Consider the following 56911-nt stretch of genomic DNA (forward strand, 5'->3'; position numbering starts at 1 on the left):
GATCATGCTGATCCTGATCGGCGCCGCCCCCACGGCCTACGCGCTCAACCGCACCATGCCGGATTCGAGCACACAAGCCTTCGTGCAGGGCTCGGAGAGCGCGAGCCGGGTGTTTCGCGACCATGCCGGCGGGGCCCCGATCCCGGACGCGGCGCGGGCCCGGGCCCAGGTCGGCGAGGCCTTGAAGGCGGAATCACCGGCCAAGGCGCTCGCCGCGCCGGACGCCTTCGCGGCGCTCGCCGGCCTCGCGGACGACATCGCCGGGCAAGTGAAGAATTACGGCGCCATCCGCCACGTGCCGGCGGAGGCGACGCCGAACCTGCGCGCCGACATGTATCTCGCGAGCGACGCGGTGCGGCTCCTCACCGGCGAGCACTCGCCGCTCCGTGACACCGAGAAGGCGACCCTGACGGCCTATCGGCACACCCTCGACGACGGCACCCGGTACATCCCGACCTGGGTCAAGGTCGTGGTCGCCCTGGCGCTCGGCCTCGGCACGATGGTGGGCTGGAAGCGGATCGTCGTCACGGTCGGCGAGCGCATCGGCAAGCAGCATCTGACCTACGCGCAGGGCGCCTCGGCCGAGGCGGTCGCCGCCGGCACGATCGGGCTCGCCGAAGCCTACGGCCTGCCGGTCTCGACCACCCACATCCTGTCGAGCGGCGTCGCCGGCACGATGTGGGCCAACGGCACCGGCCTGCAGATGACGACGGTGCGCAACCTGGCGCTCGCCTGGATCCTGACCCTGCCGGCGGCGATCACCCTGGCGGGTGGCTTGTATTGGGGACTGCGGCAGGTGTTCTGACGCAGGACAAGCATTCCGGGACAGGTGACGGCATCGGCATTCCCACCCGCGACCTCATCCTGAGGTGTCAGTCGATCTTCGATCGACTGACACCTCAGGATGAGGCTGGGGAATGGGATTGTCCGTCGTGTTTATTTTACGTCGTGCAATATTTTTGCTGAAGCAAGCATTCAATCCGCAACCGCCGACTTCCGATAAATCTCGACCAGCGAGCGGCCCGCATGCTCGACATGGATCCGCAGCAGGTTCGCCGCCGCGACGATCTCCCCCGCCTCGCACAGGTCGAGGATCGTGGTGTGCTCCATGTCGGCGCGGGCGACGTCGCCGGTGACGGAGAGTTGCAGGCGGGTCGGGCGGTCGCAATCCTGGAGCAGGCCGGCGACGATCGAGAGCGAGCGCGGCCGGCCGGCATGGCGCAGGAGGCCGAGATGGAAGCGCCGGTTCAGCTCGCCCCAATGCGCGACCTCACCGGCCGCAAGCGCCGCGCTGTACTCGTCGCGCAAGGCGCGCAGCTCCAAAAAATCCTCCTGGGTCAGATGACGGGCCGAGAGGATCAGCAATTGCGGCTCCAGGGAGACGCGGAGCTGAAACACGTCCTCGATCTCCTCGACCGAGAGCCCCGAGACCACCGCGCCGCGATGCGGCACGATCTTGACGAGGCCGCCGGCTTCGAGTTGCAGCAGCGCCTCGCGGATCGGGATCCGGCTGATGCCGAACTCCTCCGCCAGGGCGTCCTGGCGCAGCTGGAAGCCCGGCGCCAGGGTGCCCGAGAGGATGCGCTGGCGCAGGGCCTCGGCCACCGCCGCCGAGACGGTGCGGTGCCGCAGGCCCTCGGGGGAGGACAGGCCGGTCGTCCGGCGCGCCGTCACGGCCATGCTCGCATCCTCGCTGGTTCAGTCGAACGTATATTGTATACGATCCGGGATTTTCAAGCCGGTCAGAAGGTCGGCGGCGTGCAGGCGCTCACCACCTCGCAGGGATTCGGGCCGATGCAGCGGAAGCGGTGCGGCCGGCGGCTGGAGAAGTAATAGGCATCGCCCGGCCCGAGCACCCGGCGCTCGTCGTCCACCGTCACCTCCAGCCGCCCCGAGAGCACGATGCCGCCCTCCTCGCCGTCATGGACCAGCGGCACGCGGCCGGTATCCGCGCCGGGCTCGTAGCGCTCCTTGAGAAGTTGCAGGGCGCGGCCGAACAGGGTGTCGCCGACCTGGCGGTAGGAGATCCGCCCCTTGCCGATCTCGACCAGCTCCTCGCTGGCATAGAACGCCTTCTCGGTCCGCTCCGGCGTCAGGGAGAAGAACTCGGCGAGCCCGATCGGCACCGCGTCGAGGATGCGCTTGAGGGCGCCGACCGACGGGTTGGTCTGGCCCGATTCGATCAGCGAGATCGTCGAGTTCACCACCCCGGCGCGCTTCGCCAGCGCCCGCTGCGACAGGCCGTGCAGGAGGCGCACATGGCGCAGGCGCGCGCCCACCTCGTCGTTGGTCACCCCGGCTCCCCTGTTGAGGCTGTTGCGGATCGGGCAACACCTTAACCACGCAGCATGGTCCGTCAAAGGGTTGCGCCGACCCAGAAAAGGACTTGTTGCCCGTGCCGGAACGGTCTTGTCTGGGGGCGAAACCGCCCCAGACGACCCCGCCGGAGCCCCCCGCCATGAACGCCCATCCGCCGCGCCTCAACCGCCCGAGCCTCGACGCCTACTGGATGCCGTTCACGGCCAACCGCCAGTTCAAGGCGGCGCCGCGCCTGCTCGTGGCGGCCGAGGGCATGCACTACACGGCGGATGACGGGCGCACCGTCCTCGACGGCACCGCCGGCCTGTGGTGCGTCAATGCCGGGCACGGCCGCCGGCGCATCGCCGAGGCCGTCGAGCGCCAGCTCTCGACCCTCGACTACGCGCCCTCGTTCCAGATGGGCCACCCGATCGCCTTCGAGTTCGCCGAGCGTCTCGCCGCCATCGCGCCGGCCGGCACGCTCGACCGGGTGTTCTTCACCGGCTCGGGCTCGGAATCGGTCGATACCGCGCTCAAGATCGCGCTCGCCTACCAGCGCGCCATCGGCCAGGGCACGCGGACCCGGGTGATCGGGCGCGAGCGCGGCTATCACGGCGTCGGCTTCGGCGGCATCTCGGTCGGGGGGCTGGTCAACAACCGCCGGATGTTCCCGCTCCTGCCGGGCGTCGACCACCTGCGCCACACCCACGACCTGTCGCGCAACGCCTTCGTGCAGGGCCAGCCCGAGCACGGCGCCGATCTCGCCGACGACCTCGAGCGGCTGGTGGCGCTCCACGGCGCCGAGACCATCGCGGCGGTGATCGTCGAGCCGGTGGCGGGCTCCACCGGCGTGCTGGTGCCGCCGAAGGGCTACCTGGAGCGCCTGCGCGAGATCGCGACGAAGCACGGCATCCTGCTGATCTTCGACGAGGTCATCACCGGATTCGGCCGCCTCGGCGCGCCCTTCGCCACCGATTATTTCGGGGTCACCCCGGACCTCGTCACCACCGCCAAGGGGCTGACCAACGGCACGATCCCGATGGGCGCGGTCTTCGCCACCCGGGCCGTCCACGACGCGCTGATGCACGGGCCGGAGGGCGCGATCGAGCTCTTCCACGGCTACACCTATTCGGGCCATCCGGTCGCCTGCGCGGCCGGCCTCGCCACCCTGGAGATCTACGAGGAGGAAGGCCTCCTCACCCGCACGAAGCAGGTCCAGGCGCAGTGGCACGCGGCCATGCACGCGCTTCGCGACTGCCCGAACGTGATCGACATCCGCACCATCGGCCTCATCGCCGGCATCGAGCTGAAGTCCCGGGACGGGGCGCCGGGGGCCCGGGCCTACGACGTCTTCACCGATTGCTTCGAGAAGGGCCTGCTCATTCGCGTCACCGGCGACATCATCGCCCTGTCGCCGCCGCTGATCGCGGAAGCCGAGCACATCGACACCATGGCGTCGATGCTGGGCGACGCGCTGCGGCGGGCGGTGTGAGCGGCGGCTTTCCGCCCTATCCGCAGGGCAGTTCGGGAAAGAAAATGGCGCGGGATTCCGCCTCTCCCCGCGGGCGGGGAGAGGGCTGTGTCTCCGTTCAGGAGACGCAGCAAGCGGAGGCGAAGCCGGAGCGAGGGTGAGGGGGTGTTTCCGGAGGAGCCAAATCCGGCGCCTCCCCCTCACCCTCGCGGCGAACCTGCGGTTCGCTGCTCCCTGAGCCCCTTCGGAGCTCAGGCCTCTCCCCGCCCGCGGGGAGAGGGGAAACCAGCGCCTCGCCTTTTATCGTTCATGGCGCGCTGGATGACTGTGCCACTGCGCTCTACCCCCTCACCCCTCCCGCCGCATGAAGTCGAAGTCGCAGCCTTCATCGGCCTGGGTGACGGTGTCGTGGAACAGGCGGGCATAGCCCCGCGCCGCCCAGTCGGGCCGCGTCGGCGCGTCGAGGGCGGCGGCCCGGGCCGCGAGTTTGGCCTCGTCCACCAGGAGGTCGATGCGCCGTCCCTCGACGTCGAGCCGGATGCGGTCGCCGGTGCGCACCAAGGCGAGGGGCCCGCCCACCGCCGATTCGGGCGTGACGTGCAGCACGATGGTGCCGAACGCCGTGCCGCTCATCCGGGCATCCGAGATCCGCACCATGTCCTTGACGCCGGCCCGCGCCAGCTTCTTCGGAATCGGCAGGTAGCCCGCCTCCGGCATGCCCGGCGCGCCCTTCGGCCCGGCATTGCGCAGGACCAGCACGTCGTCGGCCGACACGTCGAGATCGGGATCGTCGATCCGCGCCGCCATGTCGGGAATCGACTCGAACACCACGGCCCGCCCCTCGTGCTGGAGCAGGCGCGGCGTCGCCGCCGAATGCTTGATCAGCGCGCCGCGCGGGGCGAGGTTGCCGGTGAGCACCGCCATCGCGCCGACCGGCTTGATCGGCTGCTGAGGCGAGCGGATCACGGTCTGGCCCGGCACCTCCTCGGCCGCCGCCACCACGTCGCGCAAGGTGGCGCCGGTGATGGTCGGGGCGTCGAGGTCGATCAGGTCGCCGAGTTCGCGCAAGAGCTTCGGCACGCCGCCGGCATGGTGGAAATGCTCCATGTAATGGTCGCCGGACGGCTTGAGGTCGACCAGCACCGGCACCTCGCGGCCGATCGCGTCGAGGCTCGCGAGGTCGAGGTCGATGCCGGCGCGGTTCGCCATGGCGGTGAGGTGGATCACCCCGTTGGTCGAGCCGCCGATCGCCTGCATGACCACCTGCGCGTTGCGGATCGCGGCCCTGGTCATGATCTGGCTCGGGCGCGGGCCGCCGGTCTTCGCCATCGCGGCGGCGACGGCCCCACTCGCCTCGGCGAGGCGGATCCGCTCGGCGTGAGGGGCCGGAATCGTGCCTGACATCGGGAGCGCCAGCCCCATCGCCTCGATCATGCAGGCCATGGTCGAGGCGGTGCCCATCACCATGCAGGTGCCGACCGACGGCGCGAGGCGCCCGTTGACGATCTCGATCTCCGGCTCGTCGATCTCGCCGGCCCGGTGCGCGCCCCAGAGGCGGCGGCAATCGGTGCAGGCGCCCAGAACCTCGCCGCGGTGATGGCCGACCACCATCGGGCCGACCGGAATCACCACGGTCGGCAGGTCGACGGAGGCCGCCGCCATCACCTGCGCCGGCAGGGTCTTGTCGCAGCCGCCGATGACGATCACCGCATCCATCGGCTGGGCCCGGATCATCTCCTCGGTGTCCATCGCCATCAGGTTGCGCAGGTACATCGAGGTCGGGTGGGCGAAGCTCTCGTGGATCGAGATCGTCGGGAACACCATCGGCATCGCGCCGGCCAGCATCACCCCGCGCTTGGCCGCCTCAATCAGCTGCGCGGCGTTGCCGTGGCAGGGATTGTAGTCGGAGGCGGTGTTGGTGATGCCGACGATCGGCCGGTCGAGGGCGTCGTCGGAATAGCCCGCCGCCTTGATGAAGGCCTTGCGCAGGAACAGCGAGAAGCCCGCATCCCCGTAGCTGGTCAGTCCCTTGCGCAGCCCCTTGGCCATAGTGGTCGTCCTCCCGGTTTGGTCGTTGCGGTCGGTTCTACGGCCGGGGGGAGGCGTGTCAACGAAGCCTCCGCGACGGCAGGCGGCGGATCTTTCGAGAGGTGTCGATCCGGAATCGCGGCGCTCAACGCCCGCGCCGCGACCAGCTCTCCGCGTTCACGGCGCCCCGCGGCACCTCGCCGGCCAGGATGGCCCGGACCTGCGCCACCGTGTCGAAGGCCTGCGCCTCGATCGCCGGCGGCGTGAGCCCGCCGATATGCGGGGTGGCGACGACGTTCGGCAGCCGGGCGAGGTCGGGCGAGGGCATCTGGTCGGGCGCGCGCCCGACATCCATCGCCGCGCCGGCGATCCGGCCCTCGGTGAGCGCCACGGCGAGCGCCGCCTCGTCGACGAGATTGCCGCGGGACAGGTTGATGAACACCGCGTCCCGGCGCATCCGCCCGAGAGCCGCCGCATCGATCAGGTTCTCGGTCTCCGCATTGGCGACCGCCAGGCATACGACGAAATCCGCATCGGCCATCAGCGTCTCGAACCCGACCTGCCGGACCCGCGGATCGCCGACCGTGACGTGGGGATCGCAGACCAGCACCTCCATGCCGAGCGGGACGGCCAGAGCCGCGAGGTTCCGGCCGATCGCCCCGTAGCCGACGATGCCCAGCCGGCTGCCCGCGAGCTGGCGCCCCATCCGCACCTCCGGCATCCGTCCGGCCCGGTAATCCAGCACCGCCCGCGAGATGCCGCGCGACAGGTCGACCATGAAGCCGAGCGCCAGTTCGGTGACCGCCGCGACGAAGCCCGGGGCGGCATGGGTCACCAGCACGCCGGCCCGGCTCGCCGCCGCCACGTCGATGGTGCGGATGTCGACCGCGCAGCGCAGGAACGCCCGGAGCTGCGGCAAGTCGGAAAAAATCCCGGCCGGGCCGGCGGTGGCCCGGTCGGCGATGACGAGATCGACGCCGTGCGCGGCCGCCACGAGGGCGGCGGCGTCGAGCGGGTCGTCGCCCTCGTACAGGACGACCTCGGCGAGGCCGTCGAGGGCGGCGAGCGCCCGCGGGCCGTAATAGTGCTCGCGGCTGTGCGGCGTATGCGTCAGGAGCACTTTCATCGTCGGTCCCCTTCGTCCCAAGATCGTGGTGCCAAGATCGTGGTGCCAAGATCGCTCACCCGGGATCGCGGTTCCACGATCGCCGACGATCGCGGTATCGGCCCGAGCCACCCAGGAGTTCATCCGCATGACAACGCCGTTCGATCCGGCCGCTTCGGGCTGGGAGGTCGTCGCGATGTCCGAGTTCATCGACCTGATCGGCCCGGTCTGGCAGCGGGAGAGCGAGGCCGGTCCGCTCTACGGGCTGCTGATCGCGGAGAAGCACCGCAACCGCAACGGCGTGGTCCATGGCGGCGTGATGGCGACGCTCCTCGACATGGCGCTGGGCCGCGTCGCGGCCGACGCGCAGGGCGGGCGCCGACAGGCGACGATCAACCTCGACCTGCAATTCCTCGAACCCGTCCAGGTCGGCGAGTTCCTGGTCGCCGAGTGCCGGGTGGTGCGGGCCACCCGCTCGATCCTGTTCATGCAGGGGCACCTGCGGGTCGGGGACCGGGTCTGCGCCGCGGCGCAAGGGGTCTGGAAGATCCTCGGGGCGTGACGCCCCCCGCCAGAGCATTTTCCGACGAAGGGGATACCGGTTCGTCGCAGAAAATGCGGCACGATCAAAAACCAGAAGCACCATCCGATCGCAACGCGATCGGATGGTGCTTCTGGTGGGCCTTGCGCGCGTCTCGCGTCATCGGCTCCTTGACGAACCTCCTGCCCGTCGGAGCGGCCGCCACGATGTCTGAAGCGAGTCCTCGTCCCCTCTCCCTTGCCGATCGCCTGGAGGCCAACGCGATCCTCGACCGGCTGGTGGCCGAGGAACCGACCTTCCCGGACGAGGATGCGCGCCGCCTGATCGCCCTCGTTCCCGTGCGCAAAGCCCGCCGCCTCACCCTGAATCTCGGCCTGCAGCGTCCCGGCACGAAATCCCGCGGCCACGCCGCCGGGCATGGCGACGTGGAACTGGAGGAGCCCGGCGAGACCACGACCTGGTCGAGCGATTCCCGGCCCGTCCTCCGGATCGGCGGCTACGAGGTCACCCACGTCCCCGGCACGATCGAGATCGCCCTGCTATGGTCGGAGACCCGGCTCGACCGGTCCGGCCAATCCTGCACCCTGAGCTACGACATCGTCACGGGCACGCCCCGGGAGATGCGGATCGCCCGCCAGGCGACGATCGGGTTCTTCGGGCTCCACGTCGCGACCGTCCGATACGTGCCGTGGAAGACCCCGCGGGCGGGTGGCTGAGGGGCGAGCGCGCCGCGGGCAGGGAAGTCGAGTGCGAAAGCCGACACTCGTCCGCTGCCGTCTTTCGAGGCGGCTTGCGCTGTGCGGCACAGCAAAACCGACACGACGGTGCAAATCAGGAAAAAAACGTCGCTTTTTTGCAATTACAGCGTCCCATCCGAATCAAGATGCGAACGGTTTTCCGGGTACGGAATTGAAAGATCAATCGATCCTTTTTCGATTGTCTCCGGCGGTTACTCACCCACCTTACTCATGCAGGGTCCGCCGATCCCTACCGGGAGGGGTCACCGTCCGGTTCGGCTTCCGGACCACGCACCGATGCGGGTAAGCACCGCCCGGAAGGCCGTTCGCCGGCAGGCCGGGCTTTTGCCCGTCACATTCCTCCCACCGGCCGGGCCGCCCGCATCCCGCGAGAAAGCATCCCATGGATCAGGCAAAGCCCACGGACATGACCAGGACCCGCGCGAGGATCGCCCGGTCGGGGGCGGGGCGGGCCGGTTTCGTCACGGTGCGGGGCGCGCGGGAGCACAACCTGCGCGACGTGGACGTGGAGATGCCCCGCGACGCCCTCGTGGTGTTCACCGGCGTCTCCGGCTCCGGCAAGTCGTCGCTCGCCTTCGGCACCCTCTACGCGGAGGCGCAGCGCCGCTACTTCGAATCGGTCGCGCCCTATGCCCGCCGGATGATCGACCAGGTCGGCGTGCCGGACGTCGATGCCATCGAGGGGCTGCCCCCGGCGGTCGCCCTCCAGCAGCAGCGCGGAAGCCCAAGCGCGCGCTCCTCGGTCGGCAGCGTCACCACCCTGTCGAGCCTGGTGCGGATGATGTATTCGCGCGCCGGCACCTACCCGCCGGGCCAGCCGATGCTGTTCGCGGAGGATTTTTCCCCCAACACGCCGCAGGGCGCCTGCCCGTCCTGCGGCGGCCTCGGCCGGGTCTACGGCGCCACCGAGGCCTCGATGGTGCCCGACCCGTCGCTGACGATCCGCGAGCGCGCCGTCGCGGCCTGGCCGCAGGCCTGGGGCGGGCAGAACCTGCGCGACATCCTGGTGAGCCGCGGCGTCGACGTCGATACGCCGTGGCGGGACCTGCCGCGGGCGCTCCGGGACTGGATCCTGTTCACCGACGAGCAACCGCAGGAGCCGGTCTATGCCGGGCTGACGCCGGAGCAGACGCGCCTTGCCCGCAAGCGCGGCCTGGAGCCGAGCTACACGGGTACCTTCACCAGCGCCCGCCGCCACGTGATGCACGCCTTCACCAATTCACAGAGCGCGCTGATGCGCCGGCGTGCCGCGAGCTACCTCGTGAGCGAGGATTGCCCAGCCTGCCACGGCAAGCGGCTCAAACCCGAAGCGCTCTCCGTCACCTTCGTAGGCCTCGATATCGGCGACCTCTCGCGGATGCCGCTCTGCGACCTCGCCGAGGCTCTTCGGCCGGCCGCCGAGGACAGTCTTCCCGAGGACGGCACGGATTCGGACGTTCTCGACCGCGAGGCGGGCCGGCGGGACCGGGCCGCGCGCCTCGCTGCCGGCGGATCGGCCCATGCGGCCGCGCCCGATACGCGGGCGACGCCGAATCTCTCGATCGAGAAGCGCCTCGCCGCCCAGCGCCTGGCCGCCGACCTCGTCGACCGGATCGGGACGCTCAGGAATCTCGGCCTCGGCTATCTCTCCCTCGACCGCGTCACCACGACCCTGTCCTCGGGCGAGCTGCAGCGCCTGCGGCTGGCCACCCAGCTGCGCTCGCAGCTCTTCGGCGTGGTCTACGTGCTCGACGAGCCGACCGCGGGCCTCCATCCCGCCGACGGCGACGCCATGCACGAGGCCCTGGCCGGGCTTCTCGAATCGGGCAACTCGCTCTTCGTCGTCGAGCACGACATCGGCACGATGCGCCGGGCCGACTGGCTCGTCGATGTTGGTCCTGCCGCTGGCGAGCATGGCGGCACGATTCTCTACAGCGGGCCGCCCGAGGGTCTGCGGGAGGTCGAGGACTCGCGCACGCGCCTGCACCTGTTCGGCCTCGCCGAACCGCCCGCCCGGCCCCGGCGGGAACCGACGGGGTGGCTGCGCCTGGAGGGCGTCACGCGCAACACCCTGCGCGGGGTCTCCGCCGCCTTCCCGCTCGGCTGCCTTACCGCCGTGACCGGCATCTCGGGCTCCGGCAAGTCGAGCCTCGTCAGCCAGGCGCTGCTCGATCTCGTCGGCGACCATCTCGGCCGCCCGGTCGAATCCGACGTCGAGCCCGAGGACCCGCTCGACGATGCCCCGGCGCCGACGCAAGGGCGCATCGCCGCCGGGATGGAGGCGATCCGGCGCCTGGTGAAGGTCGACCAGAAGCCGATCGGGCGCACGCCGCGCTCGAACCTCGCGACCTATACCGGCCTGTTCGACGCCGTCCGCAAGCTGTTCGCCGCCACCCCGGAGGCGCGGCGGCGCCGCTACGATGCCGGCCGCTTCTCCTTCAACGTCGCCAAGGGCCGCTGCCCGGTCTGCGAGGGCGAGGGCTTCGTCAGCGTCGAATTGCTGTTCATGCCGAGCGTCTACGCCCCCTGCCCGACCTGCCACGGCGCCCGCTACGCGCCGGAGACGCTGGAGGTGACCTGGAACGGCATGAGCATCGCCGACGTGCTCGGGCTCACGGTCGAGCGCGCCTGCGCGGCCTTCGCCGAGGAGCCCACGGTCCTGCGGCCGCTTGTGCTCCTGCGCGACCTCGGCCTCGGCTACCTGCGCCTGGGCCAGCCCGCCACCGAACTCTCCGGCGGCGAGGCCCAGCGGATCAAGCTCGCCACGGAATTGCAGCGCGGCCAGCGCGGCGGCACGCTCTACGTCCTCGACGAGCCGACGACGGGCCTGCACCCGACCGACGTGGACCGCCTGCTCGTCCAGCTCGCCGGCCTGGTCGATGCGGGCAACACCGTCGTCATGGTCGAGCACGACATGCGGGTGGTGGCCGCCGCGGACCACGTCATCGACATGGGCCCCGGCGCCGGCACGCTGGGCGGCCTGGTCGTGGCCGCCGGCCGACCGGAGGCGGTCGCCGCGACGCCGGAGAGCCGCACCGCGCCTTACTTGCGCGAGGAACTGGCGCTCGATGGCGGCCAGCAACGGAGCCCGGGTTGATATCAAAGGTCCAAGATGCTGATGCATCGTTTCGATCCCAGGCACGTCCGAGATCGACGGTGCCATCGATCCAAATCCTCAATCCCACCCACGACCTCATCCTGAGGTATTAGTCGATCGTAAATCGATCGACCTCGAAGGAGGGTTCCAGAAGTCTCTGCGCTCGCTGGAACCCTCCTTTGAGGCTCGCTTCGCTCACACCTCAGGATGAGGTCGCGAATGGGATGGAGACATTCGCTGACGATGCTGTCCTCACAGATCGAATGGGTTCTGCCTGTCCGGCACAGGTTTTCCCATCCCGGACCCCGAACGATGATGGATTCGGCATGACTGCCGCTCATCCGCACGAGGGTGTCGGGCACGGCACCGATCGTCACGTCATCCGCCGCCGGCGCATGGCGAGAAGCTCGGTCCCGAGCTGGTAGCGCCCCTCCCCGGCCAGACGCACGAGGCGCCGGAAATAGCCGCCCGGATTGCGAATCCGGTTCCGGCCCGACCCGACATCGTCGTCGTGCAGCTGTGCCACGACCAGCACCAGGATCGCCGCCTCGTACGGGCCCACGGCAGCGCAGGCCTCGGCCCAGGCGCTCGCATGCGCCCCGATCGTCGCCCTCAGCACCCGGCCGGCATCGAGGATCTCGTGTTCCTCGCGGAGATCGTCGCCCACCAGGTCGCGGACCACCGGGCAGGCCTCGACCACCAGCGCCGGCGACAGACCCGCCACCGGCCGCTCGACCGGGCGAGGCGCATCCGCCTTCCCCGACGAGTCCTTGCTCCAAGCCTCGGTAGGAGATCCTTTCTCTGTTTCTACGTGAGGGCACGTGTTGCCGTCACAGCCGGCTGCGTAGAAGCGATCCTCGACCATCCGGCGCAGTTCTCCCCAGGCCTCCAGAACCAGTTCCGGATCGCCCGCGCCGCGCCGGTCGGGCGTGGTCGCGTCGAGGCTCCCTTGCGCCTCGGCGAGGTCGGCGATCGTGGCGTCGGGATAGCGGGTCGCGAAGGCCTGCAGGGCTTCCGCCACGGCGCGCCGGTGCATCGTCACGAGATCGAAGGCCCGGCGGCGGCGCTCCCGCGCCTCGGCCCGCGCCTGGATCGCCAGCGCCCAGTCGCCCCGGCGCGCATGGAGCGGCGTCAGGTCGAAGCCGAAGGCGTCGAGGATCGTCCCGTCGCGGGACCGGATCGCGTAGCGCTTGCCGTTGGCGGAATCCTTCGGCGCGATGATCTCCAGGCCGACGAGGTCGCGGAGCGCATAGCGCACCGCACGCTCCGACAGCCCGGTGCGCGACACCAGGTACTCGTTCGACGGCCATACGATCAGGCGCGACCATTCCTGCTCGCCCCAGGTGGCGACGAGCTCGGACAGGACCAGCCGCAGCGACGGACGAAGGCCGAGCGCCTTCGCCGCCTCGCGGGCGGACGCCGACAGTTCCTTGCGCGTGACCGTACGCCCGTCCTCGAGGGCGCGTCTCTTCCCTGCGAGGGCGGCGCGCGTCAGCGGCCGGCCCCCGGTCTGAACCATCTCCACTCCACACCTCCTTGGACGGAGGCAAAGCGGGACCGTTCGCCCGAGAGGGCGTCATTGACGAGAAGGTCGGGAACCGCTAGAAGGAGGATGCCAATCCGGTCTTCAAGCGGCGGCTTCCCCAGCCCCCGTTATGAGATCCCAAAAAGCGCCGAGGTCCCCACCTCGGCGCTTTTTTGCTTTGCTGCGTCTACATCTGTTGTCCCACGAAAACCTGCTCGAGCGCGTGGATGATCGCGAGGCGCCGGTTCGGGAACTTGCCCTCACGCACCGCCGCGTCGATCGCCTGCTGCACCTGCGCCGGCACCCAGACGTTCGTCTCCGTCTCCCCGGAGGCCTTGCGGGCTTCGCGGAGCTTCTTGACGCGCTGAGACGGGGTATCGGCCATCGCTCTCGGCTCCACGACTCGTAACGTTACGAGTCGTGTCACGAGTCGGGCCTGCGCCGCAACGCGGAGTCGAGATTCGGCGGTGGATGTTAAATTCGATTCACAGACGAATCGGGCGTGGGGCCGCTGCGAGTCCCCTGGCATGGTGATCTGGCATCCCGACGCGGCTCCACCGGTCGATTCGTGAAGAGTTCCATGCGGGATTCGGGAGAATCGTCGGCAATAGCTTCGAATCGGTGGGTTGGTCTTGGGAGCGGCGGGGTTCACCGGGGTCAAGCGGGGGTGGGGTGCCTCTCTTCCCTCTCGCGGCGGAACTGGTCTGGAAACCGAAGAGGCGCGGGTTTCCGCCTCGCCCCGCGGGCGGGGCGAGGAGGGTTCCCGCGCCGCCTCGGTCAAAGCTTATCCCCAGACCGCGCCTCCTCGGCCGATCGGCCTAACCCCCGGCACGTTGTGAGAGCTAGGCTCCTCCGGATACCGTCGCGACGGCCGGGGGTACACCGGCGACGGGGTGAGACGGGATGCCGACGCGCAGGACGATCGTGCAGGGTCTGGGAGCGGGCCTGGTCCTGAGCCCCCTCCCCTTCCGCCGGGCCCGGGCCGACGCGCTGCGGCTGAGCATGGGCTCGCCGATGCCGCAGGCGCATCCGGCCACTACCTGCCTCGTCGAGGCGCTCGACGCGATCCGGGCCGAGAGCCAGGGCCGGATCGACATCACGCTCTATCCCGACAGCCAGCTCGGCAGCGAGCTGAGCATGCAGTCGCAGCTGCGCTCGGGCGCCATCGCCTTCACCCTCGCCTCGGCGAGTTCGCTCCAGACCCTGGTGCCCCTCGCCGGCATTCCGGGCCTGGCCTACGCCTTCTCGGGCTACGTGCCGCTCTGGGCCGCCCTCGACGGCGGGCCGCTGAGCGAGCGCATCCGGGACGCCCTGGCGAAGTTCGGCCTCAAGGCCTTCCGCGTCGTCGACAACGGGTTTCGCGACGTCATCACCGGCGCACGGCCGGTCGAGGCGGTGGCCGATCTCCAGGGCCTCAAGATCCGGGTGCCGCCGAGCCCGCTCCTGACCTCCCTGTTCCGGGCGCTCGGCGCCGCGCCGACCACCATCAACCTCGCCGAGACCTATGCCGCCCTGCAGACCCGGGTGGCCGACGGGATGGAGAACTCGCTGCCGCAGATCGAGGCGACGCGGGTCTACGAGGTCCAGAAGTACCTCTCGCGCACCGGCCATTCCTGGGACGGGCTGTGGATCCTCGCCCATGGCCGGACCTGGGATGCCCTGCCGAACGAGGCCCGCGCCCTGATCGGCCGCCACTTCGACACGGCGGTCGAGCGCCAGCGGCAGGCCTTCGTCCAGATGAACACGCAAGCCGAGGCGCGGCTGCGCGCCAGGGGCCTCGTCGTCACCAGGCCGGATCATGCGCCCTTCCGGGCCGCCCTGGAGCGGGCGGGCTACTATGCCGAGTGGAAGGGCCGGTTCGGCGCGGAGGCGTGGGGCGCGCTCGAGCGCTATACCGGCCCGCTCGGGGTGTGACTCGGGAGGGGCCTTCCTGGCGAGCCCCTGCCCTGCGGGCGGATGCCTTGCCCCGCTTCCCCCGTTTCGGGCAGCCTCCGGTCGAACGAAGCGAGCGGGGCAGGGCGTGACGATGAGCGAGCGGGCGGATTTCCTGGTGATCGGCCTCGGGGCCATGGGCAGCGCGGCGCTCTACCAGCTCGCCAGGCGCGGCGCCTCGGTGATCGGCCTCGACCGGTTCGCGCCCCCGCACACCATGGGTTCGAGCCACGGCGAGACGCGCATCACCCGGCAGGCGATCGGCGAGGGGCGCGATTACGTGCCCTTCGTCCTCGACGCGCACCGGATCTGGCGCGAACTGGAGGCCGAGACCGGCGAGAGCCTGCTTCACGCCTGCGGCGCCCTGGTGATGGCGCCCGGCAGCGGCACCAACTCGCATCACGGCAAGCCGGATTTCGTGCGCAACTCCATCGCGGCCGCCCGCGACTTCGGCATCCCGCACGAGGTGCTGGACGGGCGCGAGGTGGCCCGCCGCTTCCCGCAATTCCTCGGCCTCGACGGCGGCGAGATCGCCTATTACGAGCCCGGCGGCGGCTACGTCCGGCCCGAGGCCTGCATCGCCGCGCAGCTCAAGCGGGCCGCCGACCTCGGCGCCACGATCCGCACCGGAATCGAAGTGCTGTCGATCGCTCGAGACGGCGACGGCGTGCGGGTCGAGACCTCGGCCGGCACCTTCCTCGCCGGTGAGGTGGTGGTGTCGGCGGGCGCCTGGACCGCCCCGCTCCTCGGGGCGCCGTTCGACCGCCTGCTCGACGTGAAACGCCAGACCCTGCACTGGTATGCCCTCGACGAGACCAAGGCCTATGGTCCCGACGCGCCGGTCTATATCTGGATGCACGGTACGACGGACACCGATTACTTCTACGGCTTCCCGCCGCAAGCCGGCGAGACCAGCGTCAAGGTCGCGACCGAGCAATATGCGGACGGCACGACCGCCGACGCCGCCGACCGGACCGTCCATCCGGAGGAATCGGCCGGGATGTACCGGCACCACATTGCCGGGCGCCTCGCGGGGGCGACGCCGCAGGTCGTCCGGGCCGCCGCCTGCCTCTACACCGTCACCCCCGACCGGGGCTTCATCATCGACCGGCATCCGGGCAACGCCCGAATCCTGGTGGTGTCGGCGTGCTCCGGCCACGGCTTCAAGCACTCGGCCGGCATCGGCGCCGCCGCGGCCGAGGTGATGACCGAGGGGCGCAGCCGGGTCGACCTCCGGCCCTTCTCCCTCGACCGCTTCGCGCGGAGTTGACGCCCGCACCACCCTGGACGCTCGGCACAGACCTGACGGCTATACGTTTCAACAAAGCTACAATGCGATATCAGGTCGGGCCGCAAGGCTGGACCGACCCTTCACGCCTGCCGTTTCGATGATTCCGACCGCGCAACCGGGTGGCGACCTCGCGATGCAAGTGTTCGATCTCGCGCCCACCTCGCTGTGGCTGCAGGATCTCGGCGCACCGACATTGGGAGTCTGTTTGATGGCCTCAGGCGCCCGCTCCCACACACGACCTCATCCTGAGGTATCATACGCTTTCCGATTGATCGCTTCGCGATGCGGAAAGCGGCTTCGCTCAGGCGCCGCGCGGGCTGATGATCCGGAATCCGGACGTGATCGTCCGGATTCCGTATAGTCGATTGAAAATCGACTGACCTCGAAGGAGGGTTCCAGGGATCGTGAAGATGTCTGGAGCCATCCTTCGAGGATCCTTTCAGTCTGCGATCTCCGATCTCCAGTATCTCAGGATGAGGTCGAAGATGGGAAAAGCTCACAAAGCCGAGCGAACAGGCTCCGACGTGCCGCTCATCCCATGACCCCCGTCGCCGTCGTCTCGTAGCCCGCCAGTTCCTCGCGCACGACCGCGAGGAAGCCGTCGATGAGCGGGTTGTTGAGGTGGCGGCTCGGGAACAGGGCGTGGCCGTGGAACGGGATCTCGGGCCGGAACGGCCGGAAGGCGATGCCGCTGCGGCGGTAATCGTCGGCCGCGATCGGGTTCACGATGCCGACGCCCAGCCCCTGCTCGACCAGGGCGCAGATGGTCGCCCCGAACGGCGTCTCCAGCATCAGCTGGCGGCGGATGCCGGCGGCCTCGAAGGCGCGGTCGACCCGGGTCCGCGCCCCGTCCTCCAGGGACAGGGAGACGAAGGATTCCCCCTCCAGGTCCTCCGGCACGATGACGGCCCGTTCCGCCAGCCGGTGGCCGGGCGGCAGGGCGCACAGGCCCGGAATCGCGTAGAGCGGGCGAGACTCGATGAATGGCGTCTCGACGACGTTCGCCATGAAGCCGATGTCGCAATAGGAGGCCGACATCCAGCGCATCACCGTGCCGTCGCTTCCCATCTGCAGCGAGATCGCGACAGTCGGGAAATGCTCGCGATAGCGCCGGATGCAGCGCGGGATGAAGCCGAGCGCCATCACGGGCATCGCGGCGACCCGCAGGCGCCCGCTGCCGAACACCCGGATGTCGCGCGCGACCTGGGCCAGGTTCTCCAGCCCCAGGAAGCTGCGCTCGACCTCGCGGTAGAACGACAATCCCTCGTCGGTCGGGCGCAGGCGCCCGGCCAGACGCTCGAACAGGGTGAGGCCGGTCGCCGCTTCGAGTTCCGCGATCAGCCGGCTGACGCTCGGCTGCGAGGTGCGCAGGGCCTGTGCCGCCGCCGTCATCGATCCGCGCAGCATCACGACGCGGAAAGCCTCGACCTGCCTCAGATTCATGCATCACCCCATATCAGCCGTGAATAGCATGCGCAAAAACCAGCATTTGACCAGATAGGGGAAGCCCCACACACTGCTCGCCATGTCCGAGCAGATCGCCGTACAGATCCAGTCCCCGAGCGGGCTCTCCTGCCTGCGCTGCGACTTCGCGCTCCCCCTCGGAGACCACGACGCGGGGTGCCCGCGTTGCGCGGCCGAGGAGCACGCATCGAACCTGCGCCTCGTCTTTCGCGGTGCAGCACAGGGCCGGATCGTGTTGCCCCCGACCGGCGGCATCTCGCTCGGCGAGGGTGGAACACCGCAGGTCGAGGCGCCGGACCTTGCCGCCGAGGCGGGGCTAGGCCGGCTGTCCCTGAAGCTCGAATGGTGCAACCCGACCGGCTCGCACAAGGACCGGATGAGCGCCCCGCTGCTCGCCCGGGCGCGCGAGCGCGGCGCCACGCTGGTGGCGGCGGCCTCGAGCGGCAATGCCGGCGTGTCGCTGGCGGCCTATGCGGCGCGGGCGGGACTGGCGGCCGAGATCGCCACGACCCCCTCCATGCCCGACGGCGCCCGCCGGGCGATCCGTGCCACCGGCGCCCGGCTGGTCGAGGTCGCCGACACTGCGGCGCGCTGGGAGCATGTCGGGCGGCTCGCCGCCGAGGGGGCCTTCGCCGCCACCAACTACCGGCGGCCGGCTTTGGGCACCAACCCGTTCGGGATCGCCGGCTACAAGGCGCTCGCGGCCGAGATCGCCGCCGACGGTTTGCCCGACCTCGTCGTGGTGCCGTGCGCCCGGGGCGACCTCTTGTCGGGGCTGCTGCTCGGATTCCAGGAACTCGGGCGCGGGATGCCGCGGCTCGTCGCCGTCGAGCCGTTCCCGCGCCTCGCCCGCGTCCTCGCCGGGGCCGATTATCGCGAGTCGTTTCCGGGCCGGACGGCGCAGCTGTCGATCGGCGGCGACACCGTGACCTTCCAGGCGCTCCACGCCCTGCGGGAGAGCCGCGGCACGGCGGTCGTCGTCGACGACGCGGCCGCGCGGGCCGCGCAAATGCGCCTTGGCCGGGCCGGTCTCCACGCCGAGCTCTCCGCCGCCGCCGGCGTCGCGGCCCTGTCCGTGCTTGGCGCCGAGGGCGCGCTCACCGGCCGTCACGCCGTCGCGGTCCTGACCGGCTCCGGCGCGGGCGCCATGGACGCACCGACCGACACGAATCCATTCGACCAGAGAGGACCCCGATGACCCTGCTCCGGCACCTCGCCCGCACCGCCCTTGCGGCCGTCACTCTCGCCGCCGGCCTGTCCGCGGCGGCCGCCCAGGCGCTGCCGCCGCTGCCGAAGGCGATCCAGGCCGCGGGCGTGCTGCGGGCCGGGGTGCGCTGCGATCAGCCGCCCTACGGCTACAAGGACGAATCGGGCAACTTCGCCGGCATCGAGACCGACATGGCGATCCAGATCGCCGCCTGGGCCTTCGGCTCCCCGGACAAGATCGAGCTGACCTGCGTCACCGCCGAGAACCGCATCCCGCAGCTGATGGGCAAGAAGGTCGACATCCTCATCGCCACCCTCGGGGTGACGCCGGAGCGGGCCCGGGTGATCGAGTTCTCGAAGCCCTACCGCTGGGGCGGCTCGGACATGCTGGTCGCGAAGGACAGCCCGATCAGGAAGCTCGACGACGTCGCCGGCAAGACCGTGATCATGCTCAAGGGCTCGACCCAGGCGAAGTGGTTCGAGGACAACATGCCCAAGGTCGAGACCTTGAGGCTCAACACCGCCTCGGACGCCCTCCAGTCACTCAAGCAGGGCCGCGGCGACGCCTATACGCACGATGCCGCGACCCTGGTGGTTGTCGCCGCCAAGGACCCGTCCTTGCGCCTCGTCGGAGAATCCTTCGCGGTGACGGATGCCGCCGCGGGCCTGCGCAAGAACGATCCCGAATGGCTCGCCTATGTCGATGCGGCGCTCGCCCGGATGAAGGCGGACGGTCTCTACGCGAAGTGGGTCGACAAATGGGTGCCGGCCGACCTGCGCCCGTTCTACGCCGAGGCCTTCACGAAGCCGAAGCCGACGGCGCGCTGAGGGCCTGAGCCTCCTCTACGCAGAGGCTGTCCGGGGATAGGCAAAGGCGCAGGTTTTCCCCTCCCCCCTCTGCGGGGGAGGGTGCCCGGCGGAGCCGGGTGGGAGAGGGGCAGCGCGACGATGCTCCAGGTGGCGTCCGTCATCACGGTCGCGACCTCTCCGGAACCGGCGTCCCCTCTCCCGCCCCACTCCGTGGGGCACCCTCCCCCGCAGAGGGGGGAGGGGGAAACCCGCGCCACACCCTTCCCGGGCTGCCCTGGCACGAGGGAAGAAGAGAAAGCTACAGCGTCTACAGCGGGTTGGCTCTCGTAGACGACCGACCGATCCGCCACCCCCCGACCACGAAGAGAGGCCGGCATGGAGTTCGATCTCGCCTACCTGATGGCGCAGGGGCCGGCGCTCATGCGCGGCCTGTGGCTCACGGTGCAGGTCAGCCTGATCGCGATCGTGCTCTCCGTCATCCTCGGCCTCCTCGGCGCGGCGGTGCGGGTGCTCGAGGTGCCGGTGCTCGGCCGGGTCGTGGCGGGCTATGTCGAGTTCATCCGCAACACGCCGATGCTGGCGCAGCTGTTCTTCATCTTCTACGGCCTGCCCGGCATCGGCGTGAAGCTGTCGCTGTTCTGGTCGGGCGTGCTGTGCCTGACGCTGTGGGCGGGCGCCTACCAGATCGAGAACCTGCGCGGCGGGCTTGCCACCGTGGGCAAGGGCCTGCGCGAGGCCTCCTATGCCCTCGGGCTCACGCCCTGGCGCTTCTTCCACCTCGTCGCCGCGCCACTGGCGATCCGGGTGGCGCTGCCGGCGATGCTCAACACCGCGATCTCGCTCCTGAAGAACTCGTCCTACCTCCAGGCGATCGGGCTCGCCGAACTCACTTTTGTCGCGATCGACCGGATCTCGATGGATTTCCGCACCCTCGAGATGTTCGCGGCGATCTGCGTGATCTACCTCGCGCTGGTCCTCGCCCTGTCGTTCCTCGCGAGCCGGCTCGAATGGCGGCTCAACGCGCCGTTCCGGCACTGAAGGGGCGCAATCGATGGATCTCCTCGTCCGGAACCTGCCCTTCATCCTCCAGGGCCTCGGGCTGACCCTGGCGCTCTCGCTCACTACGCTCCTCTTCGTGACGCTCCTGTCCGGGCTCCTCGGCATCCTGGCGACTTTGCGGTTCCGGGCCTTGCGCATCCTGGTGCGGATCTGGGTCGAGCTGTTTCGCGACATCCCGCTGATCGTGAACATCTTCCTGGTGTTCTTCGTCGCGCCCCTCGCCGGCCTCGACCTGACGCCGTTCTGGGCGGTGACGGTCGGCCTGTCGCTCTGGGGCAGCGCCAACGGCGCCGAGATCGTGCGCGGCGGCCTCAACGCCGTGCCGCGCCACCAATGGCAGAGCGCGGCGGCGCTCGGGCTCAAGACCTGGGAGGTCTACGGCTTCATCACCGGCCCGCAGGCGTTGCGGGCCATCCTGCCGCCCTTCGTCGGGCTGCTCACGCTCCTGATCCAGGCGACCTCGCTCGGCGCCCTCGTCGGCGTCGGCGAGTTCTTCAAGGTCGGCCAGATCATCGTCGAGCGCACCACGATGATGGAGGGCTGGAACCCGGCCTTCCTCGTCTACGGCGCCGTGCTCGTCACCTATTTCGTGATCTGCTCCGGCCTGTCCTGGTTCGGCCGCTGGCTCGAACGGCGCCTCGGCCGGACTCAAAGCCGTCCCGTCCCCGCAGCCTCCGCCGCGACGGCACCCGCCCCGCAGCTTCCCTGAACCCTGGCGCGACCGGCCGCGGCCGGCCCGGCCCTAAGATCTAACAAAAAGGTCTCAGCCATGGAATCGAAGGTCAGCCGCCGGCTCACCGAGCCGGTCGCCAAGGAAGTGTGCGAGCACATCTACGCGCCGCGCCTGGCACGCGACTTCCACGCCGTGTTCGCGGCGATGACCGACCTCAACCAGGCCCACGTGCTGATGCTGGCGGGGTGCGGGTTGATCGCCCCGGCCTCGGCCCGGGCGCTGGCGGCGGGCCTGCTGCGGATGGAGGAGGAGGGCCCCGGCGCCGTGCCCCTCGATCCCGAGCGCGAGGATTCGTACTTCAACTACGAGGCGCAGCTGATCCGGCTGATCGGCCAGGATGCCGGCGGGCGGATGCACATCGCCCGCAGCCGCAACGACCTGACCTCCGCCCTCGACCGGATGCGGGCCCGCGACCTCCTGCTCGATGCCGGCCAGGCGCTGCTCTCGGTCGAGGAACATGCCCTCGACGGCGCCTACCGGTTCCGCGACGTGGTGATGCCCGGCTACACCCATCTCCAGCCGGCCCAGCCCGTCACCTACGGCTTCTACCTCGCGGGAATCGCCCAGGCGCTGGCGCGGGATTTCGGCCGCCTGTCGGATGCCTGGGCCCGCACCAATCTCAGCCCGCTCGGGGCGGGCGCGCTCGCCGGCACCGCCTTCGCGATCGACCGGGATCGCCTTGCCGCGAGCCTCGGCTTCGACGGGCTCGTCGAGAACACCCTCGATGCCGTCGCGACCCGCGATTTCGGCCTCGAGATCCTGGCCGGCCTGTCGCAGGTCGCGATCGGCTGGAGCCGGGTGGCGCAGGATTACCACGTGCTGGTCTCGCACGAGTTCCAGACCATCGAGTTTCCCGACCGGGTCACCGGCACCTCCAGCATCATGCCGCAGAAGAAGAACCCGGTGGTGCTGGAGCACCTGAAGGGCAAGGCCGGCCAGATGCTCGGCCTCTACGTGGCGGCGGCGAGCGCCGTGAAGGGCACGCACTTCACCAACACCATCGACGGCAACCGCGAGACGATGCGCGGGGTGTGGGAGGCCGGCGAGGAAACCCTGCGCTGCCTGTCCCTGTTCGACCTCGTCATCGCCACCGCCCGGCCCAACGCCGCCCTGATGCGCCGGCGCGTCACCGAGGATTTCGCCTCCGCCACCGACCTCGCCGATCTGATGGTGCGCGAGGCCGGCCTGTCCTTCCGCGAGGCGCACCACGTCGTCGGCGCGGTGGTGCGGGCGGCGATGGATGCGGGCCTCTCCGCCGACGGCATCACGCCGGACATGGTCGACGAGGCGGCCCAGGCCCAGATCGGCCGGCCCCTCGGGCTCTCCGGCGAGGCGGTGCGGGGGAGCCTCGATCCGGCTGCGAGCGTCGCCGCCCGCACCCTGCCGGGCGGTCCGGCACCGGAGGCGGTCGCCCGCGCGGTCGAGGCGGCGCAACGACGGCTGGAGACGCGCCGCGCCGCCCTCGTCGCCCGGCGCACGGGGCTCCAGGCGGCGCGCGACGCGCTCAAGCGGGCGGTGCGGGAGCTGGCCGCATGACCACCGAACCGCTGATCTCCCTGCGTGGGCTGACGAAGCAGTTCGGGGCGTTCCGGGCCTTGCGCGGCATCGACCTCGACGTCGCGGGGGGCAGCGTCGTGGTGCTGATCGGCCCGAGCGGCTCGGGCAAGAGCACGCTGATCCGCTGCATCAACGGGCTGGTGCGGCCCGATGGCGGCAGCCTCCGCGTCGCCGGCCGTGCGGTCGATCTCGGCGACGAGGGCGCCTGGCAGCGCCTGCGCACCGAGATCGGCATGGTGTTCCAGGACTACGCCCTGTTCCCGCACCTCACGGTCCTGCGCAACATGACGCTCGCGCCGATGCGCCGCCTCGGGCTGTCGCGGGCGGAGGCCGAGGCGCAGGCCCGGGCCCTGCTCGCCCGGGTCGGCCTCGCCCACAAGGCGGAGGATCATCCGGGTGCGCTCTCGGGCGGCCAGCAGCAGCGGGTCGCGATCGTGCGGGCGCTCGCCATGCGGCCGAAGGCGATCCTGTTCGACGAGCCGACCTCCGCCCTCGACCCCGAGACGATCGTCGACGTGCTCGACGTGATGCGCGGGCTCGCCCGCGACGGCACCACCATGGTGGTGGTGACCCACGAGATGGGATTCGCCCGCGAGGTCGCCGACCGCGTCGTCTTCATGGCCGAGGGCGCCATCGTCGAGGAGGGCTCCCCGGATGCCCTCTTCGGCGCGCCCCGTCACGCCCGCACGCAAAGTTTCCTCTCCTCCCTTCGCTCCGAGGCCCTCCATGCCTGATCCGGCCGCCCTCCTCGCCGAGGGCTTCACCACCGATCCGTACTGGTGGGACGCCGCCGCGCCTGAGACCGCCCGCGACCCGCTGCCCGAGGAGACCGACGTCCTCGTCGTCGGCTCGGGCTATTGCGGCCTCTCGGCGGCGGCGGAACTCGCCCGCAGCGGCGTCGCCGTCACGGTGGTCGACGCCGAGGAACTGGGGGCCGGGGCCTCGACCCGCTCCGGCGGCATGGTGTCGAGCGGGCAGAAGCTGGTGATCGGCGGCGCGATCAAGGGCGTCGACGCCGCCCGCATGGCGCGGCTCTTGGAAGATTCTCTCTCCTCCTACGAGCACCTGAAGACGCTGATCCGCGAGGAGGCGCTCGACGCCGATCTCGGCGTCGTCGGCCGCTACTTCGCGGCCTACGTGCCGCGCCACTACGATCGGCTGCGCCGCAACGGCGAATTGCTGGCGCGCCATACCGGCGTCACCGTCCACGAGATTCCGCGGAGCCGCCAGCACGAGGTGACCGGGACCGATTTCTACCACGGCGGCATCGTCATCGACGATTACGGCGGCCTGCATCCGGGCAAGTATCACCGGGCCCTGCGCGCCCTCGCCCGGCGCCACGGCGCGACCTTGCGCTCGCACGCCCCGGTCCTGGCGGTAGAGCCCCTGGAGGGCGGGCAGTTCGCCGTCGAGACCGGGCGCGGCCGGATCCGGGCCCGGCACGTCCTCTACGGCACCAACGGCTACAGCGACCGGGCGAGCCCGTACCTGCGCAAGCGCGTGGTGCCGGTGCGCAGCTACCAGATCGCCACCGAGCCGCTGCCGCGGGCGCTGATGGACGCGATCAATCCCGGCCGGCGGATGATCACCGATTCGCGCCGCGAGCTGATCTATGCCCGGCCCTCGCCCGACGGCACCCGCCTGCTGTTCGGCAGCCGGCCGGGGATGTTCACGGTCCCGGAACGCGAGGCGGCGCCGAAGCTTCACGCCCTGATGCGGGCGGTGTGGCCGCAACTCGCCGAGACCCGGGTGACGCATTGCTGGAGCGGCAAGGTCGGCATGACCGCCGACAAGCTCGCCCATCTCGGCCGCCGGGACGGCATCGATTTCGCGATCGGCTGCAACGGCAACGGCGTGGCGCTGATGACCTATCTCGGCCATCAGGCGGCGCTGAAGCTCCTCGGCCGCCAGAACCGCCCGAGCGCCTTCGATTCCCCGAGCTTCGCCGCCGTGCCGGTGCCGTTCTACGACGGCCGGCCGTGGTTCCTGCCGGTGGTGAGCGGGTGGTACCATCTTCGGGATGCGGTGGAGCATCGGCTGGCGCGGTCGTGACGGCGGGCCGCACATCTGGAGGTCTGTCCGAGGAAAGGATCGCGCGGGTTTCCCCCTCTCCCCGCGGGCGGGGAGAGGGCCGCTGACCCCTCGTCGGGTCAGCGGCAAGCCCGAAGGGCGAGGGTCAGGGGGTGTCTCCGGAGGAGACTCCTCCGGCACCACCCCCTCACCCTCGCTCCGGCTACGCCTGCGCTTGCTGCGTCCCCTGGACGGTGACGCAGCCCTCTCCCCGCCCGCGGGGAGAGGAGATGTCCCGCGCCTTCCTGTGCGCCGGACAGCCCCCCTCACCCCGCATACGGCGGCGCCGTCATCGACTGCCGCACCGCCTCGACGAGGTCGAGGGCGACCGGGGACGGGCTGCGCTGGGGCGGAAACACCGCCGCGAACTCGAACTCGATGCGCGGCACGAAGGGGCGCACCACCACCCCGCGGCCCTCGAATTCCCGGGCGGTGAACGGATCGGAGATCGCCACCCCGATTCCCGACGAGACCAGCCCGCACAGGATCTCCGACAGGGCGGTCTCGATGCGCAAGACTCGCCGCACCCCGTCGCGGTGGAAGGCCTGGTCGACGAGGTGGCGCCCGGTCGAGCCGGCGGTGAGCGACACGAAGGTCTCGCCCTCGAAGTCCCGCGGCCCGAGCTCGGCCTTCTCCGCCAGCCGATGGCCCTCCGGCAGCACCGCGACCCGGGCCACCGCCGGCAGGCGCCGGCTCGGCACGCCGTCATGGGCGATCGGCACCTCGGCAAAGCCGACATCGCACTGGTTGTTGGTCACCCAGTCGACTACGATCGGAGAGATCACCCCGAACAGCGACAGGTTCAGGTTCGGCCGGTCCTTGAGGAAATGCCCGGCGAGCCGCGGCAGGTAGCCGTTGGCGAGCGCCGGCAGGGCCGCGACCCGCAGGAACCCGGTGCGCCGGGAGCGGATTTCTTCCGCCGCCGCGCCGATCCGCTCCAGCCCGACGAAGGAGCGTTCGACCTCCGTATAGAGCGCGGTCGCGGCTGCCGTCGGAACCAGGCCGGTGCCGCGCTTCTCGAATAGCGGCATGTTGAGCAGCGCCTGGAGGTCGCGCAGCAGCCGGCTCACCGCCGGCTGCGTCACCCCCATCAGGGCGGCGGCCTCGGTGACGCTGCCGGTGAGCATCGTGGCGCGGAAGGCCTCGACCTGCCGCAGGTTGATCCGTGCCATTCGCCCCTCCCCCTCGCCGATGCGAACCATAACATTTCGACATGAAGAGGACTCCATTTCGCATTGGACGATTCTCCGCCGGCCCGGCACCTTTTTGCCCATCGGCGCGCCATGGCACATTCTTGTGCAGCGCCGTATCGCGACCGCGAGAGGAGACAGGTCCTTGGTGAAGCAGCTCGGCCTTCTGACCGCCCTCGGCCTCACGGCCCTGGCCACCTCCCTCGCCCCCGCCATGGCGCAGCAGCAGACGCTCTACGTCGCCGGCTATGGCGGCTCGTTCGAGAAGACGATCCGCACCGAGGTGATTCCGGCCTTCGAGAAGGCCCACGACGTCAAGGTCGAGTACGTCGCCGGCAACTCCACCGACACGCTCGCCAAGCTCCAGGCGCAGAAGGGCAACCAGCAGATCGACGTCGCCATCGTCGATGACGGCCCGATGTACCAGGCGATCCAGCTCGGCTTCTGCGGCAAGGTCGAGGGCCTGCCGGCCGACCTCTACGATCTCGCCCGCTTCAAGGACGACAGGGCGGTGGCCACCGGCCTCGTCGCCACGGGCCTGATGTACAACACCAAGGTCTTCGCCGAGAAGGGCTGGGCGCCCCCGACCTCCTGGAACGACCTCAAGGATCCGAAATACCGCCAGACCCTCGTCATCCCGCCGATCAACAACACCTACGGGCTCAACGCCCTGGTGATGCTGGCGAAGATGAGCGGCGGCAGCGAGAAGAACGTCGATGCCGCGTTCAAGATCTTCAAGTCCGAGATCAACCCGAACGTGCTCGCCTACGAGCCGTCGCCCGGCAAGATGACCGAGCTGTTCCAGTCCGGCCAGGCGCTGATCGCGGTCTGGGGCACCGGGCGGGTGCAGGGGCTGGCCAATACCGGCTTCCCGGTCGATTTCGTCTATCCGAAGGAGGGCGCGGTGGCGCTCCTCACCGCCGCCTGCCCGGTGGCGAAGCCCAAGGCGTCGCCGCTGGCCAACGCCTTCATCAAGGCGCTGCTCGATCCCAAGGTGCAGCTCACGATGCTGAAGGAATACGGCTACGGCCCGGTGCTGAAATCGGTCGAGGTGCCGCCGGAGATGGTCAAGATGGCCCCCGTCGGGGCGCGGGCCGCCGCTCTCTACACCCCGGACTGGACCGTGGTGAACGAGAAGCGCGAGGAGTGGACCAAGCGGTGGAACCGGGAGGTGGAGCGGTGAGAAAACCGCGTCCTTCGGCAGTTTTCAGAGACTCGCGCATGTCCGCATAGGACGCGGGTTTCCCCCTCTCCCCGCGGGCGGGGAGAGGCTTGAGCACCCCTTGTCGGGTGCTCAAGGAGCCCGCAGGGCGAGGGTGAGGGGGTGTTTCCGGTAAGAGCCTCACTCGTCGACACCCCCTCACCCTCGCTCCGGCTTCGCCTCCGCTTGCCGCGTTCCCTGAACGGGAACACGGCCCTCTCCCCGCCCGCGGGGAGAGGAGTAGGCCCGCGCCATTCCTTCTCCCGGACAGCCCCGGACCCTTCGCATGACCCCCCTCCCCCGCTCCGCCCCGCTGCTCGAACTCGAGCACGTCGCCAAGGCCTTCGGCCCCCATGTCGCGGTCGAGGACTTTTCCCTCGCGGTCGCGCCCGGCGAGTTCGTGTCGTTCCTCGGCCCCTCGGGCTGCGGCAAGACCACGACGCTCCAGATGATCGCCGGCTTCCTCCAGCCCTCCCGCGGCACGATCCGGCTCGAGGGCCGCGACCTGACGAGCGTCCACCCGTCGAAGCGCGGGCTGGGCATCGTCTTCCAGAGCTACGCGCTCTTCCCGCACATGAACGCCGCCGAGAACGTCGCCTTCGGCCTGGAGATGCAGCGGGTCTCGAAGGCCGAGCGCACCGAGCGGGTCCGCGCCGCCCTCGCGATGGTGGGGCTCGCCGGCTACGAGGACCGCCATCCGCGCCGGATGTCCGGCGGCCAGCAGCAGCGGGTGGCGCTCGCCCGCGCCCTCGTCATCCGCCCGAGCGTGCTGCTCCTCGACGAGCCGCTGTCGAATCTCGATGCCAAGCTGCGCGAGGAGATGCAGATCGAGCTGCGCCAGATCCAGCGCAACCTCGGCACCACCACCATCCTCGTCACCCACGACCAGGGCGAGGCCCTGTCCCTCTCCGACCGGATCGTGGTGATGAGCAAGGGCCGCATCGAGCAGATCGGCACGCCGCAGGACACCTACGAGCGCCCGGCCTCGGCCTTCGTGGCGCAGTTCCTCGGCAAGACCAACGACTTTGCCGCCCGGGTCGAGGGCACCGCCCCCGCCCGGCTCGTCGCCGGCGGCTGGAGCGCCCCGGCCCCGGTGGGGGTGCGCGGCCCGGTGACGGTCAGCGTCCGCCCCGAGCGGATCGGATTCTCCGAATCCGGCCTGTCGGCCCGGGTCGCCGCCCGCATCTTCCAGGGCAATCACTGGCTGTTCCAGTGCGAGACCGAGTGCGGCCCGGCGATCGTGGTGCGCCCCAACGATGGTCTCCCTCAGCCCGGCGAGGGCGAGGCGGTGCGCCTCGCCTGGCGTCCCGAGGACATGAGCGTGAGCACGGGGGCTGCCGCGTGAGCGCCGCCGCGACCACCTCGCTCCCGGCCGCTGCCCCGGCGATGGTGCCCGAGCCCCGCGCCAGCCGCGCGCCGCTCTGGCTGATCCTGCCGGCCCTGATGCTGTTTACCGGCGTCGTGCTGGTACCGCTGGCGATGACGGTGCTGCTCTCGTTCCACGATTGGGGCCAGTACAAGGGCATCGAGCCTGTGCTGGTCCTGAAGAACTGGCAGGAGATCGCGACCGATCCGTACTATGCCGAGATGTTCGGGCGCACACTCCGCATCGCGCTGATCACCACATTCGTCACCGCGCTCCTCGGCGCGCCGGAGGCCTATATCCTCAACCGGATGAGCGGGCGCTGGCGCGGGATCTTCCTTCTCCTGATCCTCGGGCCGCTGCTGATCTCGGTGGTGGCGCGCACGCTCGGCTGGGCGCTCCTGTTCGGCGGCTCCAACGGGCTCGCCAACAAGCTCCTGATGTCGCTCGGGGTGATTGCCTCCCCCCTCCCCTTCCTGTTCACCGAGACCGGGGTGGTGATCGCCCTCGTCCACGTGATGATGCCGTTCATGGTGCTGTCGGTCTGGGCCGCGCTCCAGCGCCTCGACCCGCAGGTCGAGCACGCGGCGATGTCGCTCGGCGCGGGCCCCGTCACGATCCTGCGCCGCATCGTCCTGCCGCAGGTCATGCCGGGCGTGCTGTCGGGCGCCATCATCGTGTTCTCGCTCTCGGCCAGCGCCTTCGCGACGCCGGCGATCATCGGCGGGCGCCGGCTCAAGGTCGCGGCGACGCTGGCCTATGACGAGTTCCTCAACACCCTGAACTGGCCGCTCGGCGCCGCGGTGGCGGTGCTGCTGCTGCTCGGCCTGATCCTGATCGTCGTCGGCGCCAACGCGCTGGTCGAACGCCGCTACGCCGAGGTGTCCGCATGAGCCGCAACGGCCCCCTGGCGCTCGCCTTCCACGGCCTGTTCGTCACCTTCATGCTGGCGCCGATCGTCGTCGTCTGCCTCGTCGCCTTCACGCCGGAAGGGTTCCTCTCGCTGCCGACGAATGGATTCTCGCTGCGCTGGTTCAGGGCGATCGCCGACTACCCCGAATTCGTCCACGCCTTCTGGGTCAGCCTCGGGCTCGGCGCGCTGTCGTCCCTCGTCGCGGTGCTGGTCGCGGTGCCGGCCGCACTCGCGCTCACCCGCTACCCGGTCCCGGGCCGGGCTGCGCTCCAGGCCCTGTTCCTGTCGCCCCTGATGATCCCGCACGTGGTGCTCGGCGTCGCCTTCCTGCGCTTCTTCACGGCGCTGAATCTCGGCGGCACCTTCCTGGCACTGCTCGCCGCCCACATCGTCGTGGTGTTCCCCTTCGCCTTCCGGTTGACGCTCGCGGCGGCGGCCGGGCTCGATCCGGCGCTGGAGCGGGCGGCGGTCTCGCTCGGGGCCGGTGGATTCACGCTGTTTCGCCGGGTCACCCTGCCGCTGATCCTGCCGGGCGTCGTGAGCGGCTGGGCGCTCGCCTTCATCCAGTCCTTCGACGACCTGACCATGACGGTCTTTCTCGCCGCGCCCGGCACCGAGACGCTGCCGGTGCGCATGTTCCTCTACATCCAGGACAACATCGACCCGCTGGTCACCTCGGTCTCGGCTTGCGTCATCGCCGTGACCATGGCGTTCCTCGTCGTCCTCGATCGCCTCTACGGCCTCGACCGCGTGCTCGCGGGCAAGGGAAGCCACTGAGCCAGCCGCGTACAGGAGTTCACCATGTCCAGGGATTACGACGTCGCCGTGATCGGCGGCGGCCTGCTCGGCTCGGCCATCGCCTGGGGCCTCGGCCGGCTCGGGCAGAGGGTGGCCGTCCTCGACGAGGGCGACGTCGCCAAGCGCGCCTCGCGGGCGAACTTCGCCCTCGTCTGGGTGCAGAGCAAGGGGCTCGGCATGCCGGCCTATACCGACTGGACCGTGCGCGGGGCCCAGAGCTGGGCCAACCTCGCCGCGGCGCTCCGCGAGCAGACCGGTCTCGACGTGTGCCTGCAGCAGAATGGCGGCTTCCACCTCACGCTGGGTGAGGCCGAGTACGGCCGCCGCGCCGATCTCGTCGCCCGGATGCACAACCAGCTCGGCGCCGACGGCTACCGGATGGAGATGGTCTCGGCGGCGCAAGCCGGGCGGGCCCTGCCGGGCCTCGGGCCGGAGGTCTCCGGCGGCAGCTTCTGCCCCCTCGACGGCCACGTGAATTCGCTGCGCACCTACCGGGCGCTGCATGCCGGCATGAAGGCCTTCGGCGTCGATTACCTGCCCGAGCGGCCGGTCTCACGCATCGACCGCGAGGGCGGGGAGTTCCGGCTGGCGACGCCCGCCGGCGAGGTGCGCGCCGCCAAGGTCGTGCTCGCCGCCGGCAACGCCAACCAGGACCTCGCCCCGATGGTCGGCCTCTCGGCGCCGATGGGCCCGACCCGGGGCCAGATCCTCGTCACCGAGCGCACCGCGCCGTTCCTGCCCCACACGCTGGCGACCCTGCGCCAGACCGACGAGGGTACGGTGATGATCGGCGACAGCAAGGAGGACATCCTCGACGACCGCTCGATGCGCCAGGGCATCAATGCGGTGATGGCCGACCGGGCGCAGCGCACCTTCCCGCATCTCGCCCGGCTCAACGTGGTGCGGACCTGGTCCGGCATCCGGGTGATGCCGCGGGACGGCTTTCCGATCTACGACCAGTCCGAGACCCATCCGGGCGCCTTCGTGACCTGCTGCCATTCCGGCGTGACGCTGGCTGCCAACCACGCCTTCGAGATCGCCCGGATGGTGGCGGAGGGGGGCCTGGAGCCGGACCTGGTCGGCGCCTTCACGGCGAAGCGCTTCGCGGCGCAGGAGAGCCGGACGGGGAGCGGGTATTATTGAGGACCCCGCCTTCGACGATCCCTCCCACCCTGAACCTCATCCTGAGGTGCTGCGTAGCAGCCTCGAAGGAGGGCTCCAGGGAGCGCGAGACAGCTGGAGCCCTCCTTCGAGGCTCCCTCCGGTCGCACCTCAGGATGAGGTCGCTGGTGGGACGGGCTGAAGCCTCCTCGAACAGGATCTAACACTGAAACAAGGGCCCCCAGGCCCGGAGACGCCCATGTTCAAGCGATCCGACCACGACACCAGACCCATCGTCCGCATCCTCGTCGAGGGCACCCCCGTCGAGGCGCGGGCGGGCGACACCGTCTCGGCGGCGCTCCTCGCCTCCGGCCGCGACGTGCGCCGGCTCACCGCCGTCAGCGGGGCGCCGCGGCTGCCCTACTGCATGATGGGGGTGTGCTTCGACTGCCTCGTCACCATCGACGGCGTCGGCAACCGCCAGGGCTGCCTCGTGCCGGTGGCGGACGGGATGGAGATCGAGATCCAGAAGGGCAAGCGGGAGATCGGCCGGTGAGCAACGCACCCCTGAAGGATGCTTACGACGTCGTGGTGATCGGCGCCGGCCCGGCGGGCCTCGCCGCGGCCGCCACCGCCGCCCAGGCCGGCCTGTCGGTCCTGCTCCTCGACGAGAATGCCGGCCCCGGCGGCCAGGTCTGGCGCGCCATCACCTCGACCCCGCTCGCCGACCGCGGCAAGCTCGGACCCGATTTCTGGAGTGGCGAGGCGCTGGTCCGGGCGTTGCGCGAGAGCGGCGCCGAGGTGATCCACCGCGCCACGGTGTGGAGCCTCGACACGGCGCTGGAGATCGGCGTCTCGATCGGCGGCGGCTCGGCCTTCGTCACCGCCCGGCGGGTGATCCTGGCGACAGGCGCCCTGGAGCGCCCCTTCCCGATTCCCGGCTGGACCTTGCCCGGCGTAATGACGGCGGGTGCGGCCCAGACGCTGCTCAAATCCTCCGGCCTGGTGCCGGACGAGCCGACGGTGATCGCCGGCCAGGGGCCGCTGCTGTGGCTGCTCTCGGCGCAGATCCTGCGCCTCGGCGGCCGGATCGACCGGATCCTCGACACCACCGACCGCAGGAACATCGTCGGCGCCCTGCCCCACGCGCTCGCCTTCGCGACCTCGCCGTATTTCCGCAAGGGCCTCGCGCTGATGCGCGAGGTGCGCGCGAAGGTGGGTGTCGTCTCCGGCGTCACCGATCTCGCCGCCCACGGCGAGGGAAAGCTGTCGCGCGTCACCTACAAGGTCGGCGCGCGGGAGGAGACCCTGCCGGCCTCGCTGCTGCTGCTGCATCAGGGCGTGGTGCCGAACGTCAACCTGGCGATGGCGGCGGGCGTCGAGCATGCCTGGGACGACGTCCAGCTCGCCTGGCTGCCGGTTCTGGGCAAGGATGGTGCGACCTCGGTCGCGGGCATCGCGGTGGCGGGCGACGGGGCCGGGATCGGCGGGGCCGAGGCCGCGGCGTTGCGCGGACGCCTCGCCGCGCTCGCGGCCGTCGAGGCCCTGGCGCCCGCATCCCGGGCCAAGCTCGAAGCGCGGGAGAGCGTGCTGGCCGACCTGACGCGGGCCGAGCGCGGCCGGCCCTTCCTCGACCTGCTGTTCCGGCCCGGAAAGCAGTTCCGCATCCCCTCCGACGACACGGTCGTCTGCCGCTGCGAGGAGATCACCGCCCGCGACATCCGCGAGGCGGTCGCCATCGGGGCGACGGGGCCGAACCAGCTCAAGGCCTATCGCCGCACCGGCATGGGCCCGTGCCAGGGCCGGCTCTGCGGCCTCACCGTCACCGAGCTGATGGCCGAGGCGCGGGGGAAGACGCCGCAGGAGATCGGCTATTACCGCCTGCGCGCTCCCGTGAAACCGATCGCGCTGTCCGAGCTCGCCGCCCTGCCGAAGTCGAAGGCCGAGACCGAGGCGGTGGTGCGCGGATGACGGTGCTCACGGATGCCATCGTGGTCGGAGGCGGGATCCACGGCTGCTCCACCGCCTTGCATCTCTGCCGGGCCGGGCTGAAGCCCGTCCTGATCGAGAAGGACTATGCCGGCCGCCACGCCTCGGGCGTCAATGCCGGCGGGGTGCGCCAGCTCGCCCGCCACGTCGCCGAGATTCCGCTCTCGATCCGCGCGATGGATCTCTGGGAGCGGATCGGCGACCTCGTCGACGACGATTGCGGCTTCGAGAGCCACGGCCAGGTACTGGTCGCCGAGGACGATGCGGAACTCGCGGCCTGTTCCGAGCGGGTCGCGGAGCTTCACGGGCACGGCTTCACCCACGAGGAACTGATCGACGGGGCGGAACTGCGCCGCCTCGTGCCGGCGGTGGCCGAGACCTGCCCGGGCGGAATCGTCTCGCGCCGCGACGGCGCGGCGCAACCCGCCCGCACGGTGGCGGCGTTCCGGCGCAAGGCGGAACGGCTCGGCGCCATCGTGCGCGAGGGCGAGCCGGCGAAAAACGTGCGCCGTGAGGACGGGCTGTGGCGGGTCGATGTCGGGGCCGACACCTATGCGGCGCCGGTCCTCGTCAACGCCGCCGGGGCCTGGGCCGGGCGCATCGCGGAATCCTTGGGCGAGCCGGTCCCGGTCGAGACCGTGGCGCCGATGCTGATGATCACCTCGCGCGTGCCGCACTTCATCGATCCGGTGGTGATCCTGCGCGGCCGCAAGCTGTCGTTCAAGCAATTTGCCAACGGCACGGTGCTGATCGGCGGCGGGCACCTCGCGGTGCCGGACCAGGACAGGGGCACGACGGTGCTGAACTGGCGCCGCCTCGCCGAGAGCGCCCGCACGGTGTTCGAGCTGTTTCCGGTGATGCGCGAGGCCCAGATCCTGCGCGCCTGGGCGGGCATCGAGGCCAGGACCAAGGACGACCTGCCGGTCCTCGGGCCGAGCGCTTGGCATCCAGGCCTGTTTCACCAGTTCGGCTTCTCGCTGCACGGCTTCCAGCTCGGGCCGGGCGCGGGCGCCGTCATGGCCGAGCTCGTCGTCGAGGGCGGCACCCAGACCCGGATCGGCGCGCTCGGCATCGAGCGTTTCCGATCCTGACGTTCAAGGAGAATCCCATGACCATCACCCGTTCGATCCGCACCCCGATCATGCACCGCGCCGTCGAGGTGAACGGCCTCGTCTTCATCGGCGGCACCATCGCGGACGACACCTCGGTGTCGATGGGCGCCCAGACCGAGAACATCTTAGGAAAAATCGCCGGCTACCTGAAGGAGGCCGGGACCGATGCCTCGCGCATCGTCGCCGCCACGATCTTCGTGACCGACCTGTCGCACAAGAAGGAGATGGATGCCGCCTGGACCCGCTTCTTCGGCGACGACCTGCCGGCCCGGGCGACGGTGGGGGTCGCGGATCTCGGCGGTGGTGCGATGATCGAGGTGGTGGTGACGGCGGCCAAGGGGTGATCTGACTCCGGCGTGATCTGATTCGATACCGGTAAAGCGCGGGAAATCCCCTCTCCCCGCGGGCGGGGAGAGGCCTGAGCCCCCTTGTCGGGGCGAAGGGAGCCCGCAGGGCGAGGGTGAGGGGGAGGTACCGGAGGAGTCTCATCCGGAGAGACCCCCTCACCCTCGCTCCGGCTGCGCCTCCGCTTGCCGTGTCCCCTGAACGGTGACACGGCCCTCTCCCCGCCCGCGGGGAGAGGAGAAGCCCGCGCCCTTCCGGTCTCCCGACAGCCCTGCCAATCGGGAGAAGAGCGGATACGCTGACCCGTCACGTGAATGGATCGCACGTCGTCGCTGTCACGCCTCATCCTCGACGATGACGTACGGCCTCCCAGTCCCGAACTCCTCGACCCGAACCCGCACCCCATACACCTCGGCGATCAACCCGGGCGTGACGACCTCCCGCGGCGGCCCGAAGGCCGCAAGGCCCCCCGCCGCCAGCACCAGCACCCGGTCGGCGATCCGCAGGGCCTGGTTGAGATCGTGGACCGTCACCAGGGTGACGATGCCGCGCTCCGCCGTGATCCGGCGGGTGATCGCGGCGACCTGCTGCTGATGGCGCAGGTCGAGGGCGCTCGTCGGCTCGTCGAGGAGCATCACGTCGGGTTCCCGGCCAAGGGTCTGGGCGATCGAGACCAGCTGGCGCTGGCCGCCCGACAATTCCCCGAGATTGCGAAACGCCAGCGCCTCGATGTCGAGGAGGTGCAGCAGCGCCTCGACCTTCGCCAGGGCCTCGTCCTCGACCCGCCAGGATGCATCGCGCTTCACCGCGAGCAGGATCGATTCGAACACCGTCAGAACCGCAGTGGCGGTCGAGTCCTGCGGCAGGTAGCAGGCGCGGGCCGGCCGCGGCGTCCCGGTCTCCATGTGTACGCGGCCGGGGCCGCCGACGAGGCCGGCGATGCGCCGCAACAGGGTCGACTTGCCGGCCCCGTTGGGGCCGATCACCGCCACCACCTCCCCGCCCCGCATCGCCGGGACGGTGACATGGTCCAGGACCGTCCGCGCGCCGTAGCGCACGCCGACGGCATCGAGCGCGAGGGTGATCACCAGGCCCGCCTCCGGCTCGACAGGATCAGGCTGAAGAAGAACGGCACGCCGACCAGCGCGGTGACGATGCCGATCGGCACCAGCGCGCCTGGGATGATCGACTTGCTGGCGACCGAGGCGGCGGAGAGAATCGCCGCCCCGGCGAGCGCCGAGGCCGGCAGGAAGAAGCGCTGGTCCTCGCCGATGACCATGCGGGCGATGTGCGGGCCGACCAGCCCGACGAAGCCGATCGTGCCCACGAAGGCGACCGGCACCGCGGCGATGAGCGAGACCAGCAGCATCGTCTCGAGCCGCAGGCGCCGCACGTCGATGCCGTAGCTCGCCGCCTTGTCGTCGCCGAGCCGCAGCACCGTGAGCGACCAGGCCCGGCGCAGGAAGAACGGCAGCGTCACGGCGAGCGCCGCGCTCGTGAGCGCCAGCTTGTGCCAGGTGGTGCGGGCGAGACTCCCCATCGTCCAGAACACCACGGCGCTCAGCGCCTGGTCGGAGGCGAAGAACTGGAGCAGGGCGGTCAACGCGTTGAAGGTGAACACGAGCGCGATGCCGAGCAGGATCACCGTCTCGGTCGTGGCGCCCCGCATCCGGCTGAGCGCGTGGATCAGCAGGGCGGCCGCCATCGCGACCACGAAGGCGTTGAGCGGCACGCCGTAATCGGGCGCGAACGGCACGAGGGAGACACCGGTCACCAGGGCGAGCGCGGCGCCGAAGCCGGCCGCGGCCGAGATCCCGAGGGTGAAGGGGCTGGCGAGGGGGTTGGCGAGGATCGTCTGCATCTGCGCCCCGGCGATCGCCAGCGCCGCCCCCGTCACCACCGCCATCAGGGCGACCGGCATGCGCAGCTCCCAGACCACGACGCGTAGCGCCGGCGTCACGTGGGCGGGCCTCGCCACCGCCTCGATCACCTGGGCGATCCCGTAGCGCGTCGGCCCGATCGTCAGGTCGGCGAGGAAGCAGGCGAGGACGAGGGCGGTGAGGCCCGCCAGCACGACGAGGCGGCGCCGGACGAGGGCCCGGTAGGATGCGGCGGAATCGGCACCTCTCACGGCGCGCGCTCCAGGCTGATCCAGTAGCCGGGCTCGTAGGGCACCGGCAGGAAGCGCTCGTGCAGGGTGCGGAAGGTCGCCTCCGGGTCGAGATCGGCGAACAGCTCGGGATGGAGCCACTTCGCGATCCGCTGGATCGCCACGAACTGGTAGGGATTGTTGTAGAATTGGTGCCAGATCGCGTGGACTTGCCCGGTGCGAACCGCCTTCGTGCCCTTGAAGGCGGGACGGGTCATCAGGGCCGCGAGCTTGCGGCGGGCCTCCGCCAGGTCGGCACCGGGGCCGAGCCCAACCCAGGCCCCGCCCGGCTGGAACGCCTCGAAGTTGCCGCCGGTGGCGATCACCACGTCGGGATCGGCGGCCAGCACCGCTTCCGGGTTGAGGATGCCGAAGGTGCCCGGGATCACGCCGCTGCCGAGGTTGCGGCCGCCGGCCATCTCGACCATGCGGCCGAAATTCTCCGCCCCGAACGACAGGCAGCATTCGTCGGAATAGCCCGGGATGCGGTCGAGCATCACCAGGGGGCGCTTCACGTCCCCGGCCCGGGCCAGCCGGTCGGTGACCCGGGCGATCTCGGCGTCCCGGAACGCGATCAGCGCCTCGGCCACCTCCTCCCGGCCCATCAGCCGTCCGAGCAGGCGGATCGAGGGCGTCGTGTTGACGAAGGGCTTCTCGCGGAAATCGACGTAGGCGACCGGGATGCCGAGGGCGGCGAGCCGCTCCACCAGCCGGCCCTCCTCGCTCGCGATCCTGGCCTCGAGGTTGAGCAGGATCACGTCGGGCTGGAGCGCGATGGCGCGCTCCACGTCGAAGGTGCCGTCGCGCATGCCGTTGAAGAGCGGGATGTCGGCGGCTGCCGGGTAGAGGCGCCGGTACAGCCGCCAGGTGTCGGGATCGGAGGTGATGAGGTCGTTGCGCCAGCCGACGACCCGGCCGAAGGGGTTCTTTCGGTCGAGGGCGCCGACCACGAAGATCTGCCGGCCCTCGCCGAGGATCATGCGGCGCACCGGGCGCGCGACGGCGATTCGACGGCCGAGCACGTCGGTCAGGGTCTCGGACGGGGCTTGCGCCCGCGCGGCGGAGGGCAGCGCGAGGCAGGCGGCGGCTCCCTGGAGGAGGCGGCGCCGGGTGATCGTCGCGCTCATCCGTGCTGACGACCGAGCGCTGGAGCTTGCCAGTTCACGCAACGCCTTCAAACTCCAACCCTTTAGTGGATATGGCGCTTTCCCCTCCCCCTTGTGGGGAGGGGTTAGGGGTGGGGGTGGTGCCGGATAAAGCGCTGCGGTGCCTCCTGCACCACCCCCACCTCCAGCTCCTCCCCACAACTTGCAGCGATTCCGGGCAAGCCCGGGATCGCCGGGGGGAGGAGAGGCGCGCTGCCTTCGAACGGGGACATCACTCGGACCGCGATGTGTGACGGCGAGAGGGCACCAGGGCGGGGCCGGCGTTGGACGCCCGGGTGAGGGCGCGCATCGTCAGGCCGGCGCGGGAGGCGCGCTCGCGCGATCCGATCCTGTCGGTGAGGGACGCGAGGGGAACCGGCCGGGCCGGGCGCGGCGGGAAGACGTGGCGGGTCGTCTTGTGCGGGTATAGCCTGCCGCTCATCGCGCGGGCCAGGACCTCGGCCCGGGTCGGCGCGACTTCCGGCCGCCAGGAGAGTAGCTCGACCTCGTCATAGTCGAAGACCTGGACCGGGACCCGGGCGAGGCCGAGTTCCCGCGCGGCGGCGAGCCGGTGATGGCCGTCGAGGAGCGCGTGCACGCTCTCCTCGATGCAGATCGGTTGCGTCCAGGCCTGCTCGGCCAGGATCATCGCGACGACCTCGCGCACCCGCGCGAGGATCGTCTCCTCCGTCGGGCGCAGCAGCCGCACGGGCAGGAGGAGGCAATCGGGACCGGTCATGAGGAGGGATTCCTTCATGGTGATGGGCTCAGTGTCGCCGGGGACCGGCTGTCCTGCGCTTGGCGCACCCGGAGCAGGAGCCCGCAGGAGACCAGGTACAGGGCCGCGACGGCGGGGAAGATCGCAGCCGACCCCGCCGCCTGGCTGACGAGGCCGCCCAACGCCACGCCCGCCATCGAGGAGGCCTGGGTCGTGCTCTGCACGATTCCGAGGATGTGGCCCTGCCGGTGCGCCGCCGCCTCGCGCGAGATGAGGCCGGTCAGGACCGGGGTCGTGGCGCCGAGAAGCGCGCCCCAGGCGCCATAGCTCGCCGCGAAGACCACGATGCTGGGGGTGGTGCCCGCGACGAGCGCGACGCCCGCGCAGGCGATGGCCACGAGGGCGATGCCGCCGAGTGTCGCCTGCCGCGTCCGGCCCTCGAACAGCCGCGCCCAGAGGGCGGCGGAGGCGACGAAGCCCGTCGCCATCAGCCCGTAGCAGAGGCCGATCACCCAGTTCTCGACCCCGAAGGTGCCCCGCACGTAGAGCGAGAACGGCATCTGCGGCAGGAGCCGGCTCGCCAGCAGGCCGCCATGGGCCAGCAGGAGGCCGAGGATCACCGGGTTGCGCCAGACGGAGGCTGCCGGCGCCGCCGCCCCGGCCGGGTGTTTCGGGGTTGGGCGCGTCGCCGGCAGGAGCGCCGCCACGCAGAGGCCGCAGGCCACGCAGAGCGCCGACGCGGCGGCGTTGATCCAGAAGAAGCTCGCATGGTCGAGGATGACGCCGCCGAGGACGGCGCCGCCGAGCGACCCGACATTGGTCGAGACCTGCAGGAAGGCGAACAGCCGGCCGCGACGCTCCGCCGTGACGAGGCCGACCCCGTAGGCCTGGGCCGGGGCCGAGAACCCGGCGCAGGCGCCCTGCATGAAGCGTAAGCCGACGATCGTCCATGGATCGCCCGCGAGAGCGAGGCCGAGCTGGGTCAGGGCGAGGCCGGCGAGCGCGCGCAGCATCATCGGCTTGTGGCCGTAGCGGTCCCCGACCCGGCCCCAGAGGCTGCCGGTGAGCGCGATGCCGAGCATCGGGGCGATGTAGGTGCCGGTGGCCGCCACGCTGAAGGCGAGGTCCGAGGCGCTGATCTCCTTCAGCCGCAGCGGCCAGAACGGCCCGCTCATCTCCATCGCCGTCATCGTGATGAGCTGGATGGTAAAGAGCAGGCGGAGGGTGCCGGGGGTGCCTGCCATGTCGGAGCCTGGTCGACCAATCAATGTCATTCGTCCCATCCACGACCTCATCCTGAGGTGTTGGTCGATCGAAGATCGACTGACCTCGAAGGAGGGCTCCAGACATCACCGAGACGTCTGGAGGCCTCCTTCGAGGCTCCTTTCAGTCGCACCTCAGGATGAGGTCGCGGGTGGGACAGAAAAATTCCATGCGATGCCGTGATCGCCGGTTGAACAGAATCTCACAGGCCGCGCGTCGCCGGGTCGAGCGGGTTGGGCAGCCCGTGCTGGAGCCGGTAATCGGTGTAGCGCGACAGGTGCATGCGCAGGAGCGAGCGGGCGGTCCACGGCGCGCGCAGGAACGCCTCCCGTTCCGCGGCCCAGAATCCCGGCTCGACCCGCTCGGCTATCGCCTCGAAGGCGCCGTCCGTCTCCTCGGCGAGGATGCCCCAGAGCCGGTCGTCCGGGATGTCGTAGGCGGCGGTGAGCGCCAGCGCCAGCTCGTGCAGGTGGCAGACGAAGCAGGCGTTGAGCACCAGCGCGCGGACCGGCGCGATGTCGTCGGTAAAAACCGTCGGCAGGATGCCCGGATAGGTGTAGGGCCGGAGCGTCAGCCCCCGCGCTTCGAGCAGCGGCGCGAAGCTGCGCCCGTCGCCGAAATCGCGCACCAGGATGCGCAGCGCCCGTCCCTCGGCGTCGAACACCACGCTGGTGTTCTGCTGGTGCGCCTCCAGGCCGATCCCGTAGAGGAGGTAGATCGCCACCACCGGGGATACGACCGCGCGGGCATAATCCCGGAAGAAGTCTTCGGGGTCGCCCGCCCCGACGAGCGCGGTCACGAAGGGCCGGCCGCTCTCCGGGAGCGCCGTGAACAGGGCCGCGACCGGCACGTGCAATTGGCCCTCGCAGGCCGCGAAGGCCGGGGTGACGGCCCGGAACACCACCGAGAGGTTCTTGCCGGGCGCATCGTCGCGGCGCAAAGCGTGGCGGTAATGATAGGCGACCTCCTCCGGGTAGATCGCCAGCCGCCCGTGAAAGCCCTGCTCGCGCTCCAGGATCGCGGCGATGACCGCCGAGTTGCGCGGCCCCATATGGATCGACTTCGCCTGGAGGCTGCGCTGCTCGCTCGTCATCCACAGCGCGATCGGCAGCTTGATGAAGGGGGCGTCCGGCGGTCCCTCGGGCATCATCGTGCGGAACGACATGCTCGGCGCCGTCTCGATCTCCGGCCCCTCGAGGACCAGGGCGCCCTCCGCGACTTCACCGGCGAAGTGCTCGCGCACGAAGGCCTTGAGGTGCCAGGCATGGATCGGCAGCGGCAGCCAGTCCAGGGGGTCGAGCCCGCGCGCCGCGAGGCCCGCGCGCCACGACTGCCAGATCCACGGAAACGCCGCGGCGAACCAGCCGTGGACGTCCTCCACGTGCGGCATCGTCTCGACATGGGCCATGTCGGCCCGGAGCGCCGCGACCCGGACCGGCACGCGGGCGGCGAATTCCGGCGACAGGGCGGCGACCTCGGCCTCGGTGAGCCCCGGCCGCGTCTTCCAGGTGGGATAGAAGGGATGCCCTTCGAGCGATCCCCACTGGTCGAGGAGGATCGCGGTCTCCCGCACGCCGGCATGCCGGCGCAGGTAGCCCGGCAGGTCGGTCTCGCCGGCGGCGCGGATGCGCCGCGCGAGGTCCCGGTTCCAGGCCTCCCGGCGGCGGCGAGCGGCGGCATCGTTGCGGATGCTGTCGGCGATGTCGGCCTTCAGCCCGGCCAGCCCTTCCGGGCTCGGCGCGGTGTCGAACAGCCCGACGACAAGGTCGAGCAGCGTGTCCGGCTCCTCGACGGGCGTCGTGCGCCCGTCCGCATCGACCCCGGTGATCGGCCCGCGGACCACGATCGTGCGGGCCGGCGCGATGGCGATCCGGGCGAAATGCAGGTGGCTGCCGGGTTGCGCCAGCGGCAGCCGGGCCTCTTGGCCGGAGACGACGAGGCGGTCCGCATCGAGGAGGCCTTCCGCGAACAGGCAGCGCACGAGGCGGCGGATGGCGTTGCGGCGCGAGGCTGCCAGCAGGGCGGCATCACCGTCGAAACCGGCATCCTGATAGTTAGGGGCGGGCGAGGCGGTCATCATACGGCTCCCGGCCAGTCCTGGGGCAGATGGGACAGGGAATTGTGGGACGGCGCGTTGTCGGCGCGGCCCATATGGGCGAGCGCCCAACGGTGGATCTCGTCGAGGGTCGGCGTCGGCACGTCGAGGCGCCGGCCCATCCAGACCAGGAGGCCGAGCCCGTGGACCACGTCCTCGGTGAAGGCCCGGCTCGCCCGGTCGATGGTGGGACCGCCGAGCCGGGCGTCATGGATGAGAGGCGCTCCGATGCCCGCATAGGCGCGGTTGGTGCGAAGCACCGTGAGCATCGTGTGCGCGTCGGCGATCTGGTCGCCATAGGCCTCGACGATCTCGGTCTTGAGCGGCTTGACCGACGAGAGGTCGATGCCGAGCCGCGCCTCGGCGCCGCGCCGCAGGCGCTGGTTCTCCTCGTCGCTGCGTTCGAGGAAATAGGCTCCGAGCTCGGGGCAATCGCTCCACCAGCAGAAGCCCTCGGGCAGCGGCCGGTCGCGCCACTGGCCGTAAGGGCCGACGAGGCCGTAGATCACCGCGCTGTGCATGATCGGGTTGCCCGGCGTCAGGGTGATCTCGAGGTAGTCGCGCAGCATCGTGACCGGTGCGGCGAACATCCGGGCGAGGTGGCCGGCGAGCGCGTCGCTGGATTCCGGGCTCTCGCAGCGGTGGAGCGCGACGTGCAGGCGCTCCTTGGCGCCGGCCATCCGGATGCTGCGGCCGGGCACGAGATCGCAGGCGATGTGGGGCACGTCCTTCATGCCCCAGATCACCGCGTTCGGCCGGCCCGCGAGCGCCGCCTCGGCGAGCCAGTCGAAGCCGCAGAAGCCGGGAATCGCCCCGACGAAGACCGGCTTGTCGCGGGGCAGGTGCGGGGCGATCGTCCGCAAGGTGGCCGCCCGGGCATGGGCCGGGACGGTGATCACCACCACGTCGGCGTGGCGCAAGGCCTCGGCCGGATCGGTGCCCACCCGCGCCGGCTCGCCCCGCAGGGTCGATCCGTCGGGCATCCGCGCGACGATGCCGCCCGCCGCACCCCCGACCACCTCGGGGTTGCCCGTGAGCCAGGACACCCGCACCCCCGGCTGCCGGCTCAGCAGCACGGCGTGGAGATGCCCGGTCCGTCCGCCGCCGCAGACCGTGACGTCGAGGATCCGCATCAGGCCACCGCGAGGCGGGGCAGCGCGGCCCGGGGGCTCTCGGCGGCGCGGCGGCCGAGCCAGTCGTCGAGCCGTTCCGCGATTGCCGGATCCCGCAGGCCCTTCGCCTCCATCCAGGCATCGTTGAAGATGGTCTGGAGGTACTTTTCGCCGCCATCGGCGACGGAGATCAGGACGTTGCCGGCGATGCGCCCCTCGGCGACGAGTTCGAGCGCCTTGTACAGGGTGCCGCCGGTGGAGCCGCCGACGAGAAGACCGGTGCGGCGGGCGAAATGGCGCGCGGTCTCGAAGGCTTCGGAATCGGTGACCCGCAGGCCGAGGTCGATGCAGCCGTAATCGAGCACGAGGCCGACGGTGTCGCCCTCCGGCGTGCCGGTTCCCGACTGGTAATAGGGATGGCCTGGGCCGCCGAACACGATCGAGCCGTCCGGCTCGACCGCGACGATGACCGTGTCGGCATGATGCGCCTTGAGGCCGTGCCCGATCCCCGTCATCGAGCCGCCGGTGCCGACGCAGCCGACATAGGCGTCGATCCGGCCTTCCGCCTGCTCGATCGCCTCGCGCACGAAGGCGCTGTAGCCGCCGGCATTCGCGGTGTTGTCCGACTGGTTCATGAAGACCGCGCCGGGGATCTCGGCGGCGATCCGCGCCGCCATCCGCTGGCGCTCGACGACCGCGACCTCGTCCTCGCGATAATTGCCCTCGACGAAGCGGATCTCGGCGCCGAGCGCCCGCATCACCGCGATCTTGTCCGGGGCGGCGTGGTGATCGACCACCGCGATGAAGCGCAGGCCGAATTCGACCGCGGCGATGGCCAGCCCGATGCCGGTATTGCCGGAGGAGGATTCCACCACGACCCCGCCGGGCGCCAGCCGCCCGGCCTTGATGGCGGCGAGCACCATGCTGTGCGCCATCCGGTCCTTGGTGCTCCCGCCCGGATTCATCTTCTCCATCTTGAGGAGGAGCCGGGTCTCGCGATGGGGCACCGGGACCCGCAGCATCGGGGTATTGCCGATCAGATCGGTAACCTTGTCGACGATCATGGGGGCGACCTCACTCAGCAGATTTTGCAAAAATGTTTGCCGGTTTTGCGAAATGATCTGTGACGTGAATAGATTAAGCAGATTGCGTGTTAGACTGTCAATACAGTTATATATAGATGATATATATTCTAAATAACGACGCGGCCGTCAGGGATAATTTGTAAAAAATCTAAGATATGAAATGGAAGTCGATGGCGGTGCTACGATGCACGAAGTTGCGCGGTGTAGGGGTGAGGGCCGCCACGCAAGACCCCTCCCCCCTCTGCGAGGGAGGGTGGCCTGCGGAGCGGGCCGGGAGAGGGGACGCCGCTTCCGGAGAGGTCGCGACCATGGGAACACGCGCCACCTGGATCAGCGTCGCGCTGCCCCTCTCGGCGGGACTTCGTCCCGCTGCGCTCACTTCGTTCGCCACCCTCCCCCGCAGAGGCTATTGGATTCACACTTCTCCTCCCAGAGCTAACCCATTGTAAACGTGTGCGCTTTCCCCTCCCCCTTGTGGGGAGGGGCTAGGGGTGGGGGTGGTGCCGCGTAGAGCTGTGCGGTGCCTTCTGCGCCACCCCCACCTCCAACTCCTCCCCACAAAGGGGAGGAGAGGCGCGCTACTTTCCATGGGGAGAACGATCGGACCGAGATGTGTGAATGCGATAGCCCGCAGAGGGGGGAGGGTTCATGCGCGCGACCGTCGATCCTGCACTGACGCAGCCTCCCGTGTCGTAACATGATCGGGCATTGCTCTAGTCCCGAGCGAAGGCGAACTCGGCATCGGAACAGGGCGTGGCGACCAGCCGCGCGGGCATCGGGTGCCGGTGGAACTCGTTCTCCAGAAGGTCCATCTGGTAGCCGGCCGTGTTGGCGTAGAGCAGCAGGTCGCCCGGCCGGGGCATGGTGCCGAACTCGAGCAGGCGATGGGTGATCACGTCGCCGTCGAGGCAGCTATGCCCGGCGATGAAGGCGCGCATCCCGGGCCCCGTCTCCTGTCGTCCCTCGGCGGGCAGCAGGATCGGATCGACCAGGAACTCGGAGGCGAACCAGGTCTCGCAGGCGCTGAAGCTGCTGCCCTCGACGAAGACCACCCCCCTCCCCTCCCCGAGCGGTTTCGTCCGGGTGACGCGAAACAGGCTGATCGCCGCCTGGTCGACGAGGCTGCGGCCTGGCTCGATCGCAAGCCGCACACCCACCGACCGGAGATAGCCGGCGACCGTCCCGCCGCGGCAGGGCGCCCGCAGGAAGCCGGCGATCCACTCGGGCGCGGTGAGCGGGCTGCCATAGGGGTAGAACTCCGCCGGAACCCGGCCGGTCTGGTAATGCTCGGGCCCCTGGCGGGCCAGCGCCTGCGCGTAGGTGTCGGGATCGACGTAGCGGACCGGCAGGCCGCCGCCGATGTCGATCAGCCGGACCGGAAGCCGCAAGGCCACGGCCTCGTCGACGAGGTCGGCGACCTCGGCCATCGCGGCGACGCGGCTCGGGATGTCGTAGCCGGAGAGGTGCAGGTGGAACCCCTCGAAGGCGAAGGGAGCGCCCTCCCGGGCAAGCCGGCGCATCGCCTCGCGCATCGCCGCGCGGCCCATGCCGAACCGCGAGTTCGCCGCCGAATCGGGCCGGTAGCGCAGGAGCACCCGCGCCCGCCCGCCCTCCGGCGTGCAACCCCCGAGGTCGTCGAGTTCTTCGAGAGAATCCACCGCGACGAGGGCGCCCGTCGCGACGAGCCGACGCAGGAAGGGGATCGTCTTCGCCGGGCCGGTCGCGCAAAGGCGCGCCGGGTCGGCGCCTTCCCGCAGCGCATCCTCGCATTCGGCGAGGCTCGAGACATCGATGCCGGTCCCCGCCGCCACGGCGGCGCGCACCAGCGCCCGCGACTTGTTCACCTTGGCGCCGTAGAAGATCTCGGACGCGACGCCCTCGTCGGCAAGAACCTCCCGCATCCGCGCGACGTTGTCGGCAACGGCATGCGGCCAGACGATGTTGAGCGGCGAGCCGTACCGGGCGACCAGGGCGTGCAGCCGGTCCGGCATCGTCCGGATCACCCGGGCGATCCGCGGATCGAGAAGCGGCGGCAAGGCCGGTGCCCCGGCCTGAGTCATGAGTATCCCCATCGGCCCGCTCACAGGTCGACCGACATCGACAGGAGGTAAGTGCGCGGGGCGCCCTGGAAGAACGTGCCGAACGAGGCCACGCCGGCCCAGTAATTGGTCCCGGTGACGTTGAGCACGTTGGCCCGGAAGGTCGTCTTGCGGCCCTCGATCACCGTCGCGTAGCGCAGGCCGAGATCGAGGCGCGCCCAGTCCGGCAGCGCCTGGGTGTTCCCGGTATCGACGAACTGGCGACCGGTATAGATGACGGCGCCGGTCAGGGTGAGGCCCGGCACGCCCGGCAGATCCCACTCGGCGCCGAGGTTGAGCTGCACCCGCGGCACCCCGATCGGTATGTTGCCGACATTGGCCGCGAGCGCGGTCTTGGTGAGCACCCCGTCGAGCAGAGTCAGGCCGCCGAGGAGCCGGGCCTGCGGGGTGATCTCGCCGTAGACGCTGAATTCCAGCCCGCTGACCCGCTGCTCGCCGGTCTGCGCGAAGACGCGCTGGGGGCTGAGCTCGCCGATCGGCCGGGTGATCTGGAAGGCGCTGAACGATCCCCCGATCGTGCCCGCATCCACCTTGACGCCGGCCTCGACCTGATGCGCCACGTAGGGCGCCAGGATCTCGCCGGAATTGGTCGCCGTGGTCGGCGCCACGTCGCCGCGGCTCAGGCCCTCGATGTAGTTGCCGAAGAACGAGACGTTGTCCCAGGGCCGCACGACGATACCGACCAGCGGGCTCGTCGCGCTCTTGTCGTAGGACGAGGCGAGCGTGCCGACATTCGACACGTAGTTGTGCGCCTCGATCCCCTGCCGGCGCACGCCGAGCGTCAGGAGGATGCGCTCGTCGAAGACCGAGAGCGTGTCGGCCACCGACACGCCCGTCAGAGTGCTGTCGGACAGGCGCGGCCGCGAATCGATCACCGTCGGGGCGATGGTCCGGGCGAGGATCGGATCGTAGATGTTCGACAGGTAGGTGCCGTTGCCGGGGGGCAGCCGGCGGGCGGTGTCCTCGGCGTAGCGGGAGGCCTGCACCACGAAGGCGTGGCGCACGAAGCCGGTGTCGAACCTGGCCCGCAGGCCCCCGTCGACGGTGAGGCGGTTGACCCCGAGATCGTAGAATTGCGGGGTGGTGGTGGTGTCGCCGCGCAGGTTGGTGATGGTCGGGGCCGAGGCGAAGTAGCGCTCGACCTCGGTCTGCGCGCCGCCGACATCGCCGAACAGGGTGATCTGGTCGGTCAGGTCGTATTCCGTCCGCAGGAGGCCGCCGCGGTCGTCGATGTTCGAGTATTCCCAGGGCTGGGTCAGGTTCAGGCGGCCGTTCGGCGCCTTCGGCACCGGGACACCCGCCCGGAGCAGGAACGGGCGCAACGGCGCGTCGAAGCGGTCGGTCTGGGCCAGCAGGTAGAGCCAGGCCCGGAACCGGTCGCCCTGGTAGTCGAGGGCGAGCGCCCCGACCCCGGTGGTCTCGCTCTGGCGGTCGAACGGCGTGTCGCCGCCCCGCAGGCTGCCGACGACGCGCGCGCCCCATTCCCGGTTCTGGCCGTAGCGCCGGGCGACGTCGAACTGGCCGCCGCCGCGGGCGACCGAGCCGTAATCCAGGGTGAAGCGGGTCAGGTCCTCGCCGGCGCGCTTGGGCACGATGTTGATGACGCCGCCGACGCCGCCATTGGGGGCGACGCCGGAGATCGCCGCCGAGGGGCCCTTCAGCACCTCGATGCGCTCGGCATAATCGGTGAAGACCCGGAAACTCGGGGCGACGCCGTAGATCCCGTCGAAGGCGAACTCGCCGCTGGTGCCCTCGTTGGCGGGGAAGCCGCGGATATAGAACGAGTCGAACGGGGCGCCCGTCGTCTGGGTGGCGCGCACCGAGGGGTCGAGGGCCAGCGCCTCGGACGCGGTCGTGGCCTGCCGGTCGCGGATGAATTTCTCGGTGTAGCTGGTGACGCTGAAGGGCGACTTCTTCGTCTCGGTGTTGCCGAGGATGCCGAGCCGTCCGCCTTGCGCCACCTGGCCGCCGGCATAGGCCGGCACGATGCCGCGCGGCGTCGCCGTTCCGGCGACTGTGGTTCCTGCGACCGTGATCTCCTCGAGCGGGATGTCGCCCCCGCGAGCGGCCTCCTCCGCGCGGGCGCCGCCGGGATCCACGAGCCACAGGCCGGCGACCATGATCGCCGCACAAGAACCGCGCATATGTCCAACCTGCATCTGGCGCATGATGCTGTGCTCGGGTCCGGAATGATGAGGCCCTAGATTGTTATCGATCCAATCTGAGTGCCTGACGTTGAGTGGGCTCAGATTTCATGACGTTCGCCCGATTGCAACAGCAAATTCCATGACGTCATCGGAAATGATTTAGATCTATTACAAGTCGACGCACTGATGTTGTGCGAGCAAGTCGATCGCGGCCGATCGAACGGCGCGGGAGGTTCATGGCGAGGACGGATACAGCTCCCCTCCCCTGCCCGAGTGCGACTTCGCCCGGGGCGTCCTTCTTCTAGCCATCGGGTCCGATTGCCCTGCTTTGCCGCACCGTGCTCCTCGCCGCCGCATGCAGGGGCGTCCGGGACGAGACGGGCACGGGACGTCTCCTCTCTCCGGACGATCGCCGCACGGCGCGTCCGCAGGGCTCGCAAGCTTGTGCGAGGCTTGCGCGCCGTGCGTGCCGCCGTCCCGATGCGATCCTCTTTCGTCGCTTGCGGTGTTATGATCGATTTCGTCCTTTCACCGTGAGCGAGTCAGGGTCGATGAACCAGCACGTCCCGCCCAGCGGGCCCGGAGAGCCCCCCTCGAACCAGATCGCGGGCCACGACGCCCGGATCCTGGGCGCCAAGCTGCGCGAGATCGCCTCCGTGGTGTTCTCGCCCTCGGAGGCCAAGACCCTGCGCCGCTTCACATCCGGCGAGGTCGCCCGCATCCTCGGCGTGACCGACAGTCGGATCCGGCAGCTCTCCCCCGACCTCCTGGCCTCCCCGCCCGAGGTCGCGCCGGGCGGCCGCCGCCTCTACACCCTGGCGGATATCCACGCCCTGCGCGCCCATCTCGACGAGATCGACCGGGTCGGTCGCCGCTACCGGCCGCACCGGGATCCGGCCAAGGGCGAGCACCTCCAGGTCATCGCCTGCGTCAACTTCAAGGGCGGCTCGGGCAAGACCACGACCTCGGCCCATCTCGCCCAGTCCCTGGTGCTGCGCGGCTACCGGGTGCTCGCCATCGATCTCGATCCCCAGGCCAGCCTGTCGACGCTGCTCGGCGTCCGGCCCGAGAACGAGCGCGAGCCCTACCCCACCATCTACGACGCGATCCGCTACGGCGAGCAGCGGCGCCCGCTCGCCGAGGTGATCCGCCACACCTACTTCACCGGCCTCGACCTGGTGGCGGCCGACCTGGAGCTCGAGGTCTTCGAGTTCGAGGCGCCGATGCAGTCGGCGCGGCGGAAAGCCAACGATCCCGAGCCGCCGTTCTTCGCCCGGATGGGGCTGGCCCTGAACGAGGTGGCGGATCACTACGACGTCGTGGTGATCGATTGCCCGCCGCGGCTCGGCTACCTCACCATCGCGGCTTTGTGCGCGGCGACCGCGCTCCTTATCACCATCCATCCGCAGATGCTCGACGTCTCGAGCATGCGCCAGTTCCTCACCATGATGGACGAGATCATGGAGCCGGTGCGCGAGCAGGGCGCGGTCCCGACCCATGACTGGTTCCGCTACCTCGTCACCCGCTTCGAGCCGCAGGACACGCCGCAGACCGAGGTGGTGGCGATGCTGCGCGGCCTGTTCGGCGAGCGCGTCCTGACCAAGGCGATGCTGCAATCGGCCGCCGTCTCGAATTCCGGCCTGCGCGGGCAGACCGTCTACGAGACGCCGTTGCGCCGCGACGAGGTCACGGGATCGACCTATCGCCGGGCGCTCGACGCGCTCGATGCCGTCAACGGCGAGATCGAAGGGCTGATCGCCCGCGCCTGGGGGCGGGCATGAGTCGGGGCCGGGCATGAGTGGGAGCCGCGCATGAACCAGAAGAAGCGTCTCAGCGCCATCATGGGCACGCCGGTCCAGGCGGATGCCCAGCCACAGCCCTCGCCTGGAATTCCAACGGCTTACACCCCTGTAGCAGGTGCTACGCCACCCCCGCCCACCCCGGAGAAGCGCCCGACCCCGGCACGCTCGATGGCGGCGATGTGGGCGGCATCCCGGCCCGGCCCGGCGGAGACCGACGGCGCGGTGATCGAGCTCGACCCCGCCCTCTGCCTGCCCTCGGCGATCGCCGACCGGGTGCCCGACGCGACGGATGCCGCCTTCGACGCCTTCGTCGCGCAGATCCGCGAGGAGGGCCAGCATACGCCGATCCTGGTCCGGCGCCATCCCCGGAAGGACGGCCATTACGAGATCGCCTATGGGCGGCGCCGGACGCGGGCGGCGAAGGCGCTGGCCAGGCCCGTGCGCGCCGTCCTGCGCGATCTCAGCGACGCCGAGCTGGTGGTCGCGCAGGGCTCGGAGAACCTCGCCCGCGAGGATCTGAGCTACATCGAGCGGGCGCATTTCGCCCGCAACATGGAGCAGGCGGGGATCGCCCGCGAGGTGATCCTGAAGGCCATGGGCGCGCATCGGCCGGATCTGGCGAACTATCTGGCGGTCGCCGAGGCGATCCCCGCACCCGTGCTCGCCGCCATCGGCCCGGCGCCGAAGATCGGCCGTCCGCGCTGGCTCACTCTCGCCGACCGGATCAAGGCGGCGCCGCCGGAGCGGATCGAGGCCGCGCTCGCCTCGTCCGACCTCGCGGGCAAGACCTCGGACGAGCGCTTCGCCGTGATCCTCTCCGCGCTCGCCGCGCCGGCGCCCCGCAAGGCCAAGCCCCGGGCCGAGACCGTGAAGGACGCCAAGGGCGTGAAGTTCGCCCGGATCGAGCGCAGCTCCGACGGCATGCGGGTGACGCTGGAGGAGAAGGCGGAGCCGGGCTTCGCCGACTACCTCGCCGAGCGGTTGCCGGAATTGCTGGCGACCTATCGGCAGGGGCGGGGGTGAGGGGTCCGGACTGGACCAGGGCGGGGCCGGCACAGCGGAGCTGCCATGCTTTTCGCTCTAAAGCTTGGCAGCACAAGATGGGACCGTTCCCGTACCCCGCCCGCTTCTCCCACCCGACACCTCATCCTGAGGTGTCAGTCGATCGAAGATCGACTGACCTCGAAGGAGGGCTCCAGGTAGACCTGAGATATCTGGAGCCCTCCTTCGAGGCTCCCTGACGGTCGCACCTCAGGATGAGGTCGTGGTTGGGATATCTTGCGTCGTTTCAGCGTCCGACTAACGATCGGGAAGCGCTCGCGACTGGCCCTGTCGAGGCCGATTCCGTGGCGATGATGGGGGACTCGTTCGATAGTCCCGGCCTCGACGCCCTCGCGAGAGGGGAGGGCACCCCTTGCGCAGACGATCACCCGCCCAGTCGGTCCCACGACCATCCCATCGCCACCAACGATCTGTAATACTATAACATGAAGCATCGATGTGACAGTCCGTGACCAACGACTGTCACCACCGGTGCCGCACCCCGGATCGACTGCCGTCTCGGACTAAAGTTTGTTGTGCCGCACCGTTGCGGCCTTCATCAAATCGCAGCACAGAGCGGGCCATCCAGCGGGCGGCCCGAGCCGCAGCCCTTGCGGGGCGCCGCGCTCTCACACGACATCGATCCGATCGGAGACACCATGAAGACGCGCGCCGCCGTTGCCTGGGAAGCCAAGAAGCCCCTCACCATCGAGACCATCGACCTCGAAGGCCCGAAGCCCGGCGAGGTCCTGGTCGAGGTGATGGCCACCGGCATCTGCCACACCGACGCCTACACCCTGTCGGGCCTCGATTCCGAGGGCAAGTTCCCGGCGATCCTCGGCCACGAGGGTGCCGGCATCGTGCGCGAGGTCGGGGCCGGCGTGACGACCCTGAAGGTCGGCGACCACGTCATCCCGCTCTACACGCCGGAATGCCGCAACTGTAAGTCCTGCCTGTCGCAGCGCACCAACCTCTGCACGGCGATCCGCTCGACCCAAGGCCAGGGCGTGATGCCGGACGGCACCAGCCGGTTCCGCTGCGACTCCACCGGCGGCAGCCCAGGCGCCAACACCGTGTATCACTACATGGGCTGCTCGACCTTCTCGAACTTCACCGTGCTGCCGGAGATCGCGCTCGCCAAGGTGCGCGAGGACGCCCCCTTCGACAAGATCTGCTACATCGGCTGCGGCGTCACCACCGGCCTCGGCGCGGTGATCTACACCGCCAAGGTGTGGCCGGGCGCCAACGTGGTGGTGTTCGGCCTCGGTGGCATCGGCCTCAACGTGATCCAGGGCGCCCGCATGGTCGGCGCCGACAAGATCATCGGCGTCGACATCAACCCCGACAAGCGGGCGATGGCCGAGAAGTTCGGCATGACCCACTTCATCAACCCGAACGAGGTCGGCACCGACAAGGTCGTGCAGGCGATCCTCGACGTGACGGGCGGCGGCGCCGACTTCTCGTTCGACTGCACCGGCAACGTCAACGTGATGCGCCAGGCGCTCGAGTGCTGCCACCGCGGCTGGGGCGAGTCGATCGTCATCGGCGTGGCCGAGGCCGGCCGCGAGATCTCGACCCGTCCGTTCCAGCTCGTCACCGGCCGCGTCTGGAAGGGCTCGGCCTTCGGCGGCGCCCGCGGCCGCACCGACGTGCCGAAGATCGTCGACTGGTACATGGAGGGCAAGATCAACATCGACGACCTGATCACCCACACCATGCCGCTGGAGGACATCAACCACGGCTTCGACCTGATGCACGAGGGCAAGTCGATCCGCTCGGTCGTGGTGTTCTAAAGGACTGGTTGAACCCGGCGGTGCGCGACGCGTACCGCCGGGGACGGATACGAAACCCAGGGATCACGGCGACATGGACACCATCTCGAAGGCCCGCTCGCATGGCGGCATCCAGGGCGTCTACCGGCACGAGGCCGAGACGACGCGCTGCCCGATGACCTTCGCGGTCTACCTGCCGCCGCAGGCGGAAACCGGGAAGGTGCCGGTGCTGTGGTACCTGTCGGGCCTGACCTGCACCCATGCCAACGTGATGGACAAGGGCGAGTACCGCCGCGCCGCCGCCAAGCACGGCATCGCGATCGTCGCCCCCGATACCAGCCCGCGCGGACCCGATGTGCCGGACCAGCCCGACAACTGGCAGTTCGGCTGCGGCGCCGGCTTCTACGTCGACGCCACCCAGGCTCCTTTCGACCGCAACTACCGCATGTGGTCCTACGTCACCGAGGAGCTGCCGGCCCTCGTCGCCCGCGAATTCCCCGTGGACATGGAGCGCCAGGGCATCTTCGGGCATTCGATGGGCGGCCACGGTGCGCTCACCATCGCGCTCAACCACCCGGAGCGCTTCCGCTCGTGCAGCGCCTTCGCGCCGATCGTCCAGCCCTCGACCGCCGGCTGGTCGAAGCCGGCGCTGACCAAGTATCTCGGCGCGGACGAGGCCGCGTGGCGCCGCCACGACGCCACCGCTCTGATCGAGGACGGCCGCCGATTCCCGGAATTCCTGGTCGACCAGGGCACCGCCGATTCCTTCCTCGACGAGGGCCTGCGTCCCTGGCTGCTGGAGGAGGCGTGCAAGAAGGCCGGGATCGGGCTGACCCTCAACATGCGCGAGGGCTACGACCACTCCTACTTCTTCATCTCGACCTTCATGGACGATCACATCGCCTGGGCGGCCGAGCGGCTGCGCTGACCCTCAGGCCGGGGCGCGCCCGAGCGCCCCGGTGATGAAGCGGCCGGCCTCGGAGAGGCGACCGGGATCGATCCCGGTCGCGAGGCCGAGCCGGTCGCATTCCGCCACCACCGCCTCGGTGGCGACGTTGCCGGGGGCGCCCTTCGCGTAGGGACAGCCGCCGAGGCCCGCCACGGCGGCATCGATCACCGACACGCCGAGTTCGAGGCAGGCGCGGAGATTGGCGAGCGCCAGCCCTCGCGTGTCGTGGAGATGCAGCGCGATGCGCTCGCGCGGGATCGTCTCCGCCACCGCCGCGACGCAGGCCCGGGCCGTCTCCGGTGTCCCGGCCCCGATCGTGTCGCCCAGCGAGACCTCGTAGCAGCCCATCTCGACGAGGCGACGGGCCACATCCGCCACGGCCTGCGGCGTCACCACACCCTCGTAGGGACAGCCGAGCACGCAGGAGACGTAGCCCCGCAGCGGAATCCCGGCGGCGCGGGCGGCCTGCGCCACCGGCCGGAAGCGCTCCAGGCTCTCGGCGATCGAGCAATTGATGTTGGCCCGCGAAAACGCCTCGGAGGCGGAGGCGAACACCGCGACCTCGCCGGCGCCCGCTTCCCGTGCCGCCTCGAACCCCTTGAGATTCGGCACCAGCACGGCGTAGCGCCCGGCAGGATTCGGCGGCAGCCTGGCCAGGATCGCGGCGGTGTCGGCCATCTGCGGCACCCATCGGGCCGAGACGAAGCTGCCGACCTCGATATGGGCCAGGCCGGCGGCGAGCAGCCGCTCGATCAGCTCCACCTTGACGGCAGTCGGTACGGTGACGGGCTCGTTCTGGAGCCCGTCGCGGGGACCGACCTCGACGATCCGCACCCGGGAGGGGAGGGGGCTCACGGCGCCTTCACCAGCGGGCACCGCCCATCCGCCAGGGGCCGGAACGCCTCGGCGGCGGGGATGGTCTGGACGAGCTTGTAATAATCGAACGGCCCCTTCGATTCGGCCGGGCTCTTGACCTGGAACAGGTACATCGGGTGGACGTGCCGTCCGTCCTCGCGCACCGTGCCTTCGCCGAAGAGCGGATCGTTCGTCGGCCCTGCCTTCATCCGGGCGACGACGGTCCGCCCGTCGGTGCTGCCGGCGAGCGTCGCGGCGCGCAGGTAGGCCAGCGCCCCGGCATAGACGCCGGCCTGGTTGGCGGTGGGGCGCCGGCCCTTCATCTGGGCGGCGAAGCGGTCGGCAAAGGCGCGGGTGCCGTCATTGGTGTCCCAGTAGAAGCCTTCCGTCAGGTAGAGCCCCTGCGCGTCCTTGAGGCCGATCGCGTGGACATCGGAGAGCTGCATCAGCAGGGCCGCCAGGTCCTGGCCGCCGCCGGTGATGCCGAACTCGGCCGCCTGCTTGACCGAGTTGACCGTGTCGCCGACCGCGTTGGCGAGCGCGATCACCTGGGCGCGGCTGGCTTGCGCCTGAAGCAGGAACGACGAGAAGTCGGCGGCTGCCGTCGGGTGGCGCACGGTGCCCACCACCTGGCCGCCCTCCTGCTTCACCACGCGCGCCGCGTCGGACTCGAGCGCGTGGCCGAAGGCGTAATCGGCGGTGAGGAAGAACCACTTCGTCTTGCCGGCACGCACCAGGGCCAGCGCGGTGCCGTGGGCCAGCGCCCAGGTGTCGTAGGTCCAGTGCACGGTGTTGGCCGAGCATTTCGGGCCGGTCAGGTCCGAGGTGCCGGGGCCCGACGCGATGAAGGCGGCCTTCGAATCGCGCACCACCTCCTGCACGGCGAGCGCCACCGAGGAGAACGGCACGTCGAGGATGGCGTCGACCTGCCCCTCGGCGATCCAGCGCCGGGCGGTGGCCGAGCCGATATCCGGCTTGTTCTGGTGGTCGGACTGGATCACCTCGACGGTGATCCCCGGCTGCTCCTTGCGAAAATCCTCGACCGCGAGGCGGGCCGCGACCACCGAGCCCTCGCCGGTGGAATCGGCGGCGAATCCGCTGAGATCGGTGAGCACCCCGAGCTTCAGGCGCGTCACCTCGGCATGGGCGGTGCCGGCGGCGAGGATGAAGGCGCCGCCGGCGAGCAGGCGGGTGGCGAGGCGGGTGAATGTCGGCATGGTTGTCCTCCCGGGAGAGTATTGATTGGCCGTTGGTTCGGCCATCGTTCGGTTGATTTAAAAATATTTTTGAACGGATTCACCCATATACGACCTCATCCTGAGGTGCGAACGGAGTGAGCCTCGAAGGAGGGCTCCAGGAATCTCTGTGTTATCTGGAGCCCTCCTTCGAGGTCGGTCGATCTTCGATCGACTGATACCTCAGGATGAGGTTATGGATGGGATGATCTCGTGAGAGACAGCCCGGTGGTTCCTTACCCCCGCCGCATCTCCCCCAGAACCTCCTGCGCCACGTCGAGCCGCACCAGGCGCCGCTCGACCAGCACGCGGGCCACCGCCTCGATCTCCTCGCCGAGCGCCCCGGCCATCATGGCGATGTTCTGGGCATGGAGCGCCATGTGGCCCTTCTGGATGCCGGTGGTGGCGAGCGCCTTGAGGGCGGAGAAGTTCTGGGCGAGCCCCACCGCCGCGATGATCCGGGCCAGCCGCTCCGCCGTCGTCGCCCCGAGAATTTTCAAACAGGCCT

Annotated in this window: 48 protein-coding genes (2 of these 48 running past the window's edge); 27 read left to right on the plus strand and 21 right to left on the minus strand. The window is 70.2% G+C overall.

The features are described 5' to 3' along the window. Window positions 1–805, plus strand: partial view of an inorganic phosphate transporter gene (locus tag HBB12_RS17720; protein WP_236990550.1) — the 3' portion only. It extends 842 nt beyond the left edge of the window; only the last 805 of its 1647 coding nucleotides appear in the window; the start codon falls outside the window, past its left edge; it ends in the stop codon at window positions 803–805. A gap of 170 nt (window positions 806–975) precedes the next feature. Here HBB12_RS17720 and HBB12_RS17725 read toward each other — a convergent pair whose 3' ends face one another. Further along, entirely contained in the window at window positions 976–1680 is a 705-nt protein-coding gene (locus tag HBB12_RS17725) for a GntR family transcriptional regulator (protein ID WP_236990551.1), read from the minus strand. 62 nt (window positions 1681–1742) lie between these two features. Further along, entirely contained in the window at window positions 1743–2294 is a 552-nt protein-coding gene (locus HBB12_RS17730; protein ID WP_236990552.1) for a cupin domain-containing protein, read from the minus strand. Between the two features lie 164 nt (window positions 2295–2458). On the opposite strand from HBB12_RS17730, the gene aptA reads away from it, so the two are divergent. Further along, window positions 2459–3790: an omega-aminotransferase AptA gene (gene aptA / locus HBB12_RS17735; RefSeq protein ID WP_236990553.1), complete on the plus strand. Its 1332-nt coding sequence runs from the start codon at window positions 2459–2461 to the stop codon at window positions 3788–3790. Window positions 3791–4117: 327 nt separating this feature from the next. On the opposite strand, the gene HBB12_RS17740 is transcribed toward aptA, so the two are convergent. Together HBB12_RS17740 and HBB12_RS17745 are read right to left on the minus strand one after the other, a co-directional pair. Continuing rightward, window positions 4118–5818, minus strand: a complete 1701-nt coding sequence (locus tag HBB12_RS17740) for an IlvD/Edd family dehydratase (RefSeq protein ID WP_236990556.1) — start codon at window positions 5816–5818, stop codon at window positions 4118–4120. A gap of 124 nt (window positions 5819–5942) precedes the next feature. Beyond that, window positions 5943–6923, minus strand: a complete 981-nt coding sequence (locus tag HBB12_RS17745) for a hydroxyacid dehydrogenase (RefSeq protein WP_236990557.1) — start codon at window positions 6921–6923, stop codon at window positions 5943–5945. A gap of 127 nt (window positions 6924–7050) precedes the next feature. On the opposite strand from HBB12_RS17745, the gene HBB12_RS17750 reads away from it, so the two are divergent. From HBB12_RS17750 to HBB12_RS17760, 3 genes are all read left to right on the plus strand, one after another. Next, window positions 7051–7464, plus strand: coding sequence for a PaaI family thioesterase (locus HBB12_RS17750; protein WP_236990558.1), 414 nt, complete (start codon window positions 7051–7053; stop codon window positions 7462–7464). A gap of 185 nt (window positions 7465–7649) precedes the next feature. Then, on the plus strand, window positions 7650–8159 hold the full coding sequence (locus HBB12_RS17755) for a hypothetical protein (RefSeq protein WP_236990559.1): 510 nt from the start codon (window positions 7650–7652) through the stop codon (window positions 8157–8159). A gap of 424 nt (window positions 8160–8583) precedes the next feature. Beyond that, window positions 8584–11277 (plus strand): excinuclease ABC subunit UvrA, encoded by a 2694-nt coding sequence (locus HBB12_RS17760; RefSeq protein ID WP_442919289.1) that lies wholly within the window; start codon window positions 8584–8586, stop codon window positions 11275–11277. 373 nt (window positions 11278–11650) lie between these two features. Here HBB12_RS17760 and repC read toward each other — a convergent pair whose 3' ends face one another. Together repC and HBB12_RS17770 are read right to left on the minus strand one after the other, a co-directional pair. Next, window positions 11651–12796, minus strand: coding sequence for a plasmid replication protein RepC (repC, locus tag HBB12_RS17765; RefSeq protein ID WP_336886966.1), 1146 nt, complete (start codon window positions 12794–12796; stop codon window positions 11651–11653). A gap of 193 nt (window positions 12797–12989) precedes the next feature. Continuing rightward, complete coding sequence (locus HBB12_RS17770; RefSeq protein WP_236990562.1) at window positions 12990–13187, minus strand: hypothetical protein; 198 nt, start codon at window positions 13185–13187, stop codon at window positions 12990–12992. 518 nt (window positions 13188–13705) lie between these two features. Here HBB12_RS17770 and HBB12_RS17775 point away from each other — a divergent pair. Continuing rightward, window positions 13706–14716, plus strand: coding sequence for a TRAP transporter substrate-binding protein (locus HBB12_RS17775; protein ID WP_236990563.1), 1011 nt, complete (start codon window positions 13706–13708; stop codon window positions 14714–14716). A gap of 112 nt (window positions 14717–14828) precedes the next feature. After that, entirely contained in the window at window positions 14829–16004 is a 1176-nt protein-coding gene (gene solA, locus HBB12_RS17780; RefSeq protein ID WP_236992817.1) for an N-methyl-L-tryptophan oxidase, read from the plus strand. A 552-nt stretch (window positions 16005–16556) separates the two neighbouring features. Here the strand turns inward: solA and HBB12_RS17785 are convergent. Then, entirely contained in the window at window positions 16557–17468 is a 912-nt protein-coding gene (locus HBB12_RS17785) for a LysR substrate-binding domain-containing protein (RefSeq protein ID WP_236990564.1), read from the minus strand. A gap of 82 nt (window positions 17469–17550) precedes the next feature. Here HBB12_RS17785 and HBB12_RS17790 point away from each other — a divergent pair, with 82 nt between their 5' ends. The 7 genes from HBB12_RS17790 (at window position 17551) to HBB12_RS17820 (ending at window position 24906) form a co-directional block, all read left to right on the plus strand. Next, window positions 17551–18687, plus strand: a complete 1137-nt coding sequence (locus HBB12_RS17790; protein WP_236990565.1) for a pyridoxal-phosphate dependent enzyme — start codon at window positions 17551–17553, stop codon at window positions 18685–18687. Then, the gene (locus tag HBB12_RS17795) at window positions 18684–19523 is read left to right on the plus strand and encodes a transporter substrate-binding domain-containing protein (protein ID WP_236990566.1); all 840 of its coding nucleotides are present in this window, start codon (window positions 18684–18686) and stop codon (window positions 19521–19523) included. The genes HBB12_RS17790 and HBB12_RS17795 overlap by 4 nt, the downstream gene beginning before the upstream one ends. A gap of 357 nt (window positions 19524–19880) precedes the next feature. Beyond that, entirely contained in the window at window positions 19881–20543 is a 663-nt protein-coding gene (locus tag HBB12_RS17800) for an amino acid ABC transporter permease (RefSeq protein WP_236990567.1), read from the plus strand. Window positions 20544–20556: 13 nt separating this feature from the next. Next, window positions 20557–21273, plus strand: coding sequence for an amino acid ABC transporter permease (locus HBB12_RS17805; protein ID WP_236990568.1), 717 nt, complete (start codon window positions 20557–20559; stop codon window positions 21271–21273). A 60-nt stretch (window positions 21274–21333) separates the two neighbouring features. Next, window positions 21334–22833 carry an argininosuccinate lyase gene (gene argH, locus HBB12_RS17810; protein ID WP_236990569.1) on the plus strand — a complete coding sequence of 500 codons (1500 nt, stop codon included), beginning with the start codon at window positions 21334–21336 and terminating at the stop codon, window positions 22831–22833. Continuing rightward, window positions 22830–23588 carry an amino acid ABC transporter ATP-binding protein gene (locus HBB12_RS17815; protein ID WP_272913280.1) on the plus strand — a complete coding sequence of 253 codons (759 nt, stop codon included), beginning with the start codon at window positions 22830–22832 and terminating at the stop codon, window positions 23586–23588. Before argH ends, HBB12_RS17815 begins: the two co-directional genes overlap by 4 nt. After that, the gene (locus HBB12_RS17820; RefSeq protein ID WP_236990570.1) at window positions 23581–24906 is read left to right on the plus strand and encodes an NAD(P)/FAD-dependent oxidoreductase; all 1326 of its coding nucleotides are present in this window, start codon (window positions 23581–23583) and stop codon (window positions 24904–24906) included. The genes HBB12_RS17815 and HBB12_RS17820 overlap by 8 nt, the downstream gene beginning before the upstream one ends. Before the next feature lie 284 nt (window positions 24907–25190). Here HBB12_RS17820 and HBB12_RS17825 read toward each other — a convergent pair whose 3' ends face one another. Next, complete coding sequence (locus tag HBB12_RS17825) at window positions 25191–26096, minus strand: LysR substrate-binding domain-containing protein (RefSeq protein ID WP_236990571.1); 906 nt, start codon at window positions 26094–26096, stop codon at window positions 25191–25193. Window positions 26097–26262: 166 nt separating this feature from the next. On the opposite strand from HBB12_RS17825, the gene HBB12_RS17830 reads away from it, so the two are divergent. From HBB12_RS17830 to HBB12_RS17870, 9 genes are all read left to right on the plus strand, one after another. Further along, window positions 26263–27297: an ABC transporter substrate-binding protein gene (locus HBB12_RS17830; RefSeq protein ID WP_236992819.1), complete on the plus strand. Its 1035-nt coding sequence runs from the start codon at window positions 26263–26265 to the stop codon at window positions 27295–27297. Between the two features lie 304 nt (window positions 27298–27601). Next, window positions 27602–28660, plus strand: a complete 1059-nt coding sequence (locus HBB12_RS17835; RefSeq protein WP_236990572.1) for an ABC transporter ATP-binding protein — start codon at window positions 27602–27604, stop codon at window positions 28658–28660. Between the two features lie 41 nt (window positions 28661–28701). Then, entirely contained in the window at window positions 28702–29571 is an 870-nt protein-coding gene (locus tag HBB12_RS17840) for an ABC transporter permease (RefSeq protein ID WP_236992820.1), read from the plus strand. Next, window positions 29568–30368 carry an ABC transporter permease gene (locus HBB12_RS17845; RefSeq protein ID WP_236990573.1) on the plus strand — a complete coding sequence of 267 codons (801 nt, stop codon included), beginning with the start codon at window positions 29568–29570 and terminating at the stop codon, window positions 30366–30368. The genes HBB12_RS17840 and HBB12_RS17845 overlap by 4 nt, the downstream gene beginning before the upstream one ends. Window positions 30369–30392: 24 nt before the next feature. Then, window positions 30393–31532 (plus strand): NAD(P)/FAD-dependent oxidoreductase, encoded by a 1140-nt coding sequence (locus HBB12_RS17850; protein ID WP_236990574.1) that lies wholly within the window; start codon window positions 30393–30395, stop codon window positions 31530–31532. A gap of 217 nt (window positions 31533–31749) precedes the next feature. Next, window positions 31750–32046, plus strand: coding sequence for a (2Fe-2S)-binding protein (locus HBB12_RS17855; RefSeq protein WP_236990575.1), 297 nt, complete (start codon window positions 31750–31752; stop codon window positions 32044–32046). Further along, window positions 32043–33461, plus strand: coding sequence for an FAD/NAD(P)-dependent oxidoreductase (locus HBB12_RS17860; RefSeq protein WP_272913281.1), 1419 nt, complete (start codon window positions 32043–32045; stop codon window positions 33459–33461). The genes HBB12_RS17855 and HBB12_RS17860 overlap by 4 nt, the downstream gene beginning before the upstream one ends. Next, window positions 33458–34570 carry an NAD(P)/FAD-dependent oxidoreductase gene (locus tag HBB12_RS17865; RefSeq protein WP_236990576.1) on the plus strand — a complete coding sequence of 371 codons (1113 nt, stop codon included), beginning with the start codon at window positions 33458–33460 and terminating at the stop codon, window positions 34568–34570. The genes HBB12_RS17860 and HBB12_RS17865 overlap by 4 nt, the downstream gene beginning before the upstream one ends. A 17-nt stretch (window positions 34571–34587) precedes the next feature. Beyond that, window positions 34588–34935, plus strand: coding sequence for a RidA family protein (locus HBB12_RS17870; protein WP_236990577.1), 348 nt, complete (start codon window positions 34588–34590; stop codon window positions 34933–34935). Window positions 34936–35271: 336 nt separating this feature from the next. Here the strand turns inward: HBB12_RS17870 and HBB12_RS17875 are convergent, their stop codons facing one another. The 10 genes from HBB12_RS17875 to HBB12_RS17920 all read right to left on the minus strand — a co-directional run bounded on the left by HBB12_RS17875 (window position 35272) and on the right by HBB12_RS17920 (window position 48746). Then, window positions 35272–36024, minus strand: coding sequence for an ABC transporter ATP-binding protein (locus HBB12_RS17875; RefSeq protein WP_236990578.1), 753 nt, complete (start codon window positions 36022–36024; stop codon window positions 35272–35274). Continuing rightward, complete coding sequence (locus tag HBB12_RS17880; RefSeq protein ID WP_236990579.1) at window positions 36021–37067, minus strand: FecCD family ABC transporter permease; 1047 nt, start codon at window positions 37065–37067, stop codon at window positions 36021–36023. Before HBB12_RS17880 ends, HBB12_RS17875 begins: the two co-directional genes overlap by 4 nt. Beyond that, window positions 37064–38212 carry an ABC transporter substrate-binding protein gene (locus HBB12_RS17885; RefSeq protein ID WP_236990580.1) on the minus strand — a complete coding sequence of 383 codons (1149 nt, stop codon included), beginning with the start codon at window positions 38210–38212 and terminating at the stop codon, window positions 37064–37066. Before HBB12_RS17885 ends, HBB12_RS17880 begins: the two co-directional genes overlap by 4 nt. 250 nt (window positions 38213–38462) lie before the next feature. Next, window positions 38463–38969: a ParB N-terminal domain-containing protein gene (locus tag HBB12_RS17890; protein ID WP_236990581.1), complete on the minus strand. Its 507-nt coding sequence runs from the start codon at window positions 38967–38969 to the stop codon at window positions 38463–38465. Between the two features lie 14 nt (window positions 38970–38983). Further along, on the minus strand, window positions 38984–40192 hold the full coding sequence (locus HBB12_RS17895; RefSeq protein WP_236990582.1) for an MFS transporter: 1209 nt from the start codon (window positions 40190–40192) through the stop codon (window positions 38984–38986). 221 nt (window positions 40193–40413) lie between these two features. Beyond that, a complete protein-coding gene (locus HBB12_RS17900; protein WP_236990583.1) occupies window positions 40414–42288 on the minus strand; it encodes an IucA/IucC family protein in 1875 nt (624 codons plus the stop codon). Next, window positions 42288–43439 (minus strand): NAD/NADP octopine/nopaline dehydrogenase family protein, encoded by a 1152-nt coding sequence (locus HBB12_RS17905; RefSeq protein WP_236990584.1) that lies wholly within the window; start codon window positions 43437–43439, stop codon window positions 42288–42290. Before HBB12_RS17905 ends, HBB12_RS17900 begins: the two co-directional genes overlap by 1 nt. Next, the gene (locus HBB12_RS17910; RefSeq protein WP_236990585.1) at window positions 43439–44482 is read right to left on the minus strand and encodes a PLP-dependent cysteine synthase family protein; all 1044 of its coding nucleotides are present in this window, start codon (window positions 44480–44482) and stop codon (window positions 43439–43441) included. The genes HBB12_RS17905 and HBB12_RS17910 overlap by 1 nt, the downstream gene beginning before the upstream one ends. A 734-nt stretch (window positions 44483–45216) precedes the next feature. Further along, window positions 45217–46563 carry a Y4yA family PLP-dependent enzyme gene (locus tag HBB12_RS17915; protein ID WP_236990586.1) on the minus strand — a complete coding sequence of 449 codons (1347 nt, stop codon included), beginning with the start codon at window positions 46561–46563 and terminating at the stop codon, window positions 45217–45219. A gap of 20 nt (window positions 46564–46583) precedes the next feature. Beyond that, window positions 46584–48746: a TonB-dependent receptor gene (locus HBB12_RS17920; protein ID WP_236990587.1), complete on the minus strand. Its 2163-nt coding sequence runs from the start codon at window positions 48744–48746 to the stop codon at window positions 46584–46586. Window positions 48747–49300: 554 nt separating this feature from the next. Between HBB12_RS17920 and repA the strand changes: the two genes are divergently transcribed. The 4 genes from repA to fghA all read left to right on the plus strand — a co-directional run bounded on the left by repA (window position 49301) and on the right by fghA (window position 54292). Then, complete coding sequence (gene repA / locus HBB12_RS17925; protein WP_236990588.1) at window positions 49301–50530, plus strand: plasmid partitioning protein RepA; 1230 nt, start codon at window positions 49301–49303, stop codon at window positions 50528–50530. A gap of 30 nt (window positions 50531–50560) precedes the next feature. Beyond that, complete coding sequence (gene repB / locus HBB12_RS17930; RefSeq protein ID WP_236990589.1) at window positions 50561–51574, plus strand: plasmid partitioning protein RepB; 1014 nt, start codon at window positions 50561–50563, stop codon at window positions 51572–51574. 677 nt (window positions 51575–52251) lie between these two features. Beyond that, window positions 52252–53385 (plus strand): S-(hydroxymethyl)glutathione dehydrogenase/class III alcohol dehydrogenase, encoded by a 1134-nt coding sequence (locus tag HBB12_RS17935; protein WP_236990590.1) that lies wholly within the window; start codon window positions 52252–52254, stop codon window positions 53383–53385. Window positions 53386–53458: 73 nt separating this feature from the next. Then, window positions 53459–54292, plus strand: a complete 834-nt coding sequence (gene fghA / locus HBB12_RS17940) for an S-formylglutathione hydrolase (RefSeq protein ID WP_236990591.1) — start codon at window positions 53459–53461, stop codon at window positions 54290–54292. Window positions 54293–54295: 3 nt separating this feature from the next. Here fghA and HBB12_RS17945 read toward each other — a convergent pair whose 3' ends face one another. The 3 genes from HBB12_RS17945 to HBB12_RS17955 all read right to left on the minus strand — a co-directional run. Further along, a complete protein-coding gene (locus tag HBB12_RS17945; protein WP_236990592.1) occupies window positions 54296–55168 on the minus strand; it encodes a hydroxymethylglutaryl-CoA lyase in 873 nt (290 codons plus the stop codon). Continuing rightward, window positions 55165–56385 (minus strand): ABC transporter substrate-binding protein, encoded by a 1221-nt coding sequence (locus HBB12_RS17950; RefSeq protein ID WP_236990593.1) that lies wholly within the window; start codon window positions 56383–56385, stop codon window positions 55165–55167. Before HBB12_RS17950 ends, HBB12_RS17945 begins: the two co-directional genes overlap by 4 nt. 254 nt (window positions 56386–56639) lie before the next feature. After that, window positions 56640–56911, minus strand: partial view of a hydroxymethylglutaryl-CoA reductase gene (locus HBB12_RS17955; RefSeq protein ID WP_236990594.1) — the 3' end only. It continues 1012 nt past the right edge of the window; the window shows 272 of its 1284 coding nt (coding positions 1013–1284); its start codon lies beyond the right edge, outside the window — the gene reads right to left on this strand; the stop codon is at window positions 56640–56642.

The organism is Methylobacterium sp. SyP6R (assembly GCF_019216885.1).
Taxonomy (GTDB): domain Bacteria; phylum Pseudomonadota; class Alphaproteobacteria; order Rhizobiales; family Beijerinckiaceae; genus Methylobacterium.

What these genes read in the sequence shown, in the direction of transcription:
- HBB12_RS17725 (WP_236990551.1), bottom strand. Translation starts at nt 1,680, where the DNA reads ATGGCCGTGACGGCGCGCCGGACGACCGGCCTGTCCTCCCCCGAGGGC.
- aptA (WP_236990553.1), top strand. Translation starts at nt 2,459, where the DNA reads ATGAACGCCCATCCGCCGCGCCTCAACCGCCCGAGCCTCGACGCCTAC.
- HBB12_RS17740 (WP_236990556.1), bottom strand. Translation starts at nt 5,818, where the DNA reads ATGGCCAAGGGGCTGCGCAAGGGACTGACCAGCTACGGGGATGCGGGC.
- HBB12_RS17745 (WP_236990557.1), bottom strand. Translation starts at nt 6,923, where the DNA reads ATGAAAGTGCTCCTGACGCATACGCCGCACAGCCGCGAGCACTATTAC.
- HBB12_RS17750 (WP_236990558.1), top strand. Translation starts at nt 7,051, where the DNA reads ATGACAACGCCGTTCGATCCGGCCGCTTCGGGCTGGGAGGTCGTCGCG.
- HBB12_RS17755 (WP_236990559.1), top strand. Translation starts at nt 7,650, where the DNA reads ATGTCTGAAGCGAGTCCTCGTCCCCTCTCCCTTGCCGATCGCCTGGAG.
- HBB12_RS17760 (WP_442919289.1), top strand. Translation starts at nt 8,584, where the DNA reads ATGGATCAGGCAAAGCCCACGGACATGACCAGGACCCGCGCGAGGATC.
- repC (WP_336886966.1), bottom strand. Translation starts at nt 12,796, where the DNA reads ATGGTTCAGACCGGGGGCCGGCCGCTGACGCGCGCCGCCCTCGCAGGG.
- HBB12_RS17770 (WP_236990562.1), bottom strand. Translation starts at nt 13,187, where the DNA reads ATGGCCGATACCCCGTCTCAGCGCGTCAAGAAGCTCCGCGAAGCCCGC.
- HBB12_RS17775 (WP_236990563.1), top strand. Translation starts at nt 13,706, where the DNA reads ATGCCGACGCGCAGGACGATCGTGCAGGGTCTGGGAGCGGGCCTGGTC.
- solA (WP_236992817.1), top strand. Translation starts at nt 14,829, where the DNA reads ATGAGCGAGCGGGCGGATTTCCTGGTGATCGGCCTCGGGGCCATGGGC.
- HBB12_RS17785 (WP_236990564.1), bottom strand. Translation starts at nt 17,468, where the DNA reads ATGAATCTGAGGCAGGTCGAGGCTTTCCGCGTCGTGATGCTGCGCGGA.
- HBB12_RS17790 (WP_236990565.1), top strand. Translation starts at nt 17,551, where the DNA reads ATGTCCGAGCAGATCGCCGTACAGATCCAGTCCCCGAGCGGGCTCTCC.
- HBB12_RS17795 (WP_236990566.1), top strand. Translation starts at nt 18,684, where the DNA reads ATGACCCTGCTCCGGCACCTCGCCCGCACCGCCCTTGCGGCCGTCACT.
- HBB12_RS17800 (WP_236990567.1), top strand. Translation starts at nt 19,881, where the DNA reads ATGGAGTTCGATCTCGCCTACCTGATGGCGCAGGGGCCGGCGCTCATG.
- HBB12_RS17805 (WP_236990568.1), top strand. Translation starts at nt 20,557, where the DNA reads ATGGATCTCCTCGTCCGGAACCTGCCCTTCATCCTCCAGGGCCTCGGG.
- argH (WP_236990569.1), top strand. Translation starts at nt 21,334, where the DNA reads ATGGAATCGAAGGTCAGCCGCCGGCTCACCGAGCCGGTCGCCAAGGAA.
- HBB12_RS17815 (WP_272913280.1), top strand. Translation starts at nt 22,830, where the DNA reads ATGACCACCGAACCGCTGATCTCCCTGCGTGGGCTGACGAAGCAGTTC.
- HBB12_RS17820 (WP_236990570.1), top strand. Translation starts at nt 23,581, where the DNA reads ATGCCTGATCCGGCCGCCCTCCTCGCCGAGGGCTTCACCACCGATCCG.
- HBB12_RS17825 (WP_236990571.1), bottom strand. Translation starts at nt 26,096, where the DNA reads ATGGCACGGATCAACCTGCGGCAGGTCGAGGCCTTCCGCGCCACGATG.
- HBB12_RS17835 (WP_236990572.1), top strand. Translation starts at nt 27,602, where the DNA reads ATGACCCCCCTCCCCCGCTCCGCCCCGCTGCTCGAACTCGAGCACGTC.
- HBB12_RS17840 (WP_236992820.1), top strand. Translation starts at nt 28,702, where the DNA reads ATGGTGCCCGAGCCCCGCGCCAGCCGCGCGCCGCTCTGGCTGATCCTG.
- HBB12_RS17845 (WP_236990573.1), top strand. Translation starts at nt 29,568, where the DNA reads ATGAGCCGCAACGGCCCCCTGGCGCTCGCCTTCCACGGCCTGTTCGTC.
- HBB12_RS17850 (WP_236990574.1), top strand. Translation starts at nt 30,393, where the DNA reads ATGTCCAGGGATTACGACGTCGCCGTGATCGGCGGCGGCCTGCTCGGC.
- HBB12_RS17855 (WP_236990575.1), top strand. Translation starts at nt 31,750, where the DNA reads ATGTTCAAGCGATCCGACCACGACACCAGACCCATCGTCCGCATCCTC.
- HBB12_RS17865 (WP_236990576.1), top strand. Translation starts at nt 33,458, where the DNA reads ATGACGGTGCTCACGGATGCCATCGTGGTCGGAGGCGGGATCCACGGC.
- HBB12_RS17870 (WP_236990577.1), top strand. Translation starts at nt 34,588, where the DNA reads ATGACCATCACCCGTTCGATCCGCACCCCGATCATGCACCGCGCCGTC.
- HBB12_RS17885 (WP_236990580.1), bottom strand. Translation starts at nt 38,212, where the DNA reads ATGAGCGCGACGATCACCCGGCGCCGCCTCCTCCAGGGAGCCGCCGCC.
- HBB12_RS17890 (WP_236990581.1), bottom strand. Translation starts at nt 38,969, where the DNA reads ATGACCGGTCCCGATTGCCTCCTCCTGCCCGTGCGGCTGCTGCGCCCG.
- HBB12_RS17895 (WP_236990582.1), bottom strand. Translation starts at nt 40,192, where the DNA reads ATGGCAGGCACCCCCGGCACCCTCCGCCTGCTCTTTACCATCCAGCTC.
- HBB12_RS17900 (WP_236990583.1), bottom strand. Translation starts at nt 42,288, where the DNA reads ATGACCGCCTCGCCCGCCCCTAACTATCAGGATGCCGGTTTCGACGGT.
- HBB12_RS17905 (WP_236990584.1), bottom strand. Translation starts at nt 43,439, where the DNA reads ATGCGGATCCTCGACGTCACGGTCTGCGGCGGCGGACGGACCGGGCAT.
- HBB12_RS17910 (WP_236990585.1), bottom strand. Translation starts at nt 44,482, where the DNA reads ATGATCGTCGACAAGGTTACCGATCTGATCGGCAATACCCCGATGCTG.
- HBB12_RS17915 (WP_236990586.1), bottom strand. Translation starts at nt 46,563, where the DNA reads ATGACTCAGGCCGGGGCACCGGCCTTGCCGCCGCTTCTCGATCCGCGG.
- HBB12_RS17920 (WP_236990587.1), bottom strand. Translation starts at nt 48,746, where the DNA reads ATGCGCGGTTCTTGTGCGGCGATCATGGTCGCCGGCCTGTGGCTCGTG.
- repA (WP_236990588.1), top strand. Translation starts at nt 49,301, where the DNA reads ATGAACCAGCACGTCCCGCCCAGCGGGCCCGGAGAGCCCCCCTCGAAC.
- repB (WP_236990589.1), top strand. Translation starts at nt 50,561, where the DNA reads ATGAACCAGAAGAAGCGTCTCAGCGCCATCATGGGCACGCCGGTCCAG.
- HBB12_RS17935 (WP_236990590.1), top strand. Translation starts at nt 52,252, where the DNA reads ATGAAGACGCGCGCCGCCGTTGCCTGGGAAGCCAAGAAGCCCCTCACC.
- fghA (WP_236990591.1), top strand. Translation starts at nt 53,459, where the DNA reads ATGGACACCATCTCGAAGGCCCGCTCGCATGGCGGCATCCAGGGCGTC.
- HBB12_RS17950 (WP_236990593.1), bottom strand. Translation starts at nt 56,385, where the DNA reads ATGCCGACATTCACCCGCCTCGCCACCCGCCTGCTCGCCGGCGGCGCC.